Source organism: Flavobacterium sp. F52 (genome assembly GCF_000278705.1).
GTDB lineage: Bacteria > Bacteroidota > Bacteroidia > Flavobacteriales > Flavobacteriaceae > Flavobacterium > Flavobacterium anhuiense.
In genome coordinates, this window is the sequence record NZ_AKZQ01000040.1 from 1 (window position 1) to 57,671 (window position 57,671).

The following is a 57,671-nucleotide window of genomic DNA, read 5'->3' on the forward strand; positions in this document are numbered from 1 at the left end:
TCGCCTTTCTTTTGAAAAACCCTGTTTTACAACGGGGTTTTTTATTCTAATCTTCATTTATAGGAATATAAGTGAAAATGGTACCTTAGCTCAGATGGTAGAGCAATGGACTGAAAATCCATGTGTCCCTGGTTCGATCCCTGGAGGTACCACATATTATTGCTCGGATGGTGAAATTGGTAGACACGCTGGACTTAAAATCCAGTGAACAGCAATGTTCGTGCGGGTTCAAGTCCCGCTCTGAGTACTAAAACTTCAATTAGCTTTGCTAGTTGGAGTTTTTTTTTTGCATTAAATTGAGTTAACAGGTTAATTTTTATATTTTTACTTTGCCAAATTAAATTTGTAAGCTATGCAAAATGTTTTTCTTAAGGATGATTGCGATCAATTTATAAGTAGAGTTAATCTGCTTACGCCTCATACACAGCCACTTTGGGGTAAGATGTCTGTTGATCAAATGTTAGCTCACTGTAATGTTACGTATGAAATGGTTTATGATGATATTCATCCTAAACCAAATGTTTTTATGAAACTTTTACTAAAACTGTTGGCTAAAAGTAAAGTAGTGAGTGAATCTCCTTATCCAAAAAACCTTAGTACAGCTCCGCAATTTATAATTAAAGGTGATCGCGATTTTGAATTGGAAAAAAGCAGGTTGGTTTCTTATATCCAAAAAACACAAGAATTAGGAGAAAAAGAATTTGAAGGTAAGGAATCTCTTTCTTTTGGAAAATTGTCTTCTAAAGAATGGAACAATATGTTTGCAAAACATTTAGATCATCACTTCTCTCAATTTGGCGTTTAAACTATATTATAGCGATGAAAAGTTACACTATTATCTTTTTTCTTCTTTTAGGACTATCATGTAATGCTCAGAAACAAGAAGTTCAAAAATGCATTGAATCTTTTTTTGAAGGGTTTCATCAGAGGGATTCATCAAAGATTAAATTAGTTTGTGCTGATAAAATGATATTGCAATCCATCAGCGAAAGCACAACTAAAGGGAATAAACTGTCTAATGAAAGCACAAAAGAATTTTATAAATCTATTGCATCGATTCCTCTAAACATGAAATTTCAAGAAAAAATATTAAGTTACAATATTCAGATTGATGGATCAATGGCTCACGTCTGGGCTCCTTATGAATTTTATTTAAATGAAAAATTCAGCCATTCTGGAGTAAATACTTTTACTTTATTTAAAGAAAAAGACGAATGGAAAATTATCTACTTGATTGATACAAGAAGAAGATAATTAGTTTTTGATTACCACAGTATTATAGTATAAGCAAATATCGGTTAAGACACATTCAGGGCATTTAGGTTTTGGTCTGCAAATTTCTCGACCATGAAACGAAATTGCCATTCCGATTTCTGACCAAATATTCTTTGGAAGGACTTGCATTAAGTCTTTTTCTACTTTATTTCCATCTTTGCTTTCCTTTATAATTCCGATTCTGGGAGCAACGCGTATAACATGTAAGTCGGCAATAATGCCTTCCGCAGGTTTATTGGCTTCTCTTAAAATGACATTCGCAGATTTTCTCCCAATTCCTTTTAAAGCAGTAAGATCGGACATATTTAAAGGAATATCGGTATCATTTTTAATGATTTTAGCAATTTCTAAAATCCATTTTGCTTTTGTAGAATGATTACGGACTTTAGTTACATAAGATGTAAAAGTTTCTAGGTCGGTTTGAGATATACTTTTTAATGTTGGATATTTTTCGAATAATTTTGGCGCTATAGTATTTATATTGGCATCAGAATCTTGCGCAGAGAGAATAACCATGACAAGCAATTGATAAATGCTATGATATTCCAGAGGATGTTTCTTTCCTTTATATTTTTTTAAAATGGGTTTTAATTTAATTTCCCAATCTGCATTTTCTCCAAATAAATCCATTTTTGATTCTCTTTAATGTTGAAATTGATATAGTTAATTATAAAGTTAACTGATTTTAATGAATTCAAGAATTTTTTTAATAACATTTTGATTGCCGAGTATTTTTCGATGACCAAGGCCTTCAGTTAAAAATAAAGAACCATTTTCAAGGTTTTCATTGATATGTATTCCAGCTTTCACAGAAACTTCAGGATCATCTTTATCATGTATGACTAGAACAGGAGTTTTTATTTTTTTGGCAGCTTTATATGCTGAAAAATCATCCATTTTAACCTGATACATATTTTCAAAATAATCTCTTAAATGAATGCTGATTTCTTTCTTCAATCCTAATTTAAAGGTAAATTCATCTAAAATATCCTGAACAATATCGCCGCTTCCTATAATTATTGCTTTTTCAACTTTAAGCCCATCTTTAATAGAATTAAGAACTGACATACCCCCTAAAGAATGTCCGATCGCAATTTCAAAAGGGCCAAATTGTTTTTCTATTTCTAATATAGAAGCTATAAATTCAGACATTATTGTGGTCTTGCCTTTTGATTTTCCATGTGCTGGTGCGTCAAAACTAACTGTAGAATAGCCATTTGCTAAAAGTTCATCAGCAATCTTAAATAGTTGAGTTCCTCTTCCAGACCAGCCGTGAACCAATAATACTTTGCGCGGACTTTGCCCGTAGGTGTACGTAACTACGCTTTTATCGATTTCAGGAATGTAAATTAATTTTTGAATGCTTTTAGCATCCATTTCTAATTCCCGTTTGGGAACTTTATGTTTTATAGGTGTTGTAAAGATTTTTGCTGCAAATTTTGTAACTAAATTTGTCGAAATAAATGCGCAAATTTTCGCAGAAATTATAATAATCTTAGGAATTTTTAATGATTTAGTAGGATTAGTTGCCTTTTTTGCCATTTCAATAAAACTTACTTAAACTAAGGGTTTTTGCTTGTTTTTTGCTAAATTTAGAAAACATAAAAGTAGTATTTAAATGATTGCTTCTTATCTATAATCATAAATTAATTTCTTAAATGGAAATATTTCATATTAGTGCAGAATGCTATCCTGTGGCAAAAGTTGGAGGCTTGGGAGATGTAGTTGGTGCATTGCCAAAATATCAGCAGTCTGCTGGACATGAAGTTAGAGTTATAATTCCTTGTTACGACACAAAGTTTAGGTACGAAAATGATTTTGAATGTGTCCATTGGGGTACAGTTAAATTAGGAGATTTTAATTTTCCGTTCAGCGTTTTAAAGGAAACAACAGATAAATTAGGTTATGAACTGTATTTGATAGAAATTAATGAATTATTCAATCGTTCGAATGTTTATGGTTATGAAGATGATATAGAAAGATTTTTGTCTTTTCAGATTGCTACACTCGATTGGATTATAGCACGAAATAAAATTCCAGATATTATTAATTGTCATGATCATCATACTGGAGTTATTCCGTTTTTGCTACAATTTGCCTATAAATATGAGAATTTGAAGAATGTAAAAACTGCCATAACAATTCATAATGGTTTGTATCAAGGATGGTTTGGTTTTGATAAGTTATATTATTTGCCAGAATTTGATTTAAAACATGTTGGATTTTTAGAATGGAGCAATTCGATAAACTCTTTGGCAGTTGGAATTAAATGCGCAAATGCTGTGACTACAGTTTCTCCAAGTTATTTAAATGAAATTAATATTTCGGCAAATGGTTTAGAATCATTGTTTAATTCTGTTAGAAACAAATCCAAAGGAATTTTAAACGGAATTGATATTGAAGTTTGGAATCCGATAAAAGATAAAATGATTGCAGAAAATTATTCGATTGAAGATTTTGAAATAGGAAAACAGAAAAATAAAGAAAAACTGTGTGAAGAATTTGATTTAGATCCTTCAAAGCCACTGTTTAGCTTTATTGGAAGATTGTTTGAAGAAAAAGGAGGCGATTTGCTTCCGCATGCTTCCGCTTTGGCTTTGTCAGAACATTTCGAAGAAATTAATATTTTGATTCTGGGGTCAGGAAATGCTTCAATTGAATCCCAGTTGACTCAGTTGCGAAATGATTATAAAGGAAATTATAATGTTTTTATAGGTTATAATGAAGAATTGGCACATTTGATTTATGCAGGTTCAGATTATATTTTAATGCCTTCTAGAGTTGAACCATGCGGGTTAAATCAGATGTATGCGATGCGTTACGGAACAATTCCGATTGTTAGAAGAACTGGAGGATTGAGAGATACGGTTATTGATTTTGGTGATGAAGGAAATGGAGTTTGTCATGATCAAGCTTCTGTGGCTGATATATGCTATTCAATAAATCGTGCTGTTAGGTTGTATGAGGATAAAATAAATTTCAATAAGGTTTTAAAAAGAGGAATGTTAGCAGATCATTCCTGGGAAAGAGTTTGCCAAGAATATATCGAAATATACAACTTAATAATTCAGCAAGATGAAATTTAAAAAGAAAAATGTAGTCGCCATTATTTTAGGAGGTGGACAAGGTTCACGTTTATTTCCATTGACAGAAACAAGATCAAAACCAGCTGTTCCGATTGGAGGAAAATATCGTTTGGTTGATATTCCGATTTCTAATTGTATCAATTCTGATATTTTTAAAATATTCGTTTTAACACAATTCAACTCTGCGTCTTTAAATGCTCATATTAAAAACACTTTTAATTTTAGCATTTTTAGCCAGTCTTTTGTTGATATATTGGCTGCTGAACAAACTCCAGACAATCCAACTTGGTTTCAGGGAACGGCTGATGCCGTGAGACAATGTATGTCGCATTTTTTGAAACACGATTTTGATCACGCTTTAATTCTTTCTGGCGATCAATTGTATCAAATGGATTTTAACGAAATGCTCGAAGCTCATATTGCTGCTGATGCTGAAATTTCAATTGCGACTTTACCCGTAAACGCTAAAGATGCTCCTGAATTTGGAATTCTTAAAACCGATCACGAAAACAATATTCATGCGTTTATAGAAAAACCTCATGCTTCTTTATTGCCAGAATGGGAATCTGAAGTGAGCGAGCAAATGCAGGAGAAAGGAAAAAAGTATCTGGCTTCGATGGGGATTTATATTTTCAATAAGTCATTGCTTGTAGAATTAATGGCTGACCAAGAAACAAAAGATTTTGGTAAAGAAATTATTCCGCAGTCGGTTGGAAAACATAAAATCTTAAGTTATCAATATGAAGGATATTGGACTGATATTGGGAATATTGAATCGTTTTTTGAAGCGAATATTGGTCTAACAGCAGATATTCCAGAGTTTAATTTGTTCGATAATGAGAATAAAATCTTTACGAGACCAAGATTGCTGCCGCCATCTAAATTTAGAAATTCAATTATCAATCAATCTTTAATTTCGGAAGGTTGTATTATTAATGCTAAAGAGATCAAAAGCTCTGTAATTGGAATTCGTTCCAGAATTGGAGAGGGGACCGTTTTGGAGAACTGTTACGTCATGGGAAATGATTTTTATCAAGATCTTGACGAAATGAACCATGAAAGCAGTATTAATAAAATTCACGTTGGAATTGGCGAAAACTGCTTTATTAAAAATGCTTTGATCGACAAAAATGTGCGTATTGGAAACAATGTTCACATTAGCGGAGGAAAACATTTAGACAATTTTACTAATGAATTGTATAGTATAAAAGATGGTATTGTCGTTGTCAAAAAAGGTGTAACGCTTTCAGATAACTTTAGAATTGAGTAAAACCTGAAAAAACAATATAGAAATTCTAAATTCCAAAATCTAAATTCCAAATTCAATCGCCATAAAAATCAAACATGACTAAAGTAATCGCACACTCTCTTTTTACCGATTTTGATATAGATTTATTCAAAGCTGGGAAACACTTCAGATTATATGAAAAATTAGGAGCTCATTTAACTGAGGTGAACGGAGTTAAAGGTGTTTACTTTGCAGTTTGGGCCCCAACTGCGCAGTCGGTTTCTGTTGTTGGCGATTTTAATTATTGGATTCAAGGCGAACATAATCTAAATGTGCGTTGGGATTCTTCTGGAATATGGGAAGGATTTATTCCTGATATTTCAAAAGGAACGCTTTATAAATATAAAATCCAATCTAATATAAATGGTGTAATTACCGAAAAAGCAGATCCCTTTGCGCTTTACTGCGAAAAACCGCCTCATACTGCTTCTGTTGTCTGGGATTTGGATTATAAGTGGAAGGATGAAGATTGGATGCAGAAACGTCATGATTATAATGCATTGGATAAACCCTATTCGGTTTATGAAGTGCATTTGGGGTCGTGGAGAAGAGCAGAACATAATCGGTTTTTGACTTATCTCGAACTTGCAGATGATTTAGTAAAATATGTAAAAGAAACAGGCTTTACGCATGTTGAGTTTATGCCTGTTATGGAATATCCTTATGACCCTTCATGGGGTTATCAACTTGCTGGATATTTCGCACCGACTTCGCGTTTTGGTAAACCGCAGGATTTTATGGTTTTGGTCGATAGATTGCATCAGGAAGGAATTGGAGTCATTTTAGACTGGGTTCCATCGCACTTTCCTGATGATGCTCATGGTTTAGGCTTTTTTGATGGTTCGCATTTATATGAACATCCAGATCGCAGAAAAGGGTATCATCCAGATTGGAAAAGTTTGGTTTTCAATTATGGAAGAAATGAGGTTCGGGCCTTTCTAATTAGTAACGCTGTTTTTTGGCTTCAAAATTATCACATCGACGGACTTAGAGTTGATGCTGTAGCGTCTATGCTTTATTTGGATTATTCTAGAAAAGATGGAGAATGGGAAGCTAATATTTTTGGAGGAAGAGAAAATCTTGATTCCATTAGCTTTCTTAAAGAATTAAATGAAGTAATCTATTCTAATTTTGATGGAATTCAAACTATTGCAGAAGAAAGCACTTCTTTTCAGATGGTTTCAAGACCCACTTCTATAGGAGGTTTAGGTTTTGGAATGAAATGGATGATGGGTTGGATGCACGATACTTTAAAATATTTTCAAAAAGAAACTATCTACAGAAAATATCATCAGAATGAATTGACTTTTTCGATGACGTATGCTTTTACTGAAAATTTTATGCTTCCATTTTCGCATGACGAAGTGGTATACGGCAAAAACTCCCTTATTTATAAAATGCCTGGCGACGAATGGCAACGTTTTGCAAATTTGAGATTGCTGTATGGTTATATGTTTACGCACCCTGGAACAAAACTTCTATTTATGGGAGCTGAATTTGGTCAAACTTCTGAATGGAATTTCGAACAAAGTTTAGACTGGCATTTGCTGCAATATGGTTTTCATTCGGGAATAAAAAAATTGATTACAGATTTGAATCAATTGTATAAATCGCAGCCTGCGTTGTACGAAAAGCAATTTAGTGGCGATGGTTTTGAATGGATTAATTATTCAGATCACCAAAATGCGATTTTATCTTACATACGAAAAGGGAATAATCCTAATGAGAATTTGATTGTGGTGTGCAATTTTACTGAAGTTGTTCGAGAAAATTATAGAATTGGTATTCCTAAAAAAGGCAAATTGAAAGAGATTTTTAATAGCGATGCCACAATTTACGGTGGAAGCGGTGTCGAAAATTCTAACGCATTAAAAATAGAAACAGTTGCTTATGATGGGAGAGATTTTTCTGTCGCATTAATTTTACCTCCTTTAAGTGTTACTGTGTATTCTTTGATTGAATAAAAAATCTGCAACTAAGATTTTGTCACTATATCGTTTCAAAATTATCAAATTGCTGTTTTTTTGTTTTGTAATTTGAAACTCATTCAGAAAAAACGTTTTCGTGAATAAACCTTTTATTCATAGGGCATTACGAACTTTTTTTGTATGTTTGAATAGAAGGAAAATGTTAAATTAATTCATTTGAGATATGATTACAAACACATCATTAGAATACAAAGGCGATTTATACCCATCAAAAATTGTCTCTTATGAACATGAAGGAGATTCTATTTTCTTTAATACCGACAACAAAGTAATTTTAAAAGTTACAATTCTTCGCGATAGTTTAATCCGATTTCGTTTTACTACAAAAGGTTATTTCAGTAATGACTTTTCGTATGCTATCGATAAAAGCCAGCTTCACGGTTATAATTTTTTAGAACTTACGGAAGAAGAAACCTATTTCCAGATTAGGACTAGCAAAGTAAAATGTAAAATCCAAAAAGCAGATCTTCGTCTTTCCATTTATGATTTAAACGATTTTCTTATTCTAGAGGATGAACTTGGTTTTCATTGGGAAGAAAGTTATGAATATGGCGGAAACATTGTAAAAATGAGTAAATATTCTAAAGACGGTGAATGTTATTACGGTCTTGGAGATAAAGCGACTCAAATGAATCTTAAAGGCAAAAGAGTAGAAAATTTTGCTACAGATCAATATGCTTACCAAAAAGATCAGGAACCTTTATATAAAGTTGTTCCGTTTTATATTGGCTTGCACAACAAACAATCGTACGGAATATTTTTTGACAATACCTTTAGAACTTTCTTCGATTTCTGTCAAGAAAGAAGAAATATTACTAGCTTTTGGGCAGAAGGTGGCGAAATGAACTATTATTTCATTTATGGTCCTCAAATGCAGGACGTTGTAACCACTTATACCGATTTAACGGGTAAACCAGAATTGCCGCCACTTTGGGTGTTAGGCTACCATCAATGTAAGTGGAGTTATTATCCTGAAAGTAAAGTAAAAGAAATCACGTCAAAATTTAGAGAACTTCAAATTCCGTGTGACGCCATTTATTTGGACATTGATTATATGGATGGTTTTAGATGTTTTACTTGGAACAAAAACTATTTTCCAGATCCAAAAAAAATGGTCGCTGAATTAGCTGAAGATGGTTTTAAAACTGTTGTAATCATTGATCCTGGAATTAAAATTGACAAAGATTATTGGGTTTACAAGGAAGCTTTAGAAAAAGATTATTTCTGTAAAAGAGCGGATGGTCCTTATATGAAAGGAAAAGTTTGGCCAGGAGAATGTAATTTTCCTGATTATACAAATCCTGCAGTTAGAGAATGGTGGGCTGGTTTATTTAAAGAATTAGTTTCAGAAATAGGAGTGAAAGGAGTTTGGAATGATATGAATGAACCTGCAGTAATGGAAGTGCCAAATAAAACATTTCCAATGGATGTGCGTCATTTTTACGATGGAAATCCTTGCAGTCATAGAAAAGCACATAATATTTATGGAACACAAATGGCAAGAGCAACTTATCATGGGGTTAAACGTTTTGCTTATCCGAAACGTCCATTTGTAATTACAAGATCGGCTTATTCTGGAGCACAGCGATATACTTCTTCTTGGACAGGAGATAATGTAGCTACTTGGGAACATTTATGGATTGCAAATATACAAGTGCAGAGAATGTCCATTTCTGGAATGGGATTCACTGGTTCTGACATTGGAGGATTTGCAGAACAGCCTTCAGGCGAGTTGTATGCCCGTTGGATTCAATTAGGCGTTTTTCATCCGTTTTGTAGAACGCACTCTTCTGGAGATCACGGAAACCAGGAACCGTGGTCATTTGACGAAGAAGTGATTAATATCACTAGAAAATTTGTTAGCCTTCGCTATCAATTGCTTCCTTATTTATACACTATGTTTTGGCAGTATATTGAAGAAGGAGTTCCGATGTTAAAACCGCTAGTTTACTTTGATCAGGACGATACGCAGACGCATTATCGAAACGATGAATTTATTTTTGGAAATCAAATTTTAGTTTGTCCAATACTTGAACCTAACGCTGTAGGTAGACGTATGTATATTCCTAGAGGAGAATGGTATAACTACTGGACAAATGAGCTTTTTATTGGCGGAAGAGAGATTTGGATTGATAGTAAATTTGATGAAATTCCTGTTTTTGTAAAAGCAGGTGCCATTATTCCTAAATATCCAGTTCAGCAATATGTGGGCGAGTTAGAATTTGATGAATTGATACTTGACGTTTATTATAAAAATGGTAAAGAGCAGTCGGCAGTTTATGAAGATGCTCAAGATGGTTATGATTATAAAAAAGGACGTTATAGCTATTTGTCATTTAGAAATATAGGGAAAGAAAAGGAACTTATTATTCAGGTTCACAAAGAAGGGAAATACGAAACACCATACTCGAAATATAAAATCAATTTAATTGGACTTCCATTTAAAATTACGGAAATCGAAATTGACAATGAAAAAATTGAGTTTGACGAAATTAGTTTCAAGCAGAATAATTTCTTACTGGTTGATAAAGAGTTTAATGAGCTTCACATTATTGGGGAATAGTCAAATTTTGATAATTTTTTGATTTATCGTATAAAACATTTTATCTTTTTTAATCGTATTTTTGTTATAAAAATAGCTCGAATTATGAAAAAATATGTGTTTTTAGGGGTTTTTGGAGCACTTATTATGGGTTGCGCAACAAATCCAATTACGGGAAAACAAAATTTGAATTTTGTTTCGAATAGCGAATTATTTCCATCTTCTTTTCAGCAATACAGCCAGTTTTTAAATGAAAACAAAGTTATTACTGGAACTGCAGATGCAAAACTTGTTGAAACTGTAGGGTTTAAAATAAAGGCAGCTGCGGAGAGATACTTAAATTATTTAGGTCAGACACAATACTTAAAAGATTATCGCTGGGAATATAAATTGGTTGATAATAAAGAAGTAAATGCATGGTGCCTTCCAGGAGGCAAAATTGTGGTTTATTCTGGAATTCTGCCAATTACACAAAACGAATCAGGTTTGGCAACGGTAATGGGACATGAAGTTTCTCATGCTTTAGCAAATCACGGTGCGCAAAGAATGTCTGCGGCACAATTACAGCAAATAGGAGGTGCGGCTTTAGGAGCAGCAACTAGCGGAAAATCTGAAGCAACCCAGCAGATATTTGCACAAGCATACGGAATTGGTTCTGAGGTAGGAGTTATGCTTCCATTTAGCAGAAGCAATGAAAGTGAAGCTGATAAAATTGGTTTGACTTTGATGGCAATTGCAGGCTACAATCCAGATGATGCTGTAGCTTTTTGGAGCAGAATGGCGGCGAAATCAGGTGGTTCAGGAACTCCAGAATTCATGAGCACTCACCCTTCTGATGCTACAAGGATTGCAAATATTAAAGCTTTAATTCCCGAAGCAAAAGCAATTGCATTAAAAGTAGGAACTATTAAATAAAATATATTTTTAGGATATTCAGAAAAGCTATTCATTACGAATGGCTTTTTTGTTTATAATTTATTAATGAACGAATTAGATAATTTGTATTTGATTATCATAAAAAATGGATAAATTCGTAGCCTATTTAACAAACCATTTCTATGAAAAACCTACCAAAAGGAGATAAGAAGCTTTTAAATGCTTGGGCATTTTATGATTGGGCAAATTCAGTTTACACACTTACAATCGCTTCGGCAGTGTTTCCAATTTTTTATGAAGCGTTATTCAGCGATCGTGATCATTACATTGATGTTTTCGGTCTTCACCTAAAAAATTCAGCATTAATTAGTTTTATCACAGCGGCAGCCTTTTTGGTTGTATCTTTTATTTCTCCTTTATTATCGGGTATTGCCGATTATGTTGGTAACAAAAAATCCTTCATGAAATTTTTCTGTTATGTGGGAGCTTTGTCATGCATGGGATTGTATTGGTTTGATCTTGAAAATATTTATGTTGGACTAGCATTTTATTTCCTTGGATTATTAGGATACTGGGGAAGTTTGGTTTTTTATAATTCATATTTGCCAGATATCGCTTTTGAAGAACAGCAAGATAGAATTAGTGCAAAAGGATATTCTTTAGGATATATAGGAAGTGTTCTTTTGTTGGCTATCAATTTATGGATGATAATGGGAGCTGAAAATGATGCTGCAAGAATGGAAGCTATGCGTTATTCTTTTGTAATGGTAGGAGTATGGTGGATTTTATTTAGCCAGTACACTTATTATTATTTACCAAAAGGAAGTAAAGAAACAGGACAGAAACTAACAAAAGCTGTTGTGTTTAATGGTTTTAAAGAATTAAAAAAGGTTTGGGCATTATTACAGGAAAATATTCCTTTAAAGCGTTATTTAGGAGGTTTCTTTGTTTCCAGTATGGCGGTTCAAACTGTAATGCTTGTAGCGACCTATTTTGGAGCGCAGGAAATTCAGTGGTCTTCAAAAGAAGAAAGTACAATAGGTTTAATAATTTGCATTTTATTAATTCAGATTTTAGCTGTTTTTGGAGCACTTTTAACTTCTTATGCTTCTTCTAAATGGGGTAATATTCCAACTTTGATTTTTATTAATGCGATTTGGGCAGTTTTCTGTGCTTTAGCTTACTTTATAACATTGCCGACACACTTTTATGTTATGGCAACGGTTGTAGGATTTGTAATGGGAGGAATTCAAGCTTTATCACGATCTACATATTCTAAATTATTGCCAGAAACAGAAGATACAGCATCATTCTTTAGTTTTTATGACGTGGCTGAAAAGGTCGGAATTGTAATTGGAATGTGTGTTTACGGAATTATTGATCAGATTACAGGAAGTCCGCGCGCGGCTATTGTGATTTTGGCGATATTCTTTGTAACATCAATTTTCCTTTTAAGAAGAGTACATAAAAAAGACGTTTCAAATTAATTGAAACGTCTTTTGCAACAACCAATATCACGAATTGCAAGAATAGTTTGACTGATGATTTCTTTTGTATTCGTGATATTTATAATAATTAACCTTTTGTAATAGTTCCAGATCCAGAAACTTTTACATCTCTTTTTTCAGGATTTCCTATATATTTTATATTTCCAGAACCCGCAACTCTTGCTGTAATACTTTCATCACAAGTCACTTTGCTGTTTCCTGATCCAGAAACGTTAGCTTCTACAATTTTAGATTTTAAGCTCGAAGCGTCAATATCACCAGAACCAGAAAGTTTGGTTGTAAGCTTGGTTGCAGTCCCTTTTAAATGAATATTTCCGGAGCCGCTTACATGCAATTCTAAGTTATTAGTATCAACTGGAAGAGTTAAATTTCCTGAACCCGCTAATTTTACTGCTAGATTATCATTTTTAATGACATCTTTCGACTGAATATCTCCTGAGCCAGCTAAACTCAATTCTGAAATTTTCTCAAATGGAACGGTAACTTGAATTTTATTGCCTGAGCTTGTACGTATTTGAGTTCCTTTTTCAACATAAATTTTTAACGACTTATCTTCAACTTCTACTTTGATTGCAGATAATAAATTTTCTTCTCCTTTGATGGTGATTTTCCCTTCTTTGCCAGACACCAAGTCTACATCAAAGAAACCTGCTATTTTAACTCCATCATAATCTCCTGTGCTTCTAGTTTCAGAAACTACTTTTCCGTTTCCTTGAAGTTTGATTTTGTCTTGCGCATTGATATTGCTAATTGTGCAAAGTATAAATGCTAATAATAAAATTGATTTTTTCATTGTTTTGATTTTTAGATGATTATTTTTTTGTTAGCGAAATATTCCCGTAGTTGGAAGTAATATTGATTTTGTTCTGGCCTTTTTTCTTGTAGAAGCCTGCAATTCTCTTGCTGTTGCTTTTAATTTCAGTAACAGAAAGTTCTAAAGAATTATCATGTTTGATGTTTGTGTATTTTCCTGATATGTCAAAGTCAAAAGCGTAGTTTGGAACATAGCCAATTGTAACGTCAGTATATCCGGAGTTTATCGTAATATTTCCAGCTTTTTCGGTCACAGTTCCTATGCTGATTTTACTGTAATTGGTATCATAACTAAAATTGCTTGAGATTTCCCCAATAATAAAAGTCAAATAATTTCCAGAACCATTTAAAGAATTGATTTTTTGAAATTTAAGTGTTCCGTAGTTGCAATCTGCTTTAATGTTTTGGCCGTCATTTAAATTGACATCAGTATAGCTTGCATTTAGATTCAGGTTTCCAGAATCATTAATTTTAAGATTTGAATATCTCGCATCGATATTTCCTGCTTTTATATAGTCTATACTCGAATTTTGGCAGTACTGAATCGATATTTGATTATTAGATCCGCTTAATTTTCCTAAAGTAACTTTCCCGTATTTACAGTCTATATCTGTAGAAGATTCTGCATTCGGAATAGAAATATTACCGTATTTATTTGCTAGTTTAATCGTTCCGTTTTTTGGAATTTTAATAACATAGTTAATTTCAAAACTATTATTACTTCCTTTGCTTTTAATATTTGAACTTCCAAGCGTAGTTACTGCGGTTACCATACTTTTAAGAGCTGTGATATCCACATCTATGCTGTTTAAGCGTTCGTTTACCCAATTTTCGTTTGGGCCATTTACTTTTATGGTAATATCAAGATCAATTTTATCTTCATCCCAAGTAGTTACAGTAATATTACCATATTTATTGTCTACATCAATTCCTGCGTTTGAGTTTACGATATACGTTTTTTTTAATTGTTTTTTGTTTGGTGACAAAAGCGTCATCATTTGAAAATCCTAAAAAAGGAATCAAAAGAAATAAGATGAGTAAGTTATAGTGTTTTTTCATTAGAGGTGTTTTTTAGTTTTTCGTTGTCTTCAATTCTTTTCAGAACGGTTTGCAAAAAAGAAATACGCGTTTGAAGATTACTAATCATCGCATAAATAATTTGTTTGTTCTCGCCATTTTTTTGCAATTCATTTATGATTTTTTGATAATCAGCGTCAAAAGTTTTCATCTGCTTCATAGCGTCATTAATAATCTGCTGATTTTCTGGCGAATTTTTCTCTTTCAGTTTAACCAGTTCGTTGTCAATCAGAATGTTGAAAATAGAATCGGTGCGTTTAGTCTCTTTAGAAGCAAATTTGAATTCTTTTGGTTTTTCATTTTTATAAAAAATAGATATTCCAAGCATTAATACAATCGAAGCGGCAATAGCAGTCACGAACCAATATCTTTTCTTAGGCTCTTTTTTGTTTAATTTTTGAAGAAAATCCATTTGGTGATCCGGATTTAATTCCTGAATATCCCATTGGTTTTCAAATCTGTTGAATAATTCGTCTAAGTTGTCTTTTTCATTTTTCATAATTCCAATTCATTTTATATCTCTTCCAATTTTTTTCTCAAACTATCTTTTGCTCTGCTCAAGGTTGTTCTGCAATTTGCGTATGTGATGTTTAAAATTTCGCAGATTTCTTCTTGATCATAACCTTCTATATAAAAAAGCGTCAGCACCATTCTGTAATTATCTTTCAGCTGCAGAATTGTATCTAAGACTTGTTTTACTTTCAGAGAGTTTAAGTCAATATTATCAGAAATAATTCCGTCGTTTTCTTCAATTTTATAAAGCTGTTTACTTAAATCTTCTACTTGAAAAGAGTTGTTTTTCTTATAAAAATCGATGCTATAATTGATGATTATTTTTTTTAACCATGCTCCAAAAGCCACTTCTTGTTTATAGTCATTAATTTTTGTAAAAGCTTTTAAGAAACCTTCTTGCATGACGTCTTGTGCAAAATGTTCGTCTTTTACAATACGAAAAGCCACATTATACATCGCCTTACAATAGCGATTGTATATTTCAAACTGCGCTTTTTGGTTATTGTTTTTACAAAGCGCAATTAGTTCTTCGATATTTTGGTTGTTTATATTCAAGTAGTGGCTTTTGGTTTTTAATATAGACTTGGCTTTTTTTTGTTTGTTACAGTTTTGATAAAAAAATAAAAAATATTTTTTGATTTTACGTAATGCCGTAAGGTATAATACATTCGTTGCTATAATTTCACATAAAATTTTAATACCAAAAACAAATTCAATTATGAGAAAATTAAAAAGCTTTGTCCTAATGACATTATTTGTATCAACATCATTATTAACTTCATGTTCAAGTAATGATGATTTGAAAGAAGGCGATTCATCCATCACTAAAAATATAGAAATTATGAATTTTGCATCTCGCAAAAATATGCAAGATAAAATTGATGAAATAATTGCATTAAAAAATGAAAAGGAAATTATCGCATCAGCTGAATTTATTAAGAGTAATAAATATGTAAATAGTCAAGAACAAAAATTATCCGCAGATGAAATATTAATTGCTGAATTAAAAAAATATCATACAAATGTTCTTAATAATATATATGATTTGCGAGAGCAAATCGGATTTATTAGTATTCAAAGTATTGCTGATGAAATAAATTCTCTAAACTTAATCAATCCAGCAAAGGCTAATGAATTAAAAATAAAGTATAAGAGTCTTTTAACTGAATATCAACATTTGACGGTAACTATTTTTGATGAAAGACTAGCAAATGTTATTAATTTGAATGGAGAAGTAATCGTAAATGGAGAAAAAGATTTTTTAATTAAAAATTCACAAAATATTACAGGAAAATATTTAAGAGATGAATCAGTTAATAGTGGGGTAGCAGCTTCATCAGGTAATTTAACAATATATTATTCAGCTGGTAGAGAAGTTCATGAGAATGACTTAGGTTTTAAATTTTATAGATATTACACACAACTTTCAGCAATTGCTATTGTATATACAGGTTTTATTCCAACTTTTGTTCCTGTCCCTGTAACTTATAATGTAGATTCAGGTTCGCTTGCTGGCTTTGTGCAAGTTAATAGTAATCCGTTTAGTGATTACGCGTTTACTTATGATTATATTTCGGGATTTGGCCCTTCAGTTAGAAATACAGGAGGAAAATCCAATACCTTATACAAGCCAGCTGGAGGAAATCTTTCAGCAACTTTTATTACATCTTATACTACTTTAACTTGCAATCTAAAATATAATGAAATCCCGTAATGTTAATTTATAAAGATTTTAAAAGCCGAAATTAGTTTCGGCTTTTTTATGGTTTTACTTTTCTACTGCAAATATTCATGCCATTCTGAAATTTCAAAGCGTACAATTTTTGCTTTTGGCATAATGATTGTCTATTTTTATGCCCTATCTTGTAATTGAAAAACGAAACCTGTTTTCAGTAAAAACTTCAATAAGCTATACTCTTTTTACAGATAGTATTAAAAATTTAATGACAAAACGACTTATATTTTATTATGTCAAACCATAAAATACTTACTATTGACAATCTGTCACTTCAAGAATTTGACTCAGAGGCAGAATTAATTCCATTGTTGACACCAGAAGACGAGGAGGAAATGAATAATGAAGAACTTCCTATTTCGCTTCCAATTTTACCTTTACGAAATACGGTATTGTTTCCTGGGGTTGTTATCCCGATTTCTGCCGGAAGAGATAAGTCTATCAAACTAATTAATGATGCTAACGCAGGCGGAAAAATTATTGGTGTTGTATCTCAAATTAATGAGGAAGATGAAGATCCATCAAAAGATGATATTCATAAAGTAGGAACTGTAGCGCGTATTTTACGTGTACTTAAAATGCCTGACGGGAACGTTACGGTTATTCTTCAAGGGAAAAAACGCTTCGAAATTGACGAAATTGTTTTAGAAGAGCCGTACATGACAGCAACAATCAAAGAAGTTGCAGAAGAACGTCCAGACGAAAATGATACTGAATTTACAGCAATTTTAGACTCTGTAAAAGAATTGGCAATCCAGATTATTAAGGAAAGTCCAAATATTCCTTCTGAAGCTACTTTTGCAATTAAAAATATTGAAAGCCAATCGTTTTTGATAAACTTTGTTTCTTCAAACATGAATTTGTCTGTAAAAGAAAAACAAGGGCTTTTATCGATAAACGGATTAAAAGAACGCGCTTTAGAGACTTTACGTTATATGAATGTTGAGCTTCAAAAGTTAGAATTGAAGAATGATATTCAGTCAAAAGTTCGTTTTGATTTAGACCAGCAGCAAAGAGAATATTTCCTTCACCAGCAAATGAAAACCATTCAAGAAGAATTGGGAGGTGTTTCGCAGGAAGAAGAAATGGACGAAATGGGGCAGAAGGCGAAAACCAAAAAATGGGACGAAAAAACGCAGAAACATTTCGAAAAAGAATTGTCTAAAATGCGCCGTATGAATCCGCAGTCTCCAGATTTCGGAATTCAGCGTAATTATTTAGAGCTGTTTTTAGAATTGCCTTGGGGCGAATATTCTAAAGATAAATTTGATTTAAAACATGCACAGAAAGTTTTAGATAAAGATCATTTTGGTCTTGATGAAGTAAAGAAAAGAATGATTGAGCATTTGGCAGTTTTGAAATTGCGAAATGACATGAAATCGCCAATTATATGTTTAACAGGGCCTCCAGGAGTTGGTAAAACTTCTATCGGGCGTTCTGTGGCAGAAGCTTTGGGAAGAGAATATGTGCGTATTTCTTTAGGCGGTTTACGTGACGAAGCGGAAATTCGCGGTCATAGAAAAACGTATATTGGAGCGATGCCAGGACGTATCATTCAGAGCTTAAAAAAGGCAGGTACATCAAACCCTGTATTTATTTTGGACGAGATTGACAAACTATCAAGCGGCAATAGCGGCGATCCATCTTCAGCTTTATTGGAGGTTTTGGATCCTGAGCAAAACAATGCATTCTATGACAATTTCCTTGAAATGGGATATGATTTGTCTAAAGTAATGTTTATTGCTACTTCAAATAATATGTCTGCTATTCAGCCTGCTTTGCGTGACAGAATGGAAGTAATCAAAATGTCAGGCTACACCATTGAAGAAAAGGTTGAAATTGCTAAGAGACATTTGTTTCCAAAACAATTAGAAGCTCACGGTTTAACTGCAAAAGATTTAACTATTGGCAAAAAACAATTAGAAAAAATCATTGAAGGTTACACTAGAGAATCGGGTGTTCGTAACTTAGAAACTAAAATTGCTCAAGTTATCAGAAATGCGGCAAAATCGGTTGCAATGGAAGAGGAGTACAACAAAAAAGTTACAGATGAAGATATTGTAGCAATTTTGGGAGTGCCAAGATTGGAGCGTGATAAATACGAAAATAATGATGTAGCAGGTGTAGTAACAGGTTTAGCTTGGACAAGTGTTGGAGGAGATATTTTGTTTATCGAATCTTTAATTTCTGAGGGAAAAGGTTCATTGAGCATTACAGGAAACCTTGGAACTGTAATGAAAGAATCTGCTACAATTGCATTAGAATACATTAAGGCAAATGCGAAGAAATTAGGTATTAGTACAGAACTTTTCCAGAAATACAATATTCACTTGCACGTTCCAGAAGGAGCAACCCCAAAAGACGGACCAAGTGCTGGTATTGCAATGCTTACTTCATTAGTTTCTCTTTTAACTCAGAAAAAAGTAAAGAAAAGCTTGGCCATGACAGGCGAAATCACTCTTCGTGGAAAAGTGCTTCCAGTTGGTGGAATTAAAGAGAAAATCTTGGCAGCCAAAAGAGCTGGAATTAAAGAAATCATTCTTTGTCACGAAAACAAAAGCGATATAGATGAAATAAAAGCTGAATACTTAGAGGGATTGACTTTTCATTATGTTAAAGAAATGAGCGAAGTTTTAGCAGTTGCTTTGACTGATCAAAAAGTTAAAAATGCTAAAGAATTAAAGTAAATTTTAAAAACTTTAAATTGTCAAATTCCAAATTCCAATTTTCTCATTGGGATTTGGAATTTTTTTATTTGACTTTATTTTAAGTGTTATATAATTTTATATTTGCAGTTGCGTTATGCCATATAGGTGCGCCAAAAACAAATGCTTAAAAAAGTTGTTTTATTTTTTGTATTCTTAATTTGTTCGCATTCTTTCGGACAAGTTGGAGGCCGTTACACCTATCAATTTTTAAATCTAACCACTTCGCCAAGACAAGCTGCATTAGGAGGAGATGTTATTACGATATATGATGAAGATGTTAATCAAGCCATGTCGAATCCCGCACTTATAAATGCAGACATGGACAATCATTTGGCATTGAATTACGGAAGTTATTACGGCGAAGCTTCGTACGGAACGGCATCGTACGCCTATACTTATGATAGGCATGTGCAGACTTTTTATGCTGGCGTTACTTATGTAAACTACGGTACATTTGAAGGTTATGACGAAAATGGCCAGGCAACTTCAAATTTTACAGGAAGTGAAGGTGCTTTATCGCTTGGATATGCATACAATGTCCCATTTACAGACTTTTATATAGGAGCAAGTGCTAAACTGATAACTTCATCTCTTGAAAGCTATAATTCGATTGGTGGCGCTGTTGATTTGGGGTTTCTCTATGTAAATGAAATGAATGACCTGAATTTTGCTCTTGTGTTTAGAAATATGGGGACACAGTTTACTACTTACTCCGGAATTAAAGAAAATCTTCCATTTGAAATCGTAGCAGGAGTTTCGCAGGAACTAGAACATGTACCAATTCGTTGGCATCTTTCTTTAGAAAATTTACAGCAATGGAATATCTCTTTTTCGAATCCTAATCGAGGAGAAACCAATATCGACGGATCTACAAGTGCTGAGAAAGTCTCTTTTGTGAATAATGCTTTGAGACACGTAGCTTTTGGTGTGGAACTTTTTCCTAAAAAAGCATTCAATTTTCGTATAGGATATAATTTTAGAAGAGGCGAAGAGTTACGAATTGAAGAACAACGTAATTTTTCGGGTGTCTCATTAGGTTTTGGTTTAAGAATGAATAAGTTGAAATTTAACTATTCATATTCCAGATATACATTGGCGGCTAATACAAGTCTTTTTGGTTTGACCTTAAATTTTCAATAATTGCCCGAACTGTATTATCTAGTCTTTTTTACTGTTGTACAATAAAGTTTTTTATTTTATAATTGGTTTGATAAACAAATAATTTAGATGCTTTATATGAAAATAAAGATGGCTACATTTGCATTAGTTTTGGCTGTTTGTGACTTGAAGCAGTCTTTAATAGAATAAAAATTTAAAAATATAAAATTGAAAAAAATTACCATTGCCATCGACGGATTTTCATCTACAGGCAAAAGCACTCTTGCCAAACAATTAGCAAAAGAGCTGGAATATGTCTATGTAGATACAGGAGCGATGTATCGTGCTGTTGCTTATTTTGCCATGCAACACAATCTGATTGGAGCTAATTTTTTTAAGAAAGAAGCTTTGATTGAAGCATTAGCCGATATTAAACTTGAATTTAGATTTAATACTGATTTAGGTTTTGCAGAAATGTATTTAAATGGTGAAAATGTAGAAAAGCAGATTAGAACTATTGAAGTTTCTAACTTTGTTAGTAAAGTAGCTGCCGTTTCGGAGGTTCGCGCCAAGTTAGTAGAACAGCAGCAGGAGATGGGTACAAATAAAGCTATTGTTATGGATGGTCGCGATATTGGAACTGTTGTTTTTCCTAATGCGGAACTTAAAATATTTATGACTGCAAGCGCTGAAACTCGTGCTCAGAGACGTTTTGATGAGTTACAGCAAAAAGGTGACAATGTCTCTTACGAAGAAGTTTTAAAAAATGTTGTAGAAAGAGATTATATGGATACGCATCGCGAAGATTCTCCTTTGGTAATTGCTGATGATGCGATAGAAATTGATAATTCTTACTTAAATAAAGAAGAGCAATTTGCAGCTGTTTTGGAATTAGTGAATGATGTTGTTAAAACGATTTAATTTTTTGTAGATATTATTTTTAATGGTAGTTTTACCGCTTCATTTTTTACTTTAAAGACAATTTCACTATATGGGAATTAAAAACAGGTTAATCTTTATGAGCTTTCTTCAATTTTTTGTTTGGGGAGCCTGGCTTATCACAATTGGAAATTATTGGTTTGGAACCAAAAATTGGGAAGGAACACAATTTGGTTTAGTATTTGGAACCATGGGAATTGCTTCTTTATTCATGCCTACTTTAACCGGAATTATTGCCGACAGATGGGTAAACGCTGAAAAGCTATATGGAATTCTCCATATTTTATACGCAGCTGTTTTATTTGGAATTGCACAAGTTACAACACCAGATACTTTTATTGTAGTAATGCTTTTGGCAATGTGCTGCTATATGCCTACGATTGCTTTGAGCAACTCTATTTCGTACACTTCACTTAAATTAAACAATAAAAACATCGTTAAAGATTTTCCGCCAATACGTGTTTGGGGAACAATTGGTTTTATTGTAGCGATGTGGATTACCAATTTAAGCGGAAGTAAAGCGACTGAATATCAGTTTTATATTGCTGGTATAGGCGCTTTAATTTTAGGATTGTACGCTTTTACTCTGCCAAAATGTGAACCGCAGCGTTTAATTAAAGAAAATGCAACTTGGATTGAAACTTTTGGTTTAGAGTCATTTAAACTTTTTGCTAACTACAAAATGGCATTGTTTTTCGTTTTTTCTATGTTTTTAGGAGGAGCGCTTCAATTAACAAATGCTTATGGAGATGTGTTTTTGGATGAATTCAAACATTTTCCAAAATATGCCGATTCTTTTGTAATTCAATATTCGACTATTATTATGTCGATTTCTCAAGTTTCTGAAACCTTATTTATTTTGGCAATTCCGTTTTTCTTAAGACGTTTCGGAATCAAACAAGTTATGCTGATCAGTATGTTGGCTTGGGTTTTACGTTTCGGATTATTTGCTTTTGGAGATCCTGTAAATGGCTTATGGATGATTATCCTTTCTTGTGTCGTTTACGGAATGGCTTTTGATTTCTTTAATATTTCAGGCTCTTTGTTTGTTGAAAGCAATACTGATTCTAAAATCCGTTCTTCTGCGCAAGGATTGTTTATGATGATGACCAATGGAGTAGGAGCGGTTTTAGGAAGTTTGACTTCTGGTTGGGCAATTGATCGTTTCTTTACAAAATCATTTGCTAATACTACAGAGCTAGCAGGATTTTTACAAACAGATGCTTCTAATGAAAAGATGGTAGAATTTGTAAAAAGCCAAGGAAATTCAATTTCTGCAGATGGTATTTTTTCAAATCCAGTTTTAATGAAAGACTGGCATACTATCTGGCTTTCGTTTGCACTTTATGCTTTGGTGATTGCAATTGCTTTTGCTGTTTTGTTTAAACACAAACATGATCCAAAAGAGATTGAGAATTTGAGTCATTAATATTAGAAATAATCTTTGTTGAATTTTAAAACTACAACAAAGATAGTTGCACATAGTAAGCCCGACAGGTTTTTAAAACCTGTCGGGTTTCGTTTTTAAGGTTCTTATGAAAACGAGACTTTCTAATCTAGCCCCGATAGAAGTGGAAATCCTTTTGTGTTTTGTTTCTTTAACGAGACACAAAAGATTGCAACGGATAGCGGGACTAAACGTCATAAAAACATCAAATCTTGTGCTTTTTAAATAAATGGCTGATAATCATATCGGTTTTGTTTTGTTAATTCAGAAAAATGTATTAATTTTGCAGTCCTTTTGGCAGAGAAGAGTTTCCATTAGGTATCAACCATTTATGTAAAACAACTTCTGTATTTTCTATCGCATAGAGAAACTCGAGAAAAACAGAATACAAATTTTTTTATCAGCATGTCTGAACAAACAAAATCACAAGAAGAGTTTTTAGCAAATTTTAACTGGCACAACTTCCAAGAAGGAATCGATGCAGTAGATGAGAAAAACTTGCAAGAGTTTGAAGAACTAGTATCAAAAACTTTCATCGCTACAGATCAAGAAGAAGTAGTTGAAGGAGTTGTAGTTAGAATTACAGATAGAGACGTTATCGTTGATATCAATGCTAAGTCTGAAGGTGTTATTTCTTTAAACGAATTTCGTTACAACCCAAACTTAAAAGTAGGTGACAAAGTAGAAGTATTAATCGACATCCGTGAGGATAAAACAGGTCAATTAGTATTATCTCACAGAAAAGCACGTACTATCAAATCTTGGGATAGAGTTATTGCAGCTAATGAAACTGGAGAAATCGTTAACGGTTTTGTTAAATGCAGAACTAAAGGAGGTATGATTGTTGACGTATTCGGAATCGAAGCGTTCTTACCTGGATCTCAAATTGACGTTAAGCCAATTAGAGACTACGATGTATATGTAAACAAAATGATGGAATTCAAAGTGGTAAAAATCAACCACGAATTCAAAAACGTAGTTGTATCTCATAAAGCTCTTATCGAGGCTGATATTGAAGTACAGAAAAAAGAGATCATCGGTCAATTACAAAAAGGACAAGTATTAGAAGGTGTTGTTAAAAACATTACTTCTTATGGTGTGTTCATTGACTTAGGTGGTGTTGACGGATTAATTCACATTACTGACCTTTCTTGGAGCAGAATCAACCACCCAAGTGAAGTTCTTGAATTAGACCAAAAATTAAACGTTGTAATCCTTGATTTCGATGATGAGAAAACAAGAATTCAATTAGGATTGAAACAATTAAACGCTCACCCTTGGGATGCTTTAGATGCTAACTTAACTGTTGGTGATAAAGTGAAAGGTAAAGTAGTTGTAATCGCTGATTACGGTGCATTTATCGAAGTTGCTGAAGGTGTTGAAGGTTTAATCCACGTTTCTGAAATGTCATGGTCAACTCACTTACGTTCTGCTCAGGACTTCGTGAAAGTTGGAGATGTTGTTGAAGCAGTTATCTTAACTCTAGACAGAGAAGATCGTAAGATGTCATTAGGTATCAAACAATTGACTCAAGATCCATGGACTGACATTACTTCTAAATACCCAGTAGGTTCTAAACATACAGGTATCGTTAGAAACTTTACAAACTTTGGTATTTTCGTAGAATTAGAAGAAGGAATTGATGGATTAATCTACATCTCTGACTTATCTTGGACTAAGAAAATTAAACACCCATCTGAGTTTGTAAACGTTGGAGAAAAACTTGATGTTGTAGTATTAGAATTAGATGTTGAAGGACGTAAATTATCTTTAGGTCACAAACAAACTACTGCTAATCCTTGGGATCAATACGAAGATTCTTTCGCTGTAGGAACTATCCACACAGGTGAGATTTCTGAAATCGTTGACAAAGGAGCTACTGTAGAATTCGGAGATGATATCGTTGCTTTCATTCCTACTCGTCACCTTGAAAAAGAAGACGGAAAGAAATTGAAAAAAGGTGATACAGCTGATTTCAAAGTAATCGAGTTCAACAAAGAATTCAAAAGAGTTGTTGCTTCTCACACTGCTATCTTCAGAGAAGAAGAAGAGAAAAACGTGAAAGCTGCTGCTGAAACTACTGCATCTGCATCTACAAACGCACCAGCTGCGACTTTAGGTGATAACAATGATGTATTAGCTGCTTTAAAAGCTAAAATGGAAAAAACTGAGAAAAAATAATTCTTAGCTTTTTTATAAATAGAAAGTCCCACAGCAATGTGGGACTTTTTTTGTTTCAGTTGTTTGTCGATTGTCAGTTCGAGCGGAGTCGAGAACTTTTTTGAAAACAATACTTATTATTAATTTGAAGCTATTAATTTTGATTCTTCTGGGGTAAATTCTGGAACAATATAATATGATGTTATTCCATTTATTTTCATTTCATCCAAAATATCTACCAAATTACCATAATTTGATTTTTTAGTAGGTTTAATAATGACTACTAGATCTCGTTTTAATTTATTAGAATCAGAAGTATAACTTTTTAAAGACTCGATTCTAGCGTTAAGTTCTTTTCGAATTCCATTTTTACCATATGCAACAGTTTTAGGCTTTTTAATTGGATTCGCTATAATTCCGATATAATAAATTAATTTGTTGTTTTCGCCTAGTATTACTGTAATCGATCTATCTTCACCATCATGACGAGACGGACAGTCGCAACAACCTCTATCTTGTCCTGTATCGTATTTCATTTCTTTAGGTTTTGACAATTCCCCTACAACCATAAAAAATATAATCAGTAAAAAAGAAACACTGACCATTGCTGTTAAATCAACTTTTGAATTTAACTTTCTGCTTCTGACTTTTTGTGGTAAATTTTTCATATGCTTTTTGATTAAGAAATAATCTGTATTAATTAGAGGCTAGTAATTTTGATTCTTCGGCAGTAAAATCGTCAACTATTGAATAGGTTTCAATATTGGCAACTTTCATTAGATCGAGTATGTTTACTAAATTACCGTAGTTTGATTTTTTACTCGGCTTTATTATTACAATTACACCATTCATTGGTTTTCCTACTGAAATCATATAATCATGAACTTCTTTCTTTTTACGGAATACTTCTTGGTTGATTGCATTTTTCCCAGATTTAAATTTCTTTGGCGTTTCCATGGGGAATTCTAATATTCCAGAATAAGTTATTATTTTATCGTTTTTGTCTAATAATATGGTATAGACCCGATTAGCTTTGATACATGCATAACCCCATCTACATACGTCTTTTTCAGGTAAAGCGAGATCCATTGTTTTTGATTTCGATAATTCCCCAACAACCATAAAAAAGATAATCAACAAGAATGAAACACTAACCATTGCCGTCAAATCCACTCTTGAATTTAACTTTCTGCTTCTGACTTTTTGAGGTAGATTTTTCATAGACTTTATATTTAATTTGAGGCTAGTAATTTTGATTCTTCTGCTGTAAAATCATCAACTATTGAATAGGTTTCAATTTTAGCAATTTTCATTTCATCTACTATATTTACTAAACTGCCATAGTTCGAGTGCTTACTCGGTTTTATAATAACGACAACACCGCTCATTGGTCTTCCTTCAGAGGTCATATAATCTTGTATTTCTTTCTTTTTGCGGAACACCTCTTGTCTTATCTCATTTTTTTGAAATCTAAACTCTTTTGGTTTTTCCAGTGGAAATTCTAACAAACCTGAGTAAGTAATCATTTTTCCGTTTTTATCTAGCAGTATTGTAAATAGTTGATCAGCTTTGACACATCCAATATTTTCTAGACATGCATATTTCTCTGGTAAATAAAAATTCATTTTTGAAGGCTTTGATAATTCGTTAACAACCATAAAAAATGAAATAAGTAAAAAAGAAATGCTGACCATTGCTGTTAAATCAACTCCTGAATTTAATTTTCTATCTCTGAATTTTTGAGCCAAATTTTTCATAATTGATGATTTTTGTTTTTAAATTTAACAATAAAATAAATGTAAAAATTAAATATTTTTAATTTTTTTAAGGAAATATTAAATTAAGCTAATACCCTATTTTACTGGTAATTTAAAAGAGAAGCTACACTTTTTTGCATAAGATTAGTTTCATGTGAAAACCAAAACAAGTTTATAACCGTAAATGAGCTTATAACTTAAAATCATTTCAATATGAAAACTAGAAAATTTTTAGCCCTTGCAGTTTTAGCTTTAGGATTTGCATTTACATCAAATGCACAAAAATCAGTGATGGTTGGTGGTGCAGCTATGTATCCAAACAAAAATATTATTGAAAATGCTGTAAATTCAAAAGATCATACAACATTGGTTGCAGCTGTTAAATCCGCCGATTTAGTTGAGACTTTAAAAGGAAAAGGCCCTTTTACTGTTTTTGCTCCTACAAACGAAGCTTTTGATAAATTGCCAAAAGGAACCGTAGAAACATTATTAAAACCAGAGAATAAAAAGCAACTTCAAAACATTTTGACTTATCATGTTGCTGCTGGAAAATGGAATGCTTCTGATATTGCAAAAGCAATAAAAGAAGGTAAAGGAAAAGCAACTATAAAAGCGGTAAATGGTGGAACGCTGACAGCTTGGATGAAAGGGAAAGACTTATACATTACGGATGAAAATGGTAATAAAGCAAAAGTTACTATCGCAGATGTAAATCAATCAAATGGAGTAATTCACGTTGTTGATGCAGTACTGCTTCCTAAAAAATAATAGTTTCAAATTCCAACTTAAAAATTCCAAATTCCAAGCATATTGGAATTTGGAATTTTTACTTTAAGATTTTTTGAAATTATTTTTTAGCAGTCAAAGTGCTTCCTGCCGAAGCGATAACAACACAAATTACAGCTAGAATTTCATAAAGATTCAAACTTTCATTAAGAAAAATAAAAGCACAGATAGAAGCGGCAGCTGGTTCTAAACTCATCAAAATGCTAAAAGTGCGCGGAGGAAGTTTCCCTAAAGCTTTCATTTCTAAGGTAAACGGAATTGCGCTTGATAATAGGGCTAGAGCAACACCCATTCCGAATAATTTTGGTGTTAGATTGCTTAATCCGCTGTCTAAAAGTCCAAAGGGTAAAACTAAAAGCGCCGCAAAAAGCATTCCTGTCGTTACTGCATAACCGTCGTTCATTATTCTTGAAATTCTGCCTCCTAAAACAATATATCCGCTCCAAAAAGCTCCTGCCAAGAGAGCACATATAATTCCGATTGGATCTAAACGATCATTTGTCCAAGGCGCAATTAATAAGATGCCAATTGCCGCAAGTAAAACCCAACAATAATCTACTAGACGTTTTGAACCTGCAATTGCAAGTAATAATGGTCCAACAAATTCTAAAGTTACCGCTAGACCAATTGGAATTCTTTCTATTGCAATGTAAAAAATTAAATTCATAGCGCCTAGAGACAAGCCATATGGAATTACAATTTTCCACTGTTGTGAGGTTATTGCTTTTAGATTGGGTCTGTATGCCAATAATAAAATTAATGCCGAAACGCCAATACGTATAGATGCCGTACCAGCTGCGCCAATTGTTGGGAAAAGTGTTTTTGCAATTGCTGCGCCACATTGCACACTGATAATCGCTAATAATACTGCTGGAACAGGAGGAAGGCTGATTTCTCTGTTTTTCATAAAAAGTGTGACAGAAATTAAAAAAGCTATTTCTGTCTTATAAATAAAACGTATTCTAAATTAATTGCCTAATGCTCTTTTGGTAACATAGGCGCGATAACCAATAATTGCCATTTGCCATTTCTTTGCTTTCGAAATATCCAGACCTTGTTTGGTAAAGCTTGGCAAAAGTAGTTTATTTAGTTTGGCTAATAATTTATACATAGTAGATTTGTTTCGCCAAAGATATAAAAAAAAGACTTTGTGTTTGAAGCAAAGTCTTTTGGCAGTAAAATGAAATGAGTATTTAAAATCTGAGAATCAGATCGTCTCTATGAGTTCTGAAGTTTTTATTGGAATTTTAATAAAGAAAAACCAATGCTTTGAAACACTGGTTTTTTCTTATTTTAAAATGAGCGACTAGGCTTTTTTGTTTTGTTTTTCCATTTCTTTCATGTTCTTTTCATGCTGTTTCATCTCTTTTTCATGTTGCTTCATGTTTTTAGCATGCTGCTTCATATTTTCTTTATGCTGTTTCATATCAAGCTCATACTGTTTCATGTCTTGTTCATATTGCTTCATACTATTTTCGTAGTCTTTAGAATCGTCTCCAAAGCTAAATTTAAAATCATAGTTGAATTTTTCCATTTGAGCATTGAACTTTTCCATTGCAATCTCATATTTAGCCATTTCTTTCTCATAAATTGCTTCGCGTTTAGACATGATTTCGCTGACAGCATCTCCGTAAGCAGACATAGCATCAATGTTTGGTTGGAAATTCTCCATTTTCTTTTCAAATTCTTCCATTTCTTTTTCAAACTTCTGCATCGCTACTTTGTCTTTTGGATTTCTAGGAGCAACCGGAGGTTTTGGCATTTTTGACATGTCAACTGCAGGCGCAGGAGGCAGTGGTCCAGAAGGAAATGCTGGAGGTGTTGGAGGTGTTGGAGGTACTGGAGCAGCGATATCTGACTCTCCGTGATTTCTAACAATAATTCTTTCATTTCTTATTGTTATTGGCATTCTAAGGTTTCTATCTGTATTAATATTGATTGATTTTGCTCCATTTTCATCTGTTCCAATTGCTAATTCGCAATCTTTTATAGCTTCATCTCCGTCAATTTTGATGGTTTGTTTTTTACCAGAATCCGATTTTACTTTGATTTGAATCGCAGTTAGTTCTTCTTTGGTATTTCTTTTTACATCTGAAATTTCAACATCAAGATTATGGTTTGCTTTTAACTTTCCAGGAAGCTCGTTTAATTCCTTGTCAGTTGTATTTTTTGTTATTTTGATAGTTTCATCAGAATCTTTAACAGTATCTCTTTTCACAACTGCAACTTCATCTTGTTTCTTTTCTTGGGCAATAGTTCTTATTTGAAATAAAAGAACAAATGCTCCAAGGGCGGGAATTACTGCTGAATATTTCCAATAATTCCTTTTTTTTGATTGATTTTTGTTTAACATGACAATTCGTTTTTTGATTAATGATTGATAAAAATGATTGGTGATTGCAACACAAGTATCGTGTGTTGTTATTTTTAAAAGCGTGTACTGATAAGCTTTTTTGTCTGCAATTTTTTTAGAAGCTTCGCTGTCTGCAATAAATTCAAGATTTTGTAAAATTGCTTTTTTATAAAGCCAAACAATTGGATTAAACCAAAATAGCATACAGAAAATTCTAGAGATCAAAACATCAACAGTATGTTTTTGATCGCTGTGCACTTTTTCATGTTCTAGAATATTCTCTAATTCTGCAGCTGTATATAGTGATGAGTTATATACAATGTAGTCAAAATAGGAGAAGGGAGCAATATTTTCATCCACATCAATGAATTTAAAATCATTTTGCTGTTCTATTTTTCTTCCTTTCAAAACAGAGTGTAAACTATAAAAATCAAGAGCAAATTTGATTAGAAATGCCAAGAAGCCAATCCCGTAAACTACAGCTAAGATTAAACTCCAGTTGATTTCAAAATCTTCCTCCTCAACAACTGTAACGGTTGTCGGTTTGTATTGAGGTGTGTAAACAATAGCATCTTGACTTGAAGTTGGAATATTTTTTACAGCATTTTCAGTAGTTGTAATAATTGGAGTGGGAGCAATCGCAGGCGGTGCTTCAACCCAAATCACTTTGGTGTATACTACAAAAGGCAGTACAACAGAGGTAATCAAACCAGCAATTAAAAACCAGCGGCTACTGTTGAAAAAAGTTTCTTTGCGAAGTAAAAAAATGTAAGCAAAATAAAACATTGCTAATAACCCGCTTGACTTAAGGATAAAAATGAAAAGTGCTTCCATACTATTTTGATTATTTACCTTCTTTTGGATTTTCGATCATATCTAAGATTTCACGCAGTTCATCTGCCGAAATTTTTTCTTCTTTGGCAAAAAATGAAACCATGCTTTTATAAGAACTATTAAAATAATTGTCAATAGCTGTGCTCATAAAACCTTTTCGATAATCTTCTATACTTACAGCTGGATAATACTGATGCGTATTTCCAAAAGCATTGTGTGCGACATACCCTTTTTCTTCCAAATTACGGACAATGGTAGATAAAGTGTTGTAATGCGGCTGATCTTCTAAAATCTCTGCTTGAATTTCTTTTACAAAAGCCTTTTTCAGCTTCCATAAAATATGCATAATTTCTTCTTCTTTATTGGTTAATTTTTGCATTTCTTTTCTATTTAAAATTAGAAACGTTTTATTTTTTAGTTTCGATTTGGATTACTCCATTTGAACCTTTATCACCATATTCGACAACTGCTTCTGTTCCTTTAAAAACATGTACCGACAAAATATCATTAGATTTAATGCTATTATAATCAAAGTCCGAAGGCATTTCTTCTCCGTCAACAATTATAAGCGGACTAGATGTTTTAGCATTCTTTTTTGTACCGTTTGAAATGGCAACTGCCGTACCTGTGTTAGTCGTAATAACTTTAGTGCCGTTGTCTTTGTTTATTATTACAGTAGTGCTAATATTTGTATTAGTATCACTGTTAGTTTTTGTACTAGTAATAGAATTAGTGTTAACATGGGTTTCTGTATTAGTAGTTATAGTTTTAATTTCCGGATTTTTATTGGCTTTGCCATTCATAGAAACTTTTTTGCTGACAGTAATTTTTTCATCAGTAGTCTGAATGCCTGCTTTTTTCTTTCCATTTTTGTCTGTTATGACAATTATTCCGAAATCTTTGATAGTTTTATCTCCTCCAGTTTGTATAGATTGAGATTTCTCACTTCCATTAATTATGTCAACTTTAATTGAGGTTAATTCGTTTTCTGAGTTTCTTTTGATTTGAGAAACTTCAAAATTAATGTTGTGCAATTTTTTTAATTTTTCTTTTATCTCTGTTAGCTGTGCATCGGTTGAGTTTTTTAAGATTTTGTACACATCTACAGACTCAATTTCTGTTGAAGCTACTTTTGCGTTCGGTTGCCTTTCTTTTGCAACTACCTCAATCTGAAATAATAATACAAATGCAACAAGAGCAGGAATTACAGCGTAATACTTCCAATAATTCCTTCTTTTTGATTGATTTTTGTTTAACATGACGATTCGTTTTTTGATTAATGATTGATAAAAATGATTGGTGATTGCAACACAATTTTCGTGTGTTGTTATTTTTAAAAGTGTGTACTGATATGCTTTTTTATCTTGAAGTTTTTTTGCCGCTTCGCTGTCGGCGATAAACTCCAGATTTTGCAGTATTGCTTTTTTATAAAGCCAGACAATCGGATTGAACCAGAAAATAATGCTGAATATTCTTGAAATTAATACATCTAACGTGTGATTTTGATCGCTGTGCACTTTTTCGTGTTCAAGAATACTCTCTAATTCTGAAGGTGTGTACAGTGATGAGTTGTACACGATATATTCAAAATAGGAGAAAGGAGCAATGTTTTCGTTTATATCTATGAACTTGAAATCGGCCTGCTGTTGGATTTTTTTTCCTTTAATAATCGAATTTAAACTGTAAAAGTCAATTGCTAATTTTATTAAGAATATCAAAAGACCAATGGCGTAAAGGCAAAGTATGAAATAATTCCAGTTAAAATTTGAAGATTCTTCTTGATATGCGTTTGATACAATATTATGAAAATCGGTATTAAACTTGGGAACAGCATTTATCCATATCACCTTTGTGTAAGTCAACAATGGTAGAATTGCCGATACAATTAAGCCAGACAAAAGAAACCATCTGTTGCTGTTAAAAAATGTTTCTTTGCGCAGTAAGAAAAAATAAGCGCAATAAAAAAGAAGCATTAAACTGCTGGATTTGGCGATATAAATAAAAAGTGCTTCCATAATCTGAATTAGTTATCTTCTTTTTTATTTTCGATCATCGATAAAATTTCACGCAATTCATCAGCTGAAATTTTTTCTTCTTTAGCAAAAAAGGAAACCATGCTTTTATAAGAACTATTAAAGTAATTATCGATTGCGGTTTTCATAAATCCTTTTCTGTAATCTTCAATCGGCACAATCGGAAAGTATTGATGTGTATTTCCGAAGGCATTGTGTCCAACATATCCTTTTTCTTCCAAATTACGCACAATAGTAGACAAGGTGTTATAATGCGGTTGGTCCTCAGTAATTTCGGCTTGAATTTCTTTTACAAAAGCTTTTTTCAGCTTCCATAAAATCATCATAATTTCTTCTTCTTTATTTGTTAACTTCTGCATCTTCTCTAATTTTAATTCAAACCTACAACTATTTTTTTAGTTGCACAACTATAAAAATAGTTATTTAACTAAAAATTAAGTTTGATTTCGATTTTGAGCGCAGAAAAGCTATTCAAATTTAATGGTAATAAATTGAATTCTAAGGTTTTAAAAAGTTAAAAATGTTTACGAAGCTTTTTCGTTGATCAAAGCATTTTTAATCCAAATGCAGCAGCCAGTTGCAACAACTCCAATGCAGGCCATAAAAAGCCAATTGATTTGGTAGCCACATCGGGTAATAATCTCAAAGCCAAGTTTAGAACTTACAATATGAGCAAGACTAAAACTCATGGTATATAGCGCCATATAGCGTCCTTCTTGTCCGCGTGGCGCACGGCTCAGTGCAAATGCATTGGAAAACGGAAAAGTAAGCACTTCACCAATAGAAATGCAAATCATGCTGACAACCAATATTCCTGCCCAGAAATTAATAAGAAGCAAAAAGAAACTGGATGCCATTACAAAAGATCCCACTATTATAATTCGGATTTTAGGAAAAGCTTTTCGTTCTAAAAATCCAACCGTTGGCATTTCAAGAGAGAAGATTAAAAGTCCATTTAAAGTCATTAAAAGACCTGTTTGGAATTCGCTTAAGCCAAATTTTTCATTATGATATAAAGGAAGTGTTGTAAAAAGCTGGAAGAAAATCATAGCCGTGATAAAACTTACAAATAAGAAGACCCAGAAAATTTTATCATGAAAAACCGATTTTACATCAGAAGCACTTTCTGTTTTATCGTCATGAGTGGCTTTTTTCTTTTCTTTTACCAATAAAGCAAAAATCGAGATCGAAATAATACACGAAGCCCCATCAACCCAGAAAAGGCCAGAATATCCCATTCCCATAATAATTAAACCTCCAAGTGCTGGACCAGCAGCAAAACCTAAATTTACGGCAAGACGAACCAATGTCAATGCACGAGTTCTATTTTCTGGTTTAGCATAAGCTCCAAGAGACACAAACATCGCAGGGCGAAACATGTCTGCAATGGTCATAAGAACAAACATCGCAGCGCAAAGTGCCCAGAAAGTAGTAATATATTGTACAAAGAAAAGAGAAACCCCACTGGTAAATAAACTAAAAATCATGATTTTATAGAATCCTATTTTATCTGATAGTTTACCTCCAAGCCAAGAACCAAGCATTGATCCAAAACCAAATGCGACCATAATCCATCCGACTTGATTGTATGTAAAATGAAGATCTTCTTTTAAATATTTTGATAAAAAAGGAAGAACCATTGTCCCCGCGCGGTTGATAAAAGTGATTATGGCAAGAATCCAAACTTCTCTGGTAAAACCTCGAAAGTTGTTGATGTAGTGGGTTAGGGCGTTTTTAAGCATTTTGTGTGATAGATTATCGTCACAAAGTTAGGAAACTTTGTCTCGTTAAGTGGTTGTTGTTTTGTTACTTTTGAACTATTTTTGCAGAAAATTTCTAAGATGAAAACTATAAATGCCCTAGCTTTATTGTTGGTTTTTAATTTTGGCTTTGCACAAAAAAAGTTTAGTAAAACTGATGTTGAAAAGTTTCAAAAGAAAATCAACTCCGAATATGCTGATCCTAAGACAAGTCCGTTGATGGCTGAAGATCTAAAAACTTTTAAAAGCTTAGATTTTTTTCCTATTTCTGAAACTTATTTTGTTAACGCAACTTTGGTAAAAGCCAAAGGAGGAAAAGTTTTTGAAATGAAAACTTCTGGAACTCGTACTCCTAAATATATAAAATATGGAACTTTAAACTTTAAAATCAATGGCAAACCGTTTCAGCTTGCTGTTTATCAAAGTTTAGATCTTATTGTACAGGAAAAATATAAAAATCATTTGTTTTTGCCTTTTTCAGATTTAACAACGGGCAAAGAAAGTTACATCGGCGGACGTTATATTGATTTAGAAATTCCGAAGGGAAATACTATAGCGGTCGATTTCAATCAAGCTTATAATCCATATTGCGCTTATAACTACAAGTATTCTTGTCCGCTTGTGCCACAGGAGAATGATTTAAAAATTGCAATCAAAGCTGGGGTAAAGACTTTTCATTAATGAAATATTTTAATCTTCATACGCATCAATTTACCAATCAATCGGATGTTTTAGAATTGGTTAATCAATATCCAAAAGATTTTGATGCGTCAATTCCATTTTATTCGATAGGAATTCATCCGTGGTATATTGAGGAAACTCGACTTCATGAAGATTTAAAGATTATTGAAGAAAAACTGCAAACCCAAAATTGTCTGGCAATTGGAGAATGCGGTTTAGATAAAAGAATTGAAGTACCGTTTGATTTACAGATTTCTGTTTTTGAAAAGCAATTGGAATTAGCAGAAAAATTTAAAAAGCCTGTAGTGATTCATTGCGTGGCTGCTTTTCAGGAAGTGATGGCGATTAAGAAAAGATTGAAAATTTCAGTTCCAATGATTATCCATGGTTTTTCAAAAAATAGTCAGCTTGCAGAACAATTAATTACTGCCGGATTTTATCTTTCATTTGGAAAACATTTAGTGAAAAATCCAGATTTGAAATCGGTTTTTCAAAATGTCCCAAATGATCGTTTTTTCTTAGAAACAGATACTATTGAAGAATCAATTAAGCAAGTTTACGAATTAGCTTCTAAATATAAAGAGTTTGATTTAAAAGAATTAGAAAGTGTTATTTCAAGTAATTATAGAAGTGCGTTTGAACAATAAAAAGTAAAAAGGTATTTATGTTCAAAGTTTGTCACCCTGAGCGAAGTCTAAGGGCGCTCCAATTGGAAAGAGGTTTCGACTTCGCTCAGCGTGACAGCCGATGAAACTCGAAACTTGAAACATTAAACTTGAAACAAAAAGAATAAAAACAACAAAAAAGAATATATGGCAGAATGGACAGAAAGAGCTGAGCTTTTGTTTACTAAAGAAGGATTAGAAAATTTACAAAAATCTAATGTTTTAGTCGTAGGACTAGGAGGAGTTGGATCTTTTGCAGCTGAATTTTTAGCAAGAGCGGGAGTAGGAAACATGACAATTGTAGACGGAGACGTTGTGGATATAACCAATATTAACCGTCAATTACCAGCATTACATTCAACAGTTGGTCAGCCAAAAATCAAAATTGTAGGAGATCGTTTAATGGATATTAATCCAGAATTAAATTTGACACGTGTTCAGGAATTTCTTTCTCCAGAACGTGCTTTTGAAATTGTTTCTCCAGAATTTGATTATGTTTTAGACTGCATTGACAGTATTACTCCAAAATTAAATCTGATAATTGCTGCAAAACGCAAAAGAGTAAAAATCATTAGCAGTATGGGTGCTGGCGGAAAAATGTTGGCTTCAAAAGTAAAAGTAAGTGATATTTCAAAAACGATCAATTGCTACTTTTCAAAAACAATTCGTAAGCGTTTAAAAGAAGCAAAAATCAATAAATTGAAAGTAGTTTTCTCTTCTGAAATCCAAGACGAAAAAAGTTTAAAATTAACAGACGGTAAAAACTTCAAAAAATCGTTTTACGGAACAAATAGCTATATGCCAGGATTATTTGGCTTGCACGCTGCAGAAACGGTGATTAGACATTTGCTTAAAAAGTAAGGTTCTAAGATGCTGAGATTCTAAGTTGCTAAGTTTTTTCTACTGAAACGCTGAATCTTAATTCTTTGAACTTATAAATAAAACGTAAAGGAACTTTGACAAAGTTAAACACACAACGAGAGAAACCTTAGAATCTTAGCGTCTCAGAATCTCAGAAACTTAAAAAAAAATGATTAAAACAGTAATTTTTGATATGGACGGCGTAATCGTTGACACAGAACCCGTTCATCGTTATGCTTATTATTTGCAATTTTCAGAATTGAATATCGAAGTTCCTGAAGAAATGTACACTACATTTACAGGATTTTCTACTCGAAATACATTCCAGACTTTAAAAAGCTATTTTCCAACTGTAGAGCAGGAGGTTGAAGATTTGATTCAGAGAAAAAGAACTATTTTTAATAATGCTTTTGATACTAAGGAAGATTTACATCTTTTGGATGGTGTTGAGGATTTGATTAAAGATTTGTACCACAACGGAATACAGTTAATTTTAGCTTCTTCGGCTTCGAAAGTTACTATCGATCGCGTTTTTACTAGATTTAATCTTCATCAATATTTTACACATATTGTAAGCGGTGAAGATTTTCCACAATCAAAACCAGATCCAGCGATATTTATTCACGCAGCTTCATTGTCGATTGCTCCAAAAGAAGAATGCATTATTATTGAAGATAGCACAAACGGAGTAAAAGCAGCAAAAGGCGCAGGGATTTATTGTGTAGGCTACAAAAGCGAACATTCACATCTTCAGGATTTATCTGAAGCAGATTTGGTTATAGATCATTTTAACGAATTAAATGCTGAAAAAATATCACAGCTTAAAGCTTGAATTATATAAAATTTAACATTTCTTAGCTGATTGAATTTGTAAATTTGAATAAAATAAAAACTTAAAATAATGAAGAAACTACTTATTGCTTTAGCCCTGATTATCGCTCCATTAGCATCAGAAGCACAAGTAAAAACTCCGCAGGCAAGTCCAAAAGGATATATTAAACAAACTGTTGGTTTAACCGATGTTGAAGTTACGTATTCAAGACCGGGAGCAAGAGGAAGAGCCGTGTTCGGGAATTTAGTTCCGTTTGGGAAACTGTGGAGAACAGGAGCAAACGAAAATACAATCATAAACTTTAGCGATGATGTTGTAATTGACGGAAAAACGCTAAAGAAAGGAAAATATGCAATTTATACAGTTCCTAGAATCGAAAGCTGGGATATCATTTTTTATCTTTCAACAGATAACTGGGGATTGCCAGAAAATTGGAGTGATGCTTATGTAGCTTTGAAAACTACAGTAAAAGAAGAGGCGTTGCCAACTCCTGTTGAAACATTTACAATCGGAATTAACGGTTTAGATCCAAATTTTGGTTATTTAGATATTTCTTGGGAAAACTCTCATGTGGCTTTAAAATTTGAAGTTCCAACTGCAAAAATCGCTACAGCAAGTATAGACAAAGCTTTGGCTGGTCCAACTTGGAATGATTATTTTGCCGCTTCTCAATATTTATTCCAGTCAAACGGAAATATCGAAACAGCTAGAACTTATGTTGACAAAGCGCTTGATATGAGTTCGGATAAACCATATTATGTGTCAAGATTAAAATCATTGATTCAAGCAAAACAAGGTGATAAAAAAGGCGCAATCGAAACTGCAAAGGCTTCTTTGGCATCTGCTGAAGCTGCAAACAATGCAGATTACGTTAAATTGAACAAAGATAGTATCGCTGAGTGGAGCAGATAATAATTCAAAAGAATTATTAAATTCCAATTATAAAAATTACAAATTCCAAGACTTTAGGGTTTTGGAATTTTTTTTGAAATAAATATAGACAGACTTGTCTGTATATTTAAATTTTTATTACATTTGCAACTGTTTAGCTCTAGTTTAGAGCGATATATGAAAGTAATACATTTTAAGATGCAACCTAAAGAACGAATTTTAGAAAAAACTTTTACTTTATTTCATAAGCAAGGCTATAATGCTACAGGAATAAATCAAATTATTGAAGAAGCAAAAGTGGCTAAAGCCAGTTTTTATCAGCACTTTAAATCTAAAGAAGATTTATGCGTAGCTTTTCTAGAGCAACGCCATTCTTTTTGGTTTAACGAATTGTTGAAATTTACTTCAAATGTTGAAGATTCTAACTTGAAGGTTATTGCATCATTTGATTTTTTGATCTACATGAATAAAAAGGAAAATTTTAGAGGATGCAGTTTTCTAAATATACTATCAGAGATTCCTTCTGATAATATTAAGATACTGAACGTTATTCAAAGCCATAAGAGTGATTTGCGAGTTTATTTTAAAGATATTTTAAAAGATGATTTGTTAGCAGATCACATCTATTTATTATTTGAAAGCTGTATAATCGAAAGTCAGTTGTTTAAATCAAATCAGTTAATCGAACAATCAAAAAAGATAATTCAAACTTTAATTTTAAAATAATGGAACAGAAATTACCATTGCCTCCTTTCTCTTTAGAAACGGCAATAGAAAAAATTCAATTAGCAGAAGATGCATGGAACAGCCAAGATCCTGAAAGAGTTTCAAAAGCGTACACGGTAGACAGCGAATGGAGAAACAGGGACAAATTTGTAAATGGTCGTGATGAAATCATTCTTTTTTTGACTGAAAAATGGAAAAAAGAAAGAAACTACAAATTGAAAAAGGAATATTGGGCTCATACCGAAAACAGAATTGCAGTGCGATTTGAGTACGAATACCAAGATATTGATGGAAATTGGTTTAGAGCTTACGGAAATGAAAACTGGGAGTTTGACGCAAACGGTTTAATGCAGAAAAGATATGCTAGTATAAACGATCTTCAGATTTCTGAACAAGACAGAAAGTTTAAATAATACGAAACTAAATTAATTCATACTAGGCGGTTCAGGAATTTTTATTTTTTGCTTGATTTTCTTTACAATCAAAAGATAAAAAGTAATGCCGCCTAAAATGATCAATAAAGCAATTTGAAGTTGGCCTAAACTATTATTTCTGCTGTACATCGCATTCGCAGCTGCAAGTTTAGCTTTTCCTTCTTCGATCTGAATTTGAGAAAGGGATTCAAGCGTTTTTAGAGCTTCTGCGCTTGAAATGGCAATTTTATTCCAGTTTTTGCTTTCAACTTGCTTATTTATTTCTTTGCAGGAAAGCAAAAAGGCATCAAAATATTGTTTTTCTTTATTCGTTAAAACGGTTTTAGCATACAAATCGTCAATATCATGAATAATATCAAGTGTGTGAATAATTTCATCTTTCTTGATATTGTCACTCAAATTCAATTTTTCGGCTTCAGCTTTTATAAAATGAAGTTCTTTTGAATATTGAAAAATATAATGCGCCACAACCAAACGATCTTTGTAAATCGCATTGATATTGTCGTTTACATTTTTAGAGTTTCGCAGCGTATTAAAGTTACCAAGCAGAATGATAAGCATTACGACTAGTAAAATAAAAGCTGCTTTAGTTTTATTGCTGTATCTTCTGTGATCTTTCATAGCTTTTGGGAAACTAAAATTTTAATCAATCATTTTGTTTTCTAAGAGTGCAATGTTTTTTATGGATGACAAAGGAGTAATTTTTATTTTTTTGTCTCCTTTAATGAGATAGAAATAATACAAGCTATTATTTCCGATTATAAAAACATTCTTAGATCCACCTTCATTTAAATCCAACTGATAGCTGTAATCCAGTCTATTTTCCTTTAGTTTTTTCTTAGTGAAATAGCCTCCAGCTAATCCGTAACCTAAAAAAAAGGACAATAAAAAAATGACAAGCGATTTTATGGCAATACCATTATAGTAGCTTTTAGTTTCTTGTGGTGATAATCCGTCAGTTGATTTCAGTTCAAAAGATTTTTTTACAAACGGCAAATCTTTATTCTTGGCTAAGAAGGAAGGAAGATAAAAATGAAGCAAAAAAAGTAAAATAATTGCCCCTAAAATCACTGGGTTTGAAGTAAATTCAGCAATCGGACTAATTAATATATCCATTATTGTAGAATACCGCAATATGTTAATTCCGAATTGGTAGTAAAATATACTATCCTTTAATATTCCCATTAAAATTAGAAATAGATATCCAAAAGGCAATAGCTTTTCTAAATCGTCTGAAATCTTCATGAAACTAATTTTTATCTAAAATAGTGTTTTAGTTTAAATTTTCAAGAAGTTTTATAAAGGAGTATAGAAATATTTTTTAGAGTAAAGAAAATGATCATTTCTTGTTTTACAGAGTTTTTTGAAATTTATCTCCAATATAAATAAAAAACAAACCAAAAAGCAATAAAAAGAGTGCTATTCTTTGAAATCTAGATCGTTTATCTTTATAATTATACTCATTTCTTCCGTCAATATCAATTTTAAAAATTTCAGGATTAACTTCTTTTTTGTCCAATGCTTTTATCCAAACAGTTATATTCTTTGAGCCTTCTAAATATGAAGAAATCTTATCATTTTCTGTATTGCCATTGTATAACGGACTAGAAGCCCCACTTTCTAAAATAAAAGTTTTGTTATATTCATTTAAAGTAAAAATTAAGGTTGAGTTTCTACTCAATCTTTTATTGCCAAATCTTTCTTTGTATGAAACTATTTTAGAAGAAGAACTAGTTGATTTAATAGTACCTTCAAGAGGTATTAGCATATCATCAAATGTAAAAGCTAATGGTAAAAATAAAAATAAAGCAACTAAAATCATTCCTGTTCCTAATGATGAAACTTTATTTTGGTATAATAATTTTAGTTTGGAAAAAAATACCATTTATTATTCCAAAATTAATTCATTATCACCCGATTTTCCTTTGAAAAACAAAAACTGCAATAAAAGCGCTAATACAATTGTCAAAATTGCTCCAATAAAATTCAGCCATAAATAGCCTAATTTTTCCTGACGGTAAATCATGAAATAATAAATGACAAAAATGGTAAGCTGACTAATTATGGCACTAATAAACATAGGCTTTGCCTGAACCTTTTTGGTGTAAAAGCCAACAAGAAAGATACCTAAAACAGTTCCGTAGAAAATTGAACCAATAATATTTACAAGCTGGATCAAGTTTTCAAACAGCGTTCCAACGCAGGCAAAAAGTATCGCTACAATTCCCCAGAAAAGAGTGAAAAACTTCGTAACATGCAAATAATGCTTCTCTGATTTTTCTTCTGTCTGATTCCTTTTGTAAATATCAATTGCTGTTGTAGAAGCCAAAGCGGTTAACCCAGAAGCGGTAGAAGACATAGCAGCCGAAAGAATTACAGCCAATAACAATCCGATTAAACCTTTTGGCAAATAATGCAGAATGAAATGGAAGAATACGTAATCCTTGTCATTTGTCTCCGAATTACTGTCAGCTCTCGAAATGATTTCTTTGGCTTTATCACGAAGATCTTTTTCTTTATTGGATAATGCTATCAATTCTTTACGCAAAATTGGATTATCATAATCTTGGTTGAGCTGATCGATATACAATAAATTAATCACTTTTTTGTCTTCTGAAAGTTTTACCAGTTTTTCTTCTAAAACATGATATTCTTGCTTAAAAGCTGATTTTTCGATAGCAATTTTATTATTCGGATTAAAATTTAACGGCACAGGATTGAACTGAAAAAAGACAAAAACCATAACTCCCGTAAGAAGTATAAAGAATTGCATTGGCACTTTCAACAATCCATTCATGATTAATCCCATCTGACTCTCACGAACCGATTTCCCAGATAAATAACGTCCAACCTGCGATTGGTCTGTACCAAAGTAGGCTAGAGCCAGAAAGAAACCTCCTGTAATACCACTCCAAAAAGTATATTTTTCTTCGGGATCAAAAGAAAAATCAACAATATTCATTTTGTCATTTGCACCTGCAATATGTAGTGCGCTGTTAAAAGTCATATCGTTCGGAAGATAATGCAGAATTAGAAAAAATGTAATAAACATTCCAGACATTATGACAAACATCTGCTGTTTTTGGGTTACGTTTACTGCTTTTGTACCTCCAGAAAAAGTATAGATTATTACCATAACTCCAATAATGATGTTCATTACAGTTAAATTCCATCCTAAAAGAGCTGATAAAATAATGGCTGGCGCATAGATGGTTAAACCGGTTCCTAAACCTCTTTGAACCAAAAACAAAATAGCAGCAAGTGAACGTGTTTTAACATCAAATCGGCGTTCTAAAAACTCATATGCGGTAAAAACTTTGCTTTTATGATAGAGTGGAATAAAAGTCAAACAAATAACAATCATGGCAATTGGCAATCCAAAATAGAACTGAACGAATCCCATTCCGTCGTGATACGCTTGTCCTGGTGTGGATAAGAAGGTAATTGCGCTGGCTTGTGTAGCCATAACCGAAAGTCCGACAGTATACCAAGGCGTTTCGTTATTTCCTAAAATGAAATCCTCTACGTTTTTACTGCCTCGAGTTTTCCAAGAGCCGTATCCAACAATAAATAATAATGTGACAATAAGTACGATCCAGTCAAATAGCTGCATAGGTTATGAGTATAATTGCATGATTAAAAGAAAAATAGCTATGTAGATCGCATTAACTACCAAAACATAAGTGTAGCTTTTTTTCCATTTTTTTGTTTTTTTGGCTTCCATATTTTATTGCTTTAAATCTTGTTTTGGAGCTTCAATGGGCTGTTTTAGAGAAATGATATTCGATAATAATCGATATGCTCCAGAAACACCTTCTGGCAATTCTCTAAAGAAACTCAAACCAGTGTAAATATAGTATCCTTTTCCGTACGGTGCTACAAGTAAAGCTCCATCTTTTGCAGATTCTCCTTTGTCATGAGACGAAATAATAGGAGTGAAGGCAGGATCGTATTCGTTTGGATAATATAAACCTTGCTCTTGTGTCCAGCCTTGAAAATCTTTTTCAGAGATTTTATTTGGCGTATTTAAAACAGGATGATTTGGCGCTAAGAATGTAATTTTAGCATTTTCTTCTGTCACGCGATCGTTTGATAATTTTAACGGATATGGCGCTATTTTATCAGTAACCAATTTACCATTTGTATTGTACTGTACAATCATGTTTTTACCGCTTTTTACAAAATTGAAAAGTATATTTTGTTTGTTTGCCAAAGCATTTACGGTATTGTAAGCACGAACTCCTGTAATCACAGTATTAAAAGAATCTAGCTTTTGAGGCGTAATCTCTTCTGGTTTTAAAATAGAAACTTTGTATCCCATTTGGGTTAAACTTTCCGGAACTTCGTCGCCAGCGCCCATAATATAAGCAATCGCATCTCCAGAAATTTTCAAATCAATTCTGATGCATTTTGATTCAGCTGGTTTCAGAACCATTTGTTTGGTAATATGAGGGAAATCAATAATGGTTTGGTCTTTATCAAAACGTTTATTGTCAACAATAGCAACACTTTTTGCTACAACTTCTTCTGGATTTACTGGAGGGGTTACTTCAAAGTAAAAGATTTGTTCTGTGCCTTTTTTGTCTAAAGCAAATGGAATTTCTTTTGGAGACACATTCCAGCTTTTTGGCAATTCTAACTGCAGATTTCCTTTTACATCGTCTTTTCCAGCACGAACTTTTACTGGAACCATTTTGCTTTTGGTGCTTCCAAAAATCAAAACTCTTTCTAATATCGAAGTAGTAACTTCTGGCACAATATCAAGAAAATTATACATTTCGCCTTTTACGCCATCATTGTATTTATAGACAACAGTACGTTCAAATGGAATTTCAACATCGTTGATTTTTACATTAAAAACTACTTTTGTGTCTCGTATAATATCAGGAATACCAATGTTTTCTTGATTCGAAACGGTATACATTCCAACTGTAGCTTTCTCTTTTAGCCAATAAGGCTGAGTGTACTCAATATTGTTTGGAAGCTGTAACTGCAAATTGATTTTCTGATCGTTATTGTTTTTTAAAACGATATTTTGGGCTATTGTCTGATTATCTGGAAGAGTTGTCACGCTAACTAACTGCATTCCAACAGAACATCTGTTAATTGCTTCAAGAGTTAGTTTAATAGTGCTTCCTGGAGTGGCTTCTTGTTCATTAGCAACAGCTTCAAGATATAATCCTGAACAAGATGCAATAATGTTTTTTGTGGCTGCCGATTTAATTTCTTTCCAATGTGTATCGTCTAAAGCTTGAATCATGGCATAAGCTTTAACTAAATCTGGAATACTTACAGAAGGATTGCTGAAATCGTATTTTGAAATGATTGAAGAAATTAAGTCTCCAATCGGTTTTCCGTCTTTAACACGGTTCCAACTTGTGTCAATTCCATCAAATAAATTATCGCGCTCTTTTGGACTTTCACCATTTATAAGTTCTAAATATTCGGTTTCTTCACCACGAACTCCAGTGCTACCAAAACCTTGCGATTGATGGCGGCTACGGCTCAAAGCAGCAATTTCTTGATTTGATTTACCTATTCCTGTGTAGTAAACGCCTGTTTCTAATTTTGTGAATTTAGATTTGTTAGCAGCATCAAATTTTTCCTGGCTTCCGTAAAACCACCAAGAAGGGTTAAAAAATTGGCGTTTTACCTGCCAAGGCGAAACATATTTTAGTTGTTCAGGATAAATTTTAGGATCGTTTGTCAGTTTGAAACTTTCAACGCTCAGCATTGCAGAAGAAGTATGATGTCCGTGCGTTGTGCCTGGCGAACGATGATCGAAACGATTGATGATAATATCTGGCTGGAATTTTCTGATTGTCCAGACTACATCGGCAAGGACCTTATTTTTGTCCCAAACATCTAAAGTTTCGTCTGGGTTTTTAGAAAAACCAAAATCATTTGCTCTTGAAAAAAACTGTTCTCCTCCGTCTATTTTTCTAGCTTCAATTAATTCCTGAGTTCTAATAACGCCAAGCAATTCACGTAATTGAGGTCCGATTAAGTTTTGCCCTCCATCACCGCGGGTCAATGATAAGTAACCAGTTCTGGCGTTCATTTCATTGGCTAAATACGAAATCATTCTAGTATTTTCATCGTCAGGATGTGCAGCAACATACAATACAGAACCTAAAAAGTTTAGCTTTTTGATTTGATTGTAAATTTCAACTGAATTTGGTTTTTGTGGCTGCTGTGCAAATGAAACCTGAAAACCGATAAAAAATAAAAGAAAGATCTGAACCTGTATTTTTCGCATGGTGAGTGTTAGATGTTTTTTTGAAATTATTTCAAAAATAGTAATTATTTTATGTAAGATTATTTAAATGAATTGTTAACGCTCAATAATTATACCTTTCTTTAATTTGATAAAATAAAAAAAGCTGTTAGAAACTAATCTAACAGCTTTTATATAAGTGTTTTGAAATTTATTTCAATTTGTTGTTACTATTCTTATAAGGCCTATTAATGTTCGTATTGATTTCTTTGGCATCTTTTTTTTATAGCATCCAGACTAAAATGCCATAAAAAAAGAGAGTATCATTTTTTGATACTCTCTTGTATTAATTACTAATAATTTAGCAGTTATCTTCTTCCGTGTCCGTGGCCATGGTCGTGATCATCATCGTGATCGTGACGGTCATGTTTTCCATGGTGTTTATCGTAGTGTTTGTCATAACGTTTGTAATCTCTTCTGTCATCATAGCCATATACAGGTCTTGGTTTGTATGGTCTTTGTGGTGCTCCATGGTAACCTCTATAGTATTTTACTTTATGACGGTCAAAGTATACATAAGGAGTTCTACCGTGATAATCTGTTAAAACAACTTTATAACCTCCATACAAGTCGTAATTTCTATATTGTCTTGGCAAGTAGGTTGTTCTTACCCATCTTCCTCCTCCGAAATAGATAAATTGAGCAGCACGAACATCGTAGTAAGCTTCAATATCTGGAAGATAATAATATTCCATTTCTGAATATCCTACAGGTCCCCAAGCTGGTGGAGTACCTATATTTACATTTACTGATACTTGGGCTTGTGTGGCGTTTGCAACCATAAGAAATAATCCGGCGATTGCTAATTTTATCGTTTTCATCTTTTTTGTTTTTTTTAAATGTTAATCTTGAATAGAGATATTCATATACTGTGCCAAAAAAAATAAACAGATGTATTTTATCGGATAAAAATGCATTTCATCGAATGGGTTATAGCTAAAAACAGCTTTAAGATGTTGATTTACAGTATTTTTCTTTTCGTTTGAAAAATTCAAAAAAAATAAAAAAAAATTATCTATAATCGACGACTCTAGGCTTTGCAAGTTCAAAACTTTGAAGTCCAAAATCGGTTGTTTCAAAAGTATTTGTTTTGAAAACATTGTCTCCTTGTTGCGGAATACTTGGATAGTAAGAGAGTGAAAGCTGGAATGAACTAAAAACTAAGTAGTCATTACTAATTAATAACCCCACAGTAAGTTTAGAATAAGGCTTGCTTTTAGTCATTGCCATTTCTGGACTTCCCAATACTGCAATTGAATAATTGAAAAATGGGTTTAAACGAAATCCTAATAAAGCATGCGGAGAATAGGTCTGAGTTTGAAGCGATAAAACGGCTTTGCTGGTTCCGTACAAATAACTGTTAAAACCTGCAAGCCCATTTTGTTCATTTATATTTAGTTGATCTCCAATAATATCATCTCGATTTATACCAATTACCACTTTTGGATTTACGAATTGTCTAATTTTCCAATTTCCAATGCTATATAATTTTGTAAAATAATTGGACTCAAACAAAAATGAGGTCTGATAGGTTTTGGACTGATGAAAAAAGGTTCCTGCTTCAAAATTCATACTCAAAAAACCTAAGCGGTAATAATTTCCAAAAGAAAATTGAGCTCCAACATAAGGTCGCCAGAAAGTATTCTTATACTGATAGCCAAAAGTTACACCATATATTCGTCCAATCGGAACATCTTCTGTTTGTCCATTTCTGAAAATATAACTGTCTTTGATAAATTTTCTTGTGTTCAGCCCAATTCCGCTAAGGATTAGTTTTTCGGAAGAATAAAAATGATTTGGATCATAAAGATCTGAAGGCGATTCGCTGTAGTTGACATTTAAAAAACGAGCAGTAGTAACAAGATTTGTTATCGCTTTGTTATTGTCCTCAAACATTTTAAAAGCATGCCCAACCCAAACATCTTGCGAAGTATATTTTTTTGGCTGATAAGCAAATGTAGAATCTGGAGCTTGAAGCGTATCTTTTCTAAAACTTTCGTCCATATAAAAACCGCCAGCCCATTTCGTCAGAGGGGAGTAAAAGTCTCGCTCGATATCGATGCTTTTAATATAGTTATTGTCTAAATCCATATTGTAATGGAGAACCGTTCCAATATAAGTGTTTTTAATATTTGGAACCGTGTACGTCACTTCATTACCATTTTTACCATCATCAAAACGGTTGGTGAAACGGTATTCTAACTGTTGTCCTGTCCCAAAAAAATCTTTTTCTTTAAATCCAATCGAAACTTGGTTGCTGGAAATAGAAAACCTCGGAATTGTGCTCCAAGAATCTAAAACTCGAATTGTAACATCAACAGAATCTGATGCTTTTCCAACGCTTTGGTTAGAAATTCTAACTGCTGTTACGTAACGTTGAGCACGAATTAAACGCTCAGTCTCTAAAATTTTATAGGTATTGTAAGGTGTGTTCCTCTTAAAAAGCAATAAATTTTGGATGGCAATTTTTTTGGTTTTTAAATGAAGTCGGTTACCCATCCTTTCTCCCCAGTTTTTAGGCACTTGATTGGTATCAGCAACTGAGTACCCGAAAGGATCTAAAGTAATAATATTGATTTTTCGAATAATTTTGCCCTCATAGTTTGTAGAATCAATAGGAACAAGCAGTTCTTCTTTTTTCTTTGATTTCTTGGATCTAAAAAACAATTTATGCATCGTTTGCGTAAACTTATTTTTCTTAGAATAATTTCTAATCTTTGTATAGATTTCCGTGGTGTCTTTGTCCTTTTTTGACTCTTTTTTATTCTTATCTACCTGAGCATATCCACTTTGTAAACAAAAGCAAAGCAAAATAAAAAACAGTATTTTGTTATTTAAAAACATTCGGTAGTTCTCTTCTAATAAGTTTAAGCTTTATGAATATAAGGAATAAATAAATGCTATGCTAGCATAACGCTTTTTTTAATTTTCTGTTGTAACTTTTCTCTTTCTCCAGACAAATTTTCTCGGAACATGATTTCCCATGAGATATCCCCAAGCGGAGAGTGATTCAATTCGGTCAAAAATAATTTTAAGAATAGCTAGAAGCGGAATGGCTAAAAACATTCCTGCAATTCCGGCAGCAGCGCCTCCAACAATAATTCCCATTATTGAGACAAAAGCGTTTATTTCTACTTTAGAATTGATAATTAAAGGAACAAGAAGATTATTATCAATAAACTGAACAATAATATTTACAATCAAAATCCCAAGAATTACAGATGTTTCTCCAGATCCTGTCAATGATGCCAAAACTGTAATAATTCCTGCAATTGTGATTCCGATGTACGGAATCAAATTTAAAATTCCTGTAATTAATCCGAGAAGGACGAAATATTTAATGCCAATAATCCACAAACCTAAACTGGTTAGAACAGAAACAACTATCATCTCGATAATTAGACTTACAATGTAATTGTTGATTGAAACTTTTATTTGAGATAAAATATCTTGCAAAACAGCGTGATTTTCCTGTTTGATTAATTTAGCAAAAAACAGTTTGAAGTGTTCTTTGTAAATCAAAAATAGAAAGGTGTACACAACCATAATTGTGCTGTCTAAAAGGACATCGCTAATAGAAACAATAAAAGAACCTAGTTTTGCTTGACCATTTTTGACAGAATCTTTCGTAACCGAATCCAAATATTTTTTCTGGTCTCCTATGCTTACCTGGAAATTTTCTCTTATAAATTTATGAATTTCAAGAATAAAAGAATTTGCATTTTTTTTTATGGTATGAAAATCATTTGCCATATAAGTTACTTGGTAAGAGATAAAAACCAAAATTCCGACAATGACAGAAATAAAAATAATTAAACAGACTATCGCTGCCAAATGTCTTGGAAACTTAAATTTTGTGTTTAAGAAAGTAAAAATCGGAAGCAATAAAACGGCAAATAGAAACGCCATTAAAATAGGAGTGAGAATATCTTTTCCGATGCAAAAAATAAATGCAAAACAAATTAAAGTAACAAGAATAAAGGAAAGTTTTGCATAAAAGGGTAATGTTATGGGCCGAGTCATTTTTATTTTTATTTAGCTGATTGTATAAAACAAATATTACACTTTATTTGTCTTTTTCTGTTCCAGCTTTTTGAATGCCCGTTATAAAATTCCCATTATATTTTAGTCAAAAAACTCACGCTCCTCGTACTTTGCAGGTATAATCGAAATTCCTTTTTGAAGTAATAAATTATTAGGAAAAACAATTTTTTCGCCTTCTTTTGTTTTTAAGCTTACATGAAAGGTATTAATGTCTTCAATTTCAGCTTCAATAGGAAAATCTTTATCATGTATTTTAATAGTGTCTCCGATTCTAAAAGGAAAAGAAAAGAATAAAACCATTCCAGAAGTAATATTGCTCAAAATAGACCACTGAGCAAACATAGCCACGCCAATAACGGTTGCAATAGAAGAAATTGTAATAAAAATATCTTCTGTTTGAACTCCCCAAATTACAATTAAAGTGGTTACAACCAATATATTCATTAAAATATTAATATACTTAATAACTAAATTGGTGCGGTGTTCAAATAATTGGCTTGTAGCGGCAAAACGTCTTATTAGTTTAGCGATTACCATTCGCAATACAATCAAAACCCCAATAAGAATAATTGTTGCTATTATTTCTCGGCTATACTCTTTAAAAGAAAACATAATTACATTTTTACACTAATTTAGTCAAAAATTCATAAACTTTGGCTGTTGGAAGTCCCATTACATTGGTATAAGAGCCTTCTACTTTTGCAACTGCCATAAAACCAAACCATTCCTGTATGCCATATGCACCAGCTTTATCGTAAGGTTTATAATTTTCGATATAATACAAAATAGCTTCATCTGATAAGTCATTGAAAGTTACTTTAGTGATATCGTGCAAAAGAGTAGAGGAGTCTACGGTTTTAAAGCAAACTGAAGTAATCACTTCATGCGTTGTGTTTGACATCGATTTGATCATAGCAAAAGCTTCTTCGGCATTTTTTGGTTTTCCTAAAGCTTTGTTCTGATACCATACAATCGTATCGCTTGTAACTAGAATTTCATTTGCTGCCAATTCGCCTTCAAATGCATTAGCTTTTAATTTAGCCAGATAATCTGTGATTTCGACTGCTTTTAATTCTGGCGGATAGATTTCCTCAACGTCTTTTAAACGAATTTCAAAATCTAGATCTAAATCCTTAAAAAACTGCTGTCTGCGAGGTGAACCAGAAGCAAGAATAATTTTGTATTTTTTTAATTTTTCTTTAAGCATTGTATTTGATATTAAAAGCAATAACTAGAATTGACAAGATTCCGAAGAACAAAATGAGTTTTAAAATACTGCTTAAATGATGAAAATCCTTTTGAGATTTTGCACCAAATATTTTCACAATAAAATAAAGCAAAGGTGCTAAAACTGTCGCAAATGCATAAAATACAGCAATGTAAAGTTTGTTTTGCATAAAATAAGTATTGCAGTAAAGCCCTGATAGAATGAACGCAATAATAGCAAAACCTAAAGCTATTTTTGCCGCTCGGCTTACACCAATTGCAACTGGGAGCGTATTCATTCCCATATTGTAATCGCCATTTACATCTTCAATATCTTTTACAATTTCACGAATAAAATTAATCATGAAAGCAAATAAAGCATAATCAATTAATATTGAAAATAAACTTGCCATTTGTGCCTGATTTTCTGCTGTAGTCGCTGGAAAAAGATCAAAAACACCAATAATTAAAACGCTTACCGCTAAAAGCAATGCCACAACAAAGTTTCCTAAAATCATGATTTGCTTGAGTGTAGTTGCATAAAAATACAGAAGTGATGCAATCAGAATAAAAAGCGAAGCGAAAGTTGGTCTCATAATAATATTCGACAAAATAAAACCAATTGCAACACCAGAAATATTTAAACCTATATAAATGTTATACGCGGCTGTTTCTGTAATTCCTTTTCCAACCACAACATCATTTGGTTTGTTGATGCTATCAGTTCCTACATCATAAATGTTATTGATAACATAACCCGCTGCAGCCAATAATACTGTGCTTAAAATAAGTAATCCGTATTGCCAGTCAGATAATGCGAGCGGAACTTCCTGCTGTTTTAAAAAGGCATAACGAAAAAGCAGCTGCATAAAAGCAAGCATTAATAGGTTTTTATAACGAATGAGTTTGAGGAATTTCATTTTTTTTAAGGTTCTGAGATACTAAGGGGCTAAGTTTTTTTTACTGTAACTGCAAACTGTGACTGAGACTGAAAACTTTAATCGTGTTTTCCATTAAAGTACTCCATCCATTTTCCTTGCACTTTCATTACTTGTTCGATAACATCTCTGGCAGCACCGCGTCCGCCTTTTACGTGAGAAATATATCGGCAGATTTTTTTTATTTCTGGACTTGCATCTTGAGGACATGTCGGTAATCCAACCAATTTCATGACATGAAAATCAGGAATATCATCTCCCATATATAACACATTTTCAGGTTTTATATTATGAGTTTCAGTATAGGCTGTAAAAGTTTTTACTTTATCTGGAGTTCCTAAATGAATGTCTGTAACGCCTAAATTGCGAAGACGAATTCGTACGCCTTCATTGCTTCCTCCAGAAATAATGCAAACATGATAACCGCTTTCGATTGCCGCTTTCATTGCAAATCCATCGCGAATATTCATTGTTCTTAGCATTTCACCTTCATTGGTTACAAAAACAGAACTGTCTGTAAGTACGCCGTCTACATCAAAAACAAACGTTGTGATGTCATTCATTAATTCTTTATAACTTTTTGCCATTATGCTGTATAGATTGTGTTAGGATTTTATAGATGTTTTTTTTGTTTTCGTCTTGCAAAAAAGCTAGATGGGCTTCGATTGTGTTAGAATCATGGCGTATTGCTGGCCCTGTTTGGGCATCAATTGGATCAAGAGTGTTGATTTTATCAGCAGTTTCTTGAATTAATGGTCTTAAAACAGCAAAAGGCAGTTGATTTTCTTCACAGATTTCCTGTCCCATCTGGTACAAATGATTCGTAAAATTGCTCACAAATACAGCTGCTACGTGAAGCGCTTTTCGCTGTTCTGAGCTGATTGGATAAACTGCTGTTGAAACGCTTTTGGCAACGGTTTCTAATAGTTTAAAATCGGCTGTGTTTTCTGCTTCTAAACAAAAAGGAATGATTGAATAATCAATTTGTTTGTTCTTAGAAAAGGTCTGTAGCGGATAAAAAACACCGCGTCGGTTTTTAGGATTTAATAGTTCAATTGAAGATGTTCCAGAGGTATGCACCACAAGTTGATTGTTAAATGGAAGCTGTTCTGATACTTCTGCAATAACGTTGTCTGAAACTGAAATAATGTGTAAATCAGCAGGTTCTAACGCTTGAAAATCGGTTACAATCTTTTCAGAATCAATTAAATGAAGTAAGGCTTCTTTCTTTCTGGAAAAAACTTGTTTAATTTCAACAATTTTGCTGGCAGAAAAAGCCTTTATCAAATGCTGCGCAACGTTGCCGGAACCTATTATTGTTATCTGAATCATGAAAGCAAAATTAGTATTATTTTTTTAATGCAGGGGTGTATTGAATATTGATATTGCTTTTTTGAAATTTTTATTGCCCTCTGTTTTTTGCTGTAATTCCAATACTTTTTGACTAAAAATAAATTATCAAAAAATGCATATCGATTTTGTAAGTTTAAACTTTCTATATTACCAATTCGTTTAAAAAATAGCTTTTATTTTTGGTTTTTATTAACAAAAGGCAAAGCCTGCTAATCAACATTTTTAAGTACTTTTGTCGCACTTTTATACAATGTAATCCCTAAAAAATGGATAAAAAAATATTCTCTTTTTTGTTTTCTACACGATTAATGGCCGTTCTTTTTTTAACATTTGCAATTGCAATGGGTGTTGGTACTTTTATCGAAAGTAAATACAATACCGATACGGCTAGAATACTAATTTACAATACTTGGTGGTTTGAAGCGATTATGGCCATCTTTATGATCAATTTCTTCGGAAACATCAAAAAATACCAATTGCATAAAAAAGAAAAATGGGCAACGCTATTATTGCACCTTGCTTTTGTTTTTATCATTTTAGGGGCTTTTATTACTCGTTATATAAGTTATGAAGGAATGATGCCAATTCGCGAAGGCGCGGCAGAAAACCAAGTTTATTCAGACAAGACCTTTTTAACCATTTTTGCAGATGGTGAATATAAAGGCGAAATGAAAAGAAGAGTTTTTGAAAAAAGCCTTTTACTTTCTCCTGTAACCAATAATGATTTTAGCATTTCAGGTAAATTCGATGAAACTCCTTTTGAAGTTACCTATTCTAACTATATTATGGGAGCCAAAGAAGTGGTAAAGCCAGACGCCAACGGAACTTTATACCTTAAATTGGTTGAAGCTGGAGCGGGCGGAAGAGAAGAACATTACCTTAAAGAAGGAGAAGTTCAGAATATCCACAATGTTCTATTTGCTTTAAATAAGCAGACAGACGGTGCAATTAATATTAATACTACTGGAAAAGAATATACTATTCAAACTCCTTTTGAGGGTGAATTTATGCGAATGGCAGATCAGTTTAAAGGAAAAGTTACAAAAGATAATGTACAGCCTTTAATGATGCGTTCTCTATATAGTATTGGAGACATCAGAATTGTATTTCCAGAGCCTCCATTGAAAGGAAAAGTAGATTACGAATCTAATAATGACTTTAAGGCCAAATCTCATAGAGATGCTTTAGTTGTAAAAGTAAAAGCAGAAGGACAAGAAAAAGAAGTAATGCTTTTCGGTAATAAAGGACAAGTTGGAGAAGCTAAAACGGTAAAAATTGGCAATATTGAATATTCTTTATTTTATGGAAGTAAAGCTTATATTTTACCTTTTAAAGTAAGATTAAACGATTTTATTGCGGACAAATATCCAGGAACAGAGAAAAGTTATTCTGCTTTTAAAAGTAAAGTAACTGTTTTGGATTCTACAGAAACTTTTGATGCCGATATTTTTATGAACCACGTTTTAGATCATAAAGGATATCGTTTCTTTCAGTCTTCATTTGATCCAGATGAAAAAGGAACTGTATTATCGGTAAATCATGATTTCTGGGGAACTAACATTACTTATTTAGGTTATTTTCTATTATACATTGGTTTAATGGCTATTATGTTTACTAAACATTCTCGTTTTGGCGATTTGAAACGCAAACTTGATGCTATTCAGAAGAAAAAAGAAAAACTAATTACCATTTTGGTTTTATTGATTGGTTTGAATGGTTTTGCACAGCAAACACCTCATGTTCATTCACACGATCACACCCATAACCATGCACATTCTGCAGATCCAAATGATCATGCCAATCACGTTACGGCTCCGCCAAGTCAAAAACAATTAGATTCGTTATTGACTATATATAAAGCGCCAGAAGCTCACGCGGCAAAATTCGGTCGTTTGATTATTCAGGATGCTGGAGGTAGAATGAAGCCAATTAATACGTTTTCATCTGAATTGCTTAGAAAGGTAAGTCATAAAGATACCTACAACGGAATGAATTCTGATCAAGTATTCTTGTCTATGACGCAATATGCGCAGGTTTGGATCCAGATTCCATTAATTTATATCAAATCAGGAAACGATAGTATTCGTAAAATTATCGGAATTGATTCAAAAGATCAGTATGCGCCATTTGTAAAATTCTTTGATGAGCAAGGAAATTATAAATTATCTCCATATTTAGACGAAGCTTATAAAGCGGCAAATCCGAACAATTTTGAGAAAGATTTTGTTGAGACAGACAAAAAAGTCAACTTAATGGAGTCTGCTTTGAGTGGGCGTATTTTAAAAATATTTCCTGTTCCAAATGATCCAGGAAACAAATGGGTTTCTTATTTAGAACGTGACAATGCAGGTTTTAAAGGAATGGATTCAACTTATGTACAACAAATTTTGCCATTATATTTTAGTGCTTTAAATAATGGTTCTATTCAGAAAAACTTTGATACAGCCGATAATTTAGTAGAAAGCATTAATGGTTTCCAAAAGAAATTTGGCTCTAAAGTTAGGCCAAGCGAAGATAAAATTGATGCTGAAATCGCTTACAACAAGTATGATGTTTTCAAAGTATTGCCTTATTGGTACATTACAGCGTCTATTCTTATGCTAATGTTTACTATCCTTAGTATTTTCTTTGAGAAAAAATGGCTTAGAATTACTGTAAATGGTTTCCATGCTATTGTCGGGTTATTATTTGTAATTCATACGTTAGGATTAATTGCACGCTGGTATATTTCGGGTCACGCACCGTGGAGTAATGCTTACGAATCGATTGTTTATGTGGCTTGGTCAACAATGTTCTTCGGATTGGCTTTTGACAGAAAATCAAAACTTACTGTGGCTTCATCTGCGTTTGTTACAGCAATGATTTTGATGGCCGCATACATGAACTGGATTGATCCAGAAATTGCAAACCTGCAGCCAGTTCTTAACTCATATTGGTTAATGATTCACGTTGCAGTAATCGTTGCAAGTTACGGTCCGACTGCTTTAGGAATGATCCTAGGTTTTGTGGCTCTTTTATTAATTTTCTTTACGAATGATAAAAATAAAGCCAAAATGGATTTACACATTAAAGAAGTAAGTTACATTAACGAAATGGCTTTGACAATTGGTCTTATCATGCTGACTATTGGAAACTTCTTAGGCGGACAATGGGCCAATGAAAGCTGGGGACGCTACTGGGGATGGGATCCAAAAGAAACTTGGGCTTTAATCTCGATTATGGTTTATGCGTTTGTAATTCACGCTCGTTTTGTTCCAGCTTTAAGAGGAAAATGGTTCTTTAATTTAATGAGTATGTATGCGTTTGTTTCTATTTTGTTTACGTATTATGGGGTAAACTTCCACTTAGTAGGTTTACACTCTTACGCAAGTGGTGAAGCACATTCGTTAAACTGGATTTATTACTGCTTAATTACGATTTCTATAATTGGTGCTGTTACTTATCCAAAGTATAGAAAATACTATAAAACCAAAAAAGTAAAAAAATAATAATTTGTAATAATTATTAATTCAGACAAAAAAGGTTCAACGCGATGTTGAACCTTTTTTTATTACTTATTTATACAGGCAATTTTCCTAAAACAGCCATCACGGTTGCTGCAATGATGAAGAAACAGATTAAAAACACAATGTGGCTTAAAATGCTTAAAAAGAAAGCCTTTATTCTTGATATTTTATTAAAAAACTGAATGTTTGTCCAGAAAATCAATATAAGACCAATGATATAAACCGCCGATGAAAATTTTTGAATATGAGGCGTGCCATTAAAATAAAAGAGTACCGGGAAAGTTAGAATCTGAACAAAAAGGCGTTGAGAAGCTTTAAATGTATTTAATACAAAAAACTCAAAGTAATTGTAACCTTGTTTTCTAAAGACAACATAAGTTCCGATTGTGTAAATCGGAATTGTCGCAATGGTAATCCAAGAATAGTGGGTTGCGACCCATTCGTTAAACTTATTGAAATTTACAGATCCCTCATCTGTATTAGGAAACATATTAATATGGAAAAAATGATATAAAACGCCATACAGCGCAGCTAAAACCACAACCAAAGATAACGGTTTGAAATGTCGAACTCTTTTGCCTTCAATAAACTCACGGATAGAATGTCCAGGTCTTGTAAATAATTGTTTTAAAGAATATAAAATTCCTTTATCAAAATGCAATAAACCATGCTGAATATCGT

General features: G+C 32.7%; 53 protein-coding genes and 2 tRNA genes (1 of these 55 running past the window's edge). 25 read left to right on the forward strand and 30 right to left on the reverse strand.

The features are described from left to right. Window positions 1-79 precede the first annotated feature (79 nt). The 4 genes from FF52_RS21285 (at window position 80) to FF52_RS21300 (ending at window position 1,254) form a co-directional block, all read left to right on the forward strand. Window positions 80-152 (forward strand) — tRNA-Phe (locus tag FF52_RS21285). Window positions 153-161: 9 nt separating this feature from the next. Then, window positions 162-247: transfer RNA gene (locus tag FF52_RS21290), tRNA-Leu, on the forward strand. A gap of 105 nt (window positions 248-352) precedes the next feature. Next, on the forward strand, window positions 353-805 hold the full coding sequence (locus tag FF52_RS21295) for a DUF1569 domain-containing protein (protein WP_008468880.1): 453 nt from the start codon (window positions 353-355) through the stop codon (window positions 803-805). A gap of 14 nt (window positions 806-819) precedes the next feature. Further along, entirely contained in the window at window positions 820-1,254 is a 435-nt protein-coding gene (locus FF52_RS21300) for a nuclear transport factor 2 family protein (RefSeq protein WP_008468881.1), read from the forward strand. Here the strand turns inward: FF52_RS21300 and FF52_RS21305 are convergent, their stop codons facing one another. Then, window positions 1,255-1,905, reverse strand: coding sequence for an endonuclease III domain-containing protein (locus FF52_RS21305; protein WP_008468882.1), 651 nt, complete (start codon window positions 1,903-1,905; stop codon window positions 1,255-1,257). A gap of 45 nt (window positions 1,906-1,950) precedes the next feature. Next, entirely contained in the window at window positions 1,951-2,817 is an 867-nt protein-coding gene (locus tag FF52_RS21310) for an alpha/beta hydrolase (RefSeq protein ID WP_008468883.1), read from the reverse strand. Window positions 2,818-2,933: 116 nt separating this feature from the next. On the opposite strand from FF52_RS21310, the gene FF52_RS21315 reads away from it, so the two are divergent. The 6 genes from FF52_RS21315 (at window position 2,934) to FF52_RS21340 (ending at window position 12,542) form a co-directional block, all read left to right on the forward strand. Then, a complete protein-coding gene (locus FF52_RS21315; protein ID WP_008468884.1) occupies window positions 2,934-4,361 on the forward strand; it encodes a glycogen synthase in 1,428 nt (475 codons plus the stop codon). Next, complete coding sequence (locus FF52_RS21320; RefSeq protein ID WP_008468885.1) at window positions 4,351-5,631, forward strand: glucose-1-phosphate adenylyltransferase; 1,281 nt, start codon at window positions 4,351-4,353, stop codon at window positions 5,629-5,631. Before FF52_RS21315 ends, FF52_RS21320 begins: the two co-directional genes overlap by 11 nt. Window positions 5,632-5,705: 74 nt before the next feature. Further along, complete coding sequence (gene glgB / locus FF52_RS21325) at window positions 5,706-7,613, forward strand: 1,4-alpha-glucan branching protein GlgB (RefSeq protein WP_008468886.1); 1,908 nt, start codon at window positions 5,706-5,708, stop codon at window positions 7,611-7,613. Window positions 7,614-7,800: 187 nt separating this feature from the next. Then, window positions 7,801-10,200, forward strand: coding sequence for a glycoside hydrolase family 31 protein (locus tag FF52_RS21330; RefSeq protein ID WP_008468887.1), 2,400 nt, complete (start codon window positions 7,801-7,803; stop codon window positions 10,198-10,200). An 84-nt stretch (window positions 10,201-10,284) separates the two neighbouring features. Continuing rightward, window positions 10,285-11,094, forward strand: a complete 810-nt coding sequence (locus tag FF52_RS21335; RefSeq protein ID WP_008468888.1) for a M48 family metallopeptidase — start codon at window positions 10,285-10,287, stop codon at window positions 11,092-11,094. Between the two features lie 143 nt (window positions 11,095-11,237). Then, window positions 11,238-12,542: an MFS transporter gene (locus tag FF52_RS21340; protein ID WP_008468889.1), complete on the forward strand. Its 1,305-nt coding sequence runs from the start codon at window positions 11,238-11,240 to the stop codon at window positions 12,540-12,542. Window positions 12,543-12,630: 88 nt separating this feature from the next. Here FF52_RS21340 and FF52_RS21345 read toward each other — a convergent pair whose 3' ends face one another. From FF52_RS21345 to FF52_RS21360, 4 genes are read right to left on the reverse strand one after another with little or no spacing between them, the layout of a single operon-like run. Next, window positions 12,631-13,356, reverse strand: coding sequence for a head GIN domain-containing protein (locus FF52_RS21345; protein WP_008468890.1), 726 nt, complete (start codon window positions 13,354-13,356; stop codon window positions 12,631-12,633). A 19-nt stretch (window positions 13,357-13,375) separates the two neighbouring features. After that, a complete protein-coding gene (locus FF52_RS21350) occupies window positions 13,376-14,371 on the reverse strand; it encodes a hypothetical protein (RefSeq protein WP_008468891.1) in 996 nt (331 codons plus the stop codon). Between the two features lie 47 nt (window positions 14,372-14,418). Beyond that, complete coding sequence (locus tag FF52_RS21355; RefSeq protein WP_008468892.1) at window positions 14,419-14,952, reverse strand: anti ECF-type sigma factor; 534 nt, start codon at window positions 14,950-14,952, stop codon at window positions 14,419-14,421. A 14-nt stretch (window positions 14,953-14,966) separates the two neighbouring features. Continuing rightward, window positions 14,967-15,521: an RNA polymerase sigma factor gene (locus tag FF52_RS21360; protein WP_035692164.1), complete on the reverse strand. Its 555-nt coding sequence runs from the start codon at window positions 15,519-15,521 to the stop codon at window positions 14,967-14,969. 163 nt (window positions 15,522-15,684) lie between these two features. Here FF52_RS21360 and FF52_RS21365 point away from each other — a divergent pair, with 163 nt between their 5' ends. The 6 genes from FF52_RS21365 to rpsA all read left to right on the forward strand — a co-directional run bounded on the left by FF52_RS21365 (window position 15,685) and on the right by rpsA (window position 25,074). Further along, complete coding sequence (locus FF52_RS21365; RefSeq protein WP_157498664.1) at window positions 15,685-16,680, forward strand: hypothetical protein; 996 nt, start codon at window positions 15,685-15,687, stop codon at window positions 16,678-16,680. A gap of 254 nt (window positions 16,681-16,934) precedes the next feature. Continuing rightward, complete coding sequence (lon, locus tag FF52_RS21370) at window positions 16,935-19,388, forward strand: endopeptidase La (protein WP_008468895.1); 2,454 nt, start codon at window positions 16,935-16,937, stop codon at window positions 19,386-19,388. 141 nt (window positions 19,389-19,529) lie between these two features. Then, on the forward strand, window positions 19,530-20,549 hold the full coding sequence (gene porQ / locus FF52_RS21375) for a type IX secretion system protein PorQ (protein ID WP_008468897.1): 1,020 nt from the start codon (window positions 19,530-19,532) through the stop codon (window positions 20,547-20,549). A gap of 186 nt (window positions 20,550-20,735) precedes the next feature. Then, complete coding sequence (gene cmk, locus FF52_RS21380) at window positions 20,736-21,428, forward strand: (d)CMP kinase (protein ID WP_008468899.1); 693 nt, start codon at window positions 20,736-20,738, stop codon at window positions 21,426-21,428. A 70-nt stretch (window positions 21,429-21,498) separates the two neighbouring features. Next, window positions 21,499-22,875, forward strand: coding sequence for a nucleoside permease (locus FF52_RS21385; protein WP_035692150.1), 1,377 nt, complete (start codon window positions 21,499-21,501; stop codon window positions 22,873-22,875). A 423-nt stretch (window positions 22,876-23,298) separates the two neighbouring features. Continuing rightward, a complete protein-coding gene (gene rpsA, locus FF52_RS21390; RefSeq protein ID WP_008468903.1) occupies window positions 23,299-25,074 on the forward strand; it encodes a 30S ribosomal protein S1 in 1,776 nt (591 codons plus the stop codon). 119 nt (window positions 25,075-25,193) lie between these two features. On the opposite strand, the gene FF52_RS21395 is transcribed toward rpsA, so the two are convergent. From FF52_RS21395 to FF52_RS21405, 3 genes are read right to left on the reverse strand one after another with little or no spacing between them, the layout of a single operon-like run. After that, entirely contained in the window at window positions 25,194-25,721 is a 528-nt protein-coding gene (locus FF52_RS21395; protein ID WP_008468904.1) for an ExbD/TolR family protein, read from the reverse strand. A 28-nt stretch (window positions 25,722-25,749) separates the two neighbouring features. Further along, the gene (locus FF52_RS21400; protein ID WP_008468905.1) at window positions 25,750-26,274 is read right to left on the reverse strand and encodes an ExbD/TolR family protein; all 525 of its coding nucleotides are present in this window, start codon (window positions 26,272-26,274) and stop codon (window positions 25,750-25,752) included. An 11-nt stretch (window positions 26,275-26,285) separates the two neighbouring features. Next, window positions 26,286-26,810, reverse strand: a complete 525-nt coding sequence (locus FF52_RS21405) for an ExbD/TolR family protein (RefSeq protein ID WP_008468906.1) — start codon at window positions 26,808-26,810, stop codon at window positions 26,286-26,288. Between the two features lie 213 nt (window positions 26,811-27,023). On the opposite strand from FF52_RS21405, the gene FF52_RS21410 reads away from it, so the two are divergent. After that, window positions 27,024-27,578 carry a fasciclin domain-containing protein gene (locus tag FF52_RS21410; RefSeq protein WP_008468907.1) on the forward strand — a complete coding sequence of 185 codons (555 nt, stop codon included), beginning with the start codon at window positions 27,024-27,026 and terminating at the stop codon, window positions 27,576-27,578. A 79-nt stretch (window positions 27,579-27,657) separates the two neighbouring features. On the opposite strand, the gene FF52_RS21415 is transcribed toward FF52_RS21410, so the two are convergent. From FF52_RS21415 to FF52_RS21445, 7 genes are all read right to left on the reverse strand, one after another. Continuing rightward, a complete protein-coding gene (locus tag FF52_RS21415) occupies window positions 27,658-28,503 on the reverse strand; it encodes an EamA family transporter (protein WP_008468908.1) in 846 nt (281 codons plus the stop codon). A gap of 60 nt (window positions 28,504-28,563) precedes the next feature. Next, on the reverse strand, window positions 28,564-28,707 hold the full coding sequence (locus FF52_RS21420; protein WP_008468909.1) for a hypothetical protein: 144 nt from the start codon (window positions 28,705-28,707) through the stop codon (window positions 28,564-28,566). Window positions 28,708-28,902: 195 nt separating this feature from the next. After that, window positions 28,903-30,783 (reverse strand): M56 family metallopeptidase, encoded by a 1,881-nt coding sequence (locus FF52_RS21425; RefSeq protein ID WP_008468910.1) that lies wholly within the window; start codon window positions 30,781-30,783, stop codon window positions 28,903-28,905. Window positions 30,784-30,793: 10 nt separating this feature from the next. Then, complete coding sequence (locus FF52_RS21430; protein WP_008468912.1) at window positions 30,794-31,162, reverse strand: BlaI/MecI/CopY family transcriptional regulator; 369 nt, start codon at window positions 31,160-31,162, stop codon at window positions 30,794-30,796. A 28-nt stretch (window positions 31,163-31,190) separates the two neighbouring features. After that, window positions 31,191-32,798 (reverse strand): M56 family metallopeptidase, encoded by a 1,608-nt coding sequence (locus tag FF52_RS21435; protein ID WP_008468913.1) that lies wholly within the window; start codon window positions 32,796-32,798, stop codon window positions 31,191-31,193. 8 nt (window positions 32,799-32,806) lie between these two features. Continuing rightward, window positions 32,807-33,175 carry a BlaI/MecI/CopY family transcriptional regulator gene (locus FF52_RS21440; protein ID WP_008468914.1) on the reverse strand — a complete coding sequence of 123 codons (369 nt, stop codon included), beginning with the start codon at window positions 33,173-33,175 and terminating at the stop codon, window positions 32,807-32,809. Window positions 33,176-33,340: 165 nt separating this feature from the next. Further along, on the reverse strand, window positions 33,341-34,558 hold the full coding sequence (locus FF52_RS21445) for an MDR family MFS transporter (protein ID WP_008468915.1): 1,218 nt from the start codon (window positions 34,556-34,558) through the stop codon (window positions 33,341-33,343). A gap of 99 nt (window positions 34,559-34,657) precedes the next feature. Here FF52_RS21445 and FF52_RS21450 point away from each other — a divergent pair, with 99 nt between their 5' ends. The 7 genes from FF52_RS21450 (at window position 34,658) to FF52_RS21480 (ending at window position 39,645) form a co-directional block, all read left to right on the forward strand. Continuing rightward, on the forward strand, window positions 34,658-35,257 hold the full coding sequence (locus tag FF52_RS21450) for a DUF1684 domain-containing protein (protein ID WP_008468916.1): 600 nt from the start codon (window positions 34,658-34,660) through the stop codon (window positions 35,255-35,257). Next, entirely contained in the window at window positions 35,257-35,904 is a 648-nt protein-coding gene (locus tag FF52_RS21455) for a TatD family hydrolase (protein WP_008468917.1), read from the forward strand. Before FF52_RS21450 ends, FF52_RS21455 begins: the two co-directional genes overlap by 1 nt. Window positions 35,905-36,069: 165 nt before the next feature. Next, window positions 36,070-36,783 (forward strand): ThiF family adenylyltransferase, encoded by a 714-nt coding sequence (locus FF52_RS21460; protein WP_008468918.1) that lies wholly within the window; start codon window positions 36,070-36,072, stop codon window positions 36,781-36,783. A 169-nt stretch (window positions 36,784-36,952) separates the two neighbouring features. Beyond that, window positions 36,953-37,615, forward strand: a complete 663-nt coding sequence (locus FF52_RS21465; protein ID WP_008468919.1) for an HAD family hydrolase — start codon at window positions 36,953-36,955, stop codon at window positions 37,613-37,615. 69 nt (window positions 37,616-37,684) lie between these two features. After that, complete coding sequence (locus tag FF52_RS21470; protein ID WP_008468920.1) at window positions 37,685-38,527, forward strand: DUF2911 domain-containing protein; 843 nt, start codon at window positions 37,685-37,687, stop codon at window positions 38,525-38,527. A gap of 177 nt (window positions 38,528-38,704) precedes the next feature. Next, window positions 38,705-39,232, forward strand: coding sequence for a TetR/AcrR family transcriptional regulator (locus tag FF52_RS21475; protein ID WP_008468921.1), 528 nt, complete (start codon window positions 38,705-38,707; stop codon window positions 39,230-39,232). After that, complete coding sequence (locus FF52_RS21480) at window positions 39,232-39,645, forward strand: nuclear transport factor 2 family protein (RefSeq protein ID WP_008468923.1); 414 nt, start codon at window positions 39,232-39,234, stop codon at window positions 39,643-39,645. Before FF52_RS21475 ends, FF52_RS21480 begins: the two co-directional genes overlap by 1 nt. A gap of 12 nt (window positions 39,646-39,657) precedes the next feature. Here the strand turns inward: FF52_RS21480 and FF52_RS21485 are convergent, their stop codons facing one another. From FF52_RS21485 to FF52_RS21545, 13 genes are all read right to left on the reverse strand, one after another. After that, a complete protein-coding gene (locus FF52_RS21485) occupies window positions 39,658-40,287 on the reverse strand; it encodes an MCP four helix bundle domain-containing protein (RefSeq protein ID WP_008468924.1) in 630 nt (209 codons plus the stop codon). A gap of 21 nt (window positions 40,288-40,308) precedes the next feature. Then, window positions 40,309-40,911 (reverse strand): hypothetical protein, encoded by a 603-nt coding sequence (locus tag FF52_RS21490; RefSeq protein WP_008468925.1) that lies wholly within the window; start codon window positions 40,909-40,911, stop codon window positions 40,309-40,311. 106 nt (window positions 40,912-41,017) lie between these two features. Beyond that, window positions 41,018-41,551, reverse strand: a complete 534-nt coding sequence (locus FF52_RS21495) for a hypothetical protein (RefSeq protein WP_008468927.1) — start codon at window positions 41,549-41,551, stop codon at window positions 41,018-41,020. Window positions 41,552-41,554: 3 nt separating this feature from the next. Further along, window positions 41,555-43,279, reverse strand: coding sequence for a sodium:solute symporter (locus FF52_RS21500; RefSeq protein WP_008468929.1), 1,725 nt, complete (start codon window positions 43,277-43,279; stop codon window positions 41,555-41,557). A gap of 114 nt (window positions 43,280-43,393) precedes the next feature. Then, window positions 43,394-45,925, reverse strand: a complete 2,532-nt coding sequence (locus FF52_RS21505; protein ID WP_008468932.1) for a PIG-L family deacetylase — start codon at window positions 45,923-45,925, stop codon at window positions 43,394-43,396. Between the two features lie 326 nt (window positions 45,926-46,251). Then, on the reverse strand, window positions 46,252-46,764 hold the full coding sequence (locus FF52_RS21510) for a hypothetical protein (protein ID WP_008468934.1): 513 nt from the start codon (window positions 46,762-46,764) through the stop codon (window positions 46,252-46,254). 190 nt (window positions 46,765-46,954) lie between these two features. Then, window positions 46,955-48,787: a hypothetical protein gene (locus tag FF52_RS21515; RefSeq protein WP_008468936.1), complete on the reverse strand. Its 1,833-nt coding sequence runs from the start codon at window positions 48,785-48,787 to the stop codon at window positions 46,955-46,957. Window positions 48,788-48,865: 78 nt separating this feature from the next. Beyond that, the gene (locus FF52_RS21520; protein ID WP_035692153.1) at window positions 48,866-49,966 is read right to left on the reverse strand and encodes an AI-2E family transporter; all 1,101 of its coding nucleotides are present in this window, start codon (window positions 49,964-49,966) and stop codon (window positions 48,866-48,868) included. A gap of 102 nt (window positions 49,967-50,068) precedes the next feature. Further along, window positions 50,069-50,599, reverse strand: coding sequence for a mechanosensitive ion channel domain-containing protein (locus FF52_RS21525; RefSeq protein WP_008468941.1), 531 nt, complete (start codon window positions 50,597-50,599; stop codon window positions 50,069-50,071). 10 nt (window positions 50,600-50,609) lie between these two features. Next, entirely contained in the window at window positions 50,610-51,194 is a 585-nt protein-coding gene (locus FF52_RS21530) for a Maf-like protein (protein ID WP_008468942.1), read from the reverse strand. Further along, on the reverse strand, window positions 51,187-52,113 hold the full coding sequence (locus FF52_RS21535) for a geranylgeranylglycerol-phosphate geranylgeranyltransferase (RefSeq protein ID WP_083847520.1): 927 nt from the start codon (window positions 52,111-52,113) through the stop codon (window positions 51,187-51,189). The genes FF52_RS21530 and FF52_RS21535 overlap by 8 nt, the downstream gene beginning before the upstream one ends. A gap of 77 nt (window positions 52,114-52,190) precedes the next feature. Then, the gene (locus FF52_RS21540) at window positions 52,191-52,718 is read right to left on the reverse strand and encodes a KdsC family phosphatase (protein WP_008468944.1); all 528 of its coding nucleotides are present in this window, start codon (window positions 52,716-52,718) and stop codon (window positions 52,191-52,193) included. Further along, window positions 52,702-53,463, reverse strand: a complete 762-nt coding sequence (locus FF52_RS21545; RefSeq protein WP_008468945.1) for a Rossmann-like and DUF2520 domain-containing protein — start codon at window positions 53,461-53,463, stop codon at window positions 52,702-52,704. Before FF52_RS21545 ends, FF52_RS21540 begins: the two co-directional genes overlap by 17 nt. Before the next feature lie 287 nt (window positions 53,464-53,750). On the opposite strand from FF52_RS21545, the gene ccsA reads away from it, so the two are divergent. Next, complete coding sequence (gene ccsA / locus FF52_RS21550; RefSeq protein ID WP_008468946.1) at window positions 53,751-56,972, forward strand: cytochrome c biogenesis protein CcsA; 3,222 nt, start codon at window positions 53,751-53,753, stop codon at window positions 56,970-56,972. Window positions 56,973-57,042: 70 nt separating this feature from the next. Here the strand turns inward: ccsA and FF52_RS23250 are convergent, their stop codons facing one another. Then, window positions 57,043-57,671 carry the 3' portion of a DUF3667 domain-containing protein gene (locus tag FF52_RS23250; protein ID WP_008468947.1) on the reverse strand. Its footprint extends 106 nt past the window's final position, so 629 of the gene's 735 nt are visible here — the last part of the coding sequence; its start codon lies off the right edge, out of view; its stop codon occupies window positions 57,043-57,045.

Excerpts from the sequence above, each read along its gene's own strand:
- FF52_RS21315 (WP_008468884.1), top strand. The coding sequence starts at position 2,934 with ATGGAAATATTTCATATTAGTGCAGAATGCTATCCTGTGGCAAAAGTT.
- FF52_RS21430 (WP_008468912.1), bottom strand. The coding sequence starts at position 31,162 with ATGCAAAAATTAACCAATAAAGAAGAAGAAATTATGCATATTTTATGG.
- FF52_RS21405 (WP_008468906.1), bottom strand. The coding sequence starts at position 26,810 with ATGAAAAATTTGGCTCAAAAATTCAGAGATAGAAAATTAAATTCAGGA.
- FF52_RS21310 (WP_008468883.1), bottom strand. The coding sequence starts at position 2,817 with ATGGCAAAAAAGGCAACTAATCCTACTAAATCATTAAAAATTCCTAAG.
- FF52_RS21530 (WP_008468942.1), bottom strand. The coding sequence starts at position 51,194 with ATGCTTAAAGAAAAATTAAAAAAATACAAAATTATTCTTGCTTCTGGT.
- FF52_RS21350 (WP_008468891.1), bottom strand. The coding sequence starts at position 14,371 with ATGACGCTTTTGTCACCAAACAAAAAACAATTAAAAAAAACGTATATC.
- FF52_RS21480 (WP_008468923.1), top strand. The coding sequence starts at position 39,232 with ATGGAACAGAAATTACCATTGCCTCCTTTCTCTTTAGAAACGGCAATA.
- FF52_RS21470 (WP_008468920.1), top strand. The coding sequence starts at position 37,685 with ATGAAGAAACTACTTATTGCTTTAGCCCTGATTATCGCTCCATTAGCA.
- FF52_RS21450 (WP_008468916.1), top strand. The coding sequence starts at position 34,658 with ATGAAAACTATAAATGCCCTAGCTTTATTGTTGGTTTTTAATTTTGGC.
- FF52_RS21400 (WP_008468905.1), bottom strand. The coding sequence starts at position 26,274 with ATGAAAAATCTACCTCAAAAAGTCAGAAGCAGAAAGTTAAATTCAAGA.
- glgB (WP_008468886.1), top strand. The coding sequence starts at position 5,706 with ATGACTAAAGTAATCGCACACTCTCTTTTTACCGATTTTGATATAGAT.
- FF52_RS21475 (WP_008468921.1), top strand. The coding sequence starts at position 38,705 with ATGCAACCTAAAGAACGAATTTTAGAAAAAACTTTTACTTTATTTCAT.
- FF52_RS21440 (WP_008468914.1), bottom strand. The coding sequence starts at position 33,175 with ATGCAGAAGTTAACAAATAAAGAAGAAGAAATTATGATGATTTTATGG.
- FF52_RS21535 (WP_083847520.1), bottom strand. The coding sequence starts at position 52,113 with ATGAAATTCCTCAAACTCATTCGTTATAAAAACCTATTAATGCTTGCT.
- FF52_RS21525 (WP_008468941.1), bottom strand. The coding sequence starts at position 50,599 with ATGTTTTCTTTTAAAGAGTATAGCCGAGAAATAATAGCAACAATTATT.
- FF52_RS21415 (WP_008468908.1), bottom strand. The coding sequence starts at position 28,503 with ATGAAAAACAGAGAAATCAGCCTTCCTCCTGTTCCAGCAGTATTATTA.
- FF52_RS21355 (WP_008468892.1), bottom strand. The coding sequence starts at position 14,952 with ATGAAAAATGAAAAAGACAACTTAGACGAATTATTCAACAGATTTGAA.
- FF52_RS21365 (WP_157498664.1), top strand. The coding sequence starts at position 15,685 with ATGAGAAAATTAAAAAGCTTTGTCCTAATGACATTATTTGTATCAACA.
- FF52_RS21305 (WP_008468882.1), bottom strand. The coding sequence starts at position 1,905 with ATGGATTTATTTGGAGAAAATGCAGATTGGGAAATTAAATTAAAACCC.
- FF52_RS21540 (WP_008468944.1), bottom strand. The coding sequence starts at position 52,718 with ATGGCAAAAAGTTATAAAGAATTAATGAATGACATCACAACGTTTGTT.
- FF52_RS21500 (WP_008468929.1), bottom strand. The coding sequence starts at position 43,279 with ATGCAGCTATTTGACTGGATCGTACTTATTGTCACATTATTATTTATT.
- lon (WP_008468895.1), top strand. The coding sequence starts at position 16,935 with ATGTCAAACCATAAAATACTTACTATTGACAATCTGTCACTTCAAGAA.
- FF52_RS21420 (WP_008468909.1), bottom strand. The coding sequence starts at position 28,707 with ATGTATAAATTATTAGCCAAACTAAATAAACTACTTTTGCCAAGCTTT.
- FF52_RS21335 (WP_008468888.1), top strand. The coding sequence starts at position 10,285 with ATGAAAAAATATGTGTTTTTAGGGGTTTTTGGAGCACTTATTATGGGT.
- porQ (WP_008468897.1), top strand. The coding sequence starts at position 19,530 with ATGCTTAAAAAAGTTGTTTTATTTTTTGTATTCTTAATTTGTTCGCAT.
- FF52_RS21510 (WP_008468934.1), bottom strand. The coding sequence starts at position 46,764 with ATGAAAACGATAAAATTAGCAATCGCCGGATTATTTCTTATGGTTGCA.
- FF52_RS21385 (WP_035692150.1), top strand. The coding sequence starts at position 21,499 with ATGGGAATTAAAAACAGGTTAATCTTTATGAGCTTTCTTCAATTTTTT.
- FF52_RS21495 (WP_008468927.1), bottom strand. The coding sequence starts at position 41,551 with ATGGTATTTTTTTCCAAACTAAAATTATTATACCAAAATAAAGTTTCA.
- FF52_RS21300 (WP_008468881.1), top strand. The coding sequence starts at position 820 with ATGAAAAGTTACACTATTATCTTTTTTCTTCTTTTAGGACTATCATGT.
- FF52_RS21485 (WP_008468924.1), bottom strand. The coding sequence starts at position 40,287 with ATGAAAGATCACAGAAGATACAGCAATAAAACTAAAGCAGCTTTTATT.
- FF52_RS21425 (WP_008468910.1), bottom strand. The coding sequence starts at position 30,783 with ATGGAAGCACTTTTCATTTTTATCCTTAAGTCAAGCGGGTTATTAGCA.
- FF52_RS21455 (WP_008468917.1), top strand. The coding sequence starts at position 35,257 with ATGAAATATTTTAATCTTCATACGCATCAATTTACCAATCAATCGGAT.
- FF52_RS21465 (WP_008468919.1), top strand. The coding sequence starts at position 36,953 with ATGATTAAAACAGTAATTTTTGATATGGACGGCGTAATCGTTGACACA.
- FF52_RS21330 (WP_008468887.1), top strand. The coding sequence starts at position 7,801 with ATGATTACAAACACATCATTAGAATACAAAGGCGATTTATACCCATCA.
- FF52_RS21345 (WP_008468890.1), bottom strand. The coding sequence starts at position 13,356 with ATGAAAAAATCAATTTTATTATTAGCATTTATACTTTGCACAATTAGC.
- FF52_RS21515 (WP_008468936.1), bottom strand. The coding sequence starts at position 48,787 with ATGTTTTTAAATAACAAAATACTGTTTTTTATTTTGCTTTGCTTTTGT.
- FF52_RS21410 (WP_008468907.1), top strand. The coding sequence starts at position 27,024 with ATGAAAACTAGAAAATTTTTAGCCCTTGCAGTTTTAGCTTTAGGATTT.
- FF52_RS21340 (WP_008468889.1), top strand. The coding sequence starts at position 11,238 with ATGAAAAACCTACCAAAAGGAGATAAGAAGCTTTTAAATGCTTGGGCA.
- FF52_RS21505 (WP_008468932.1), bottom strand. The coding sequence starts at position 45,925 with ATGCGAAAAATACAGGTTCAGATCTTTCTTTTATTTTTTATCGGTTTT.
- ccsA (WP_008468946.1), top strand. The coding sequence starts at position 53,751 with ATGGATAAAAAAATATTCTCTTTTTTGTTTTCTACACGATTAATGGCC.
- FF52_RS21520 (WP_035692153.1), bottom strand. The coding sequence starts at position 49,966 with ATGACTCGGCCCATAACATTACCCTTTTATGCAAAACTTTCCTTTATT.
- FF52_RS21545 (WP_008468945.1), bottom strand. The coding sequence starts at position 53,463 with ATGATTCAGATAACAATAATAGGTTCCGGCAACGTTGCGCAGCATTTG.
- FF52_RS21295 (WP_008468880.1), top strand. The coding sequence starts at position 353 with ATGCAAAATGTTTTTCTTAAGGATGATTGCGATCAATTTATAAGTAGA.
- FF52_RS21490 (WP_008468925.1), bottom strand. The coding sequence starts at position 40,911 with ATGAAGATTTCAGACGATTTAGAAAAGCTATTGCCTTTTGGATATCTA.
- FF52_RS21435 (WP_008468913.1), bottom strand. The coding sequence starts at position 32,798 with ATGGAAGCACTTTTTATTTATATCGCCAAATCCAGCAGTTTAATGCTT.
- FF52_RS21460 (WP_008468918.1), top strand. The coding sequence starts at position 36,070 with ATGGCAGAATGGACAGAAAGAGCTGAGCTTTTGTTTACTAAAGAAGGA.
- FF52_RS21320 (WP_008468885.1), top strand. The coding sequence starts at position 4,351 with ATGAAATTTAAAAAGAAAAATGTAGTCGCCATTATTTTAGGAGGTGGA.
- FF52_RS21445 (WP_008468915.1), bottom strand. The coding sequence starts at position 34,558 with ATGCTTAAAAACGCCCTAACCCACTACATCAACAACTTTCGAGGTTTT.
- FF52_RS21395 (WP_008468904.1), bottom strand. The coding sequence starts at position 25,721 with ATGAAAAATTTACCACAAAAAGTCAGAAGCAGAAAGTTAAATTCAAAA.
- rpsA (WP_008468903.1), top strand. The coding sequence starts at position 23,299 with ATGTCTGAACAAACAAAATCACAAGAAGAGTTTTTAGCAAATTTTAAC.